The sequence below is a fragment of the Streptomyces sp. NPDC037271 genome (assembly GCF_055603605.1).
Genome location: NZ_JBVJVN010000001.1, coordinates 695,950 through 742,931, shown reverse-complemented (window position 1 = coordinate 742,931; position 46,982 = coordinate 695,950). Strand labels below are relative to the sequence as shown.

Below are 46,982 nucleotides of genomic sequence, written 5' to 3'. Positions count from 1 at the left end.
GGTGGGGCGAGCTTGGTGGGCGGGGGGGGGGGGGGGGTGGGGGTTGGGGGGGGGGTGGGGGGGGGTGGGGGGGGGGTGGGGGGGGGGGGGGGGGGGGGAAGAGGGGGAGGGGGGGGGGGGGGGGGGGGGCACCCCCCCCCCCCCCCCCTCCCGTCGTCCGAGCTCTTCCCGTTGTCCGAGCTCTTCCCGTTTCACACACGGAGCACAGTTCACCCACAGAGGGAGGGTTGCATTCCGCAGGTCAGGGGTAAGACGGCTGTGACCGTTTCGGGCAGGCCGGCCATGTGGGAGGGACCCCCGACATGCTCTTGGAAGCGCTCAGCGCCGCGATCCTCGGCCTGGCCCTGGCATGGGCCGCCGCCCGCCGTCTGCCACACCGTCTGCCGGACCGTGTCCTGGTCCTGCCGACGGGGATCGCGGGGGCACTGTTCGGGGCGTTCGTCACACACACCGCGCTGGGCGCCGGCGGTCTGCTGCTGGTCCTCCTGGGCTCGGCGGCCCTCTCCGCGGCCTCGCTGTCGCTGCTGCTGCGGCCCGCGGGAAGACTCCGTGGCCGATCGGCGACCGCCTGAGCGGCCGCCGCGTCCGGTGGGGTCCACGCCGGAAGTGAGCGACCGACGGGACCCGCACCGGGGTGCCCGGCAGCGATCAGGCCGCCAGACCCAGCGCCGCCATCCGCTTGGTGTGCGCCTCGGTGATCCGGGAGAACATCCTGCCTACCTCGGCCAGGTCGAAGCCGTCCGCGACACCGCCCACCAGCATCGTCGACAGGGCGTCCCGGTCGGCGACCACCCGCTGGGACTGCGAGAGGGCCTCCCCCATCAGCCGCCGCGCCCACAGCGCGAGCCGCCCGCCCACCCGCGGGTCCGCGTCGATCGCCGCACGCACCTTCTCCACGGCGAAACCGGCGTGCCCGGTGTCGTCGAGCACGGCCAGCACCAGCTCGCGGGTGTCGGAGTCGAGGCGGGCCGCGACCTCTCGGTAGAAGTCGCTGGCGATGGAGTCACCGACGTATGCCTTGACGAGCCCCTCCAGCCAGTCGGAGGGGTCCGTCTGCTTGTGGAAGCCGTCGTAGGCGGCCACGAACGGCTCCATCGCCGCCGTCGGCTCCTCGCCGATCTCGGCGAGCCGGTCGCGGAGCCGCTCGAAGTGGTGGAACTCCGCCGACGCCATCTTCGCCAGCTCCGCCTTGTCCGCGAGCGTGGGCGCCAGCTTGGCGTCCTCCGCGAGCCGCTCGAACGCCGCCAGCTCGCCGTACGCGAGCGCACCGAGCAGGTCCACGACCGCGGCGCGGTACTGGGGGTCGGCGGCTGCCGTCGCCCAGTCCAGGGCGGCGACCCCGGTGGCTCCAGTGGTTTCGGTGGCTGCGGAGGTTTCAGTGGTTCCGGAGATTTCGGTGGCTCCGGTGGTTTCGGCGGGGGCGTCTGCGGCGTTGCCAGGCTTGTCCGAGCTCGTCATGCAGCGCACAATAGCCCGCCTGTCGTCTGCCGGAAGGACCCCCGTCGGCCCAGGTCGGCCCCCGATCCACCCTGGCCGATCAGTGTGACGACAACTACGCGACCAAATCGGCCATCGCGTGTGCGCGAATCCGGGGTATGGTGGTAATGCGCCTGCCGAGTATGTGACGTACGGGTACGTGACATCTTCGTCGGGCCGCACGCATGAGGATGCCCGGTCGGTGGCCCGATCGGCTCCGACCCGACAGCCCTCCCTGCCGTACGCCACACTGCGTACGGAATCCGGAGGGGGACCCTCAGTGGTACGAGCGCTGGAGCGTCGACAGAGGTCCCGTGTCCTACGGCTCCCCCGTAAGGCAGCCGACGTCCCCGACACGGTCCGGCACGACCCGCGCGCTCGCCTCGCACCACGTACACAGAAGAGGCAGCACCCTGACTACGACGTTCCGATCCCTCGGGATCCTCCCCGAGACCGCCGAAGCCCTTGAAGCCGTCGGCATCATCACTCCCTTCCCCATCCAGGAGATGACGCTCCCCGTAGCCCTTTCGGGCAAGGACGTCATCGGCCAGGCCAAGACCGGCACCGGCAAGACGCTGGGCTTCGGCCTCCCGCTCCTCGAGCGCGTGACCGTCCCCGCCGACGTCGAGGCGGGCCGCGCCGCCCCCGAGGCCCTGACCGACGCCCCGCAGGCCCTCGTCGTCGTCCCGACGCGCGAGCTGTGCCAGCAGGTCACCAACGACCTCCTGACCGCCGGCAAGGTCCGCAACGTGCGCGTCCTCGCCATCTACGGCGGCCGGGCCTACGAGCCCCAGGTCGAGGCCCTCAAGAAGGGCGTCGACGTGATCGTCGGTACCCCGGGCCGCCTGCTGGACCTCGCGGGCCAGAAGAAGCTGAGCCTGAAGCACATCAAGAGCCTGGTCCTGGACGAGGCCGACGAGATGCTCGACCTGGGCTTCCTGCCCGACGTCGAGAAGATCATCAACATGCTCCCGGCCCGGCGCCAGACCATGCTGTTCTCGGCCACCATGCCGGGCGCGGTCATCGGGCTGGCCCGCCGCTACATGTCGCAGCCCACGCACATCAGCGCCACCTCGCCGGACGACGCGGGCGCGACGGTCGCGAACACGAAGCAGTTCATCTACCGCGCGCACAACATGGACAAGCCCGAGATGGTGGCGCGCATACTGCAGGCCGACGGCCGGGGACTGGCCATGGTCTTCTGCCGCACCAAGCGCACGGCGGCCGACCTGGCCGACCAGCTCAAGCAGCGCGGCTTCGCCTCCGGCGCGGTCCACGGCGACCTCGGCCAGGGCGCCCGCGAGCAGGCCCTGCGCGCCTTCCGCAACGGCAAGGTGGACGTGCTCGTCTGCACCGACGTCGCCGCCCGCGGCATCGACGTCGAAGGCGTGACGCACGTCATCAACTACCAGTCGCCGGAAGAGGAGAAGACGTACCTGCACCGCATCGGCCGGACCGGCCGCGCGGGCGCGAAGGGTACGGCGATCACGCTGGTCGACTGGGACGACATCCCGCGCTGGCAGCTGATCAACAAGGCGCTGGACCTGGGCTTCAGCGACCCGCCGGAGACGTACTCCACCTCCCCGCACTTCTACACCGACCTCGGCATTCCCGAGGGCACCAAGGGTGTCCTGCCCCGCTCGGAGCGCACGCGCGCCGGGCTCGAGGCGGAGGAGCTGGAGGACCTGGGCGAACCGGGTGGCCGCGCGCGCGGCGACCGTGACGGCCGCGGTGGCCGCGGTGGCCGTGGTGGCCGGGACGAGTCCCGTTCCGCCGAGCGCGAGCGTTCGTCCCGTACGACGCCGCGTCGCCGCCGTCGGATGCGCGGTGGGGCACCGGTGGACGCGGACGCCTCCGCCACCGTCGCACCCGAGGCCGTGGCCGGCCGTGCGGACAGCGTGGCCGACGCGGACACGGACGCCGTCAAGGCTCCCCGCACGCTGCGCCGCCGGCGCCGCACGCGCAGTGGAGAGCCGTCGCGCCAGCCGGTGACGGCCACGGCGACCGACGCCCCCTCGGCGCGGACGGCGGACACCACGCTCGCGGCCTCCGAGATCGCGGACGCCACGGAGATCGCCGAGGCGCCTGCGCAGTCGCGTCGCCGCCGCACCCGCAAGTCGGCCGAGGCGCCGACCGCGCCGCTGGAGGCCACACCGGTGGTCGAGCCGGCGGTCATCGAGCCGGCGGTCGTCGAGGCCCAGCCGGTCGAGGCTCCCGTGGAGAAGCCGCGCCGCCGCACCCGCAAGGCGGCGGTCACGACCACGGCCGCCGAGACGGCGGTCGACACGGCCGAGGGAGTGACCGAGCCCGCGTCCGACCCCACGGAGACGAAGCCCCGCCGCACCCGCAAGAAGGCCGCGACGGCGTCGACCGCGACGGACACCGCGGACCTCACGGAGACCGCGGAGGCCAAGCCGCGCCGCACCCGCAAGGCCGCAGCCGTCGAGCCCGCGCAGGCCGTCGAGCCCGCGCAGGCCCCGGAGGCCGCCGAGGCCAAGCCGCGCCGCACCCGCAAGACGGCCGCCACCAAGACCGCCGCCACCAAGGCCGAGACCGCCGTCGACACGGCCGAGGCCGCGGAGGCCAAGCCGCGCCGCCGCACCCGCAAGGCCGCCGAGCCCGTCGAAGCCACCGAGGCCACGGCCGGTATCCCGGCCCAGACGGCACAGGAGCCGGAAGCGGCCGAGGCGAAGCCGCGCCGTACCCGCAAGACTGCCGCGGCCAAGACCGCCGCAGCCGAGGCGGAAGCCGCCGTCGACACGGCCGAGGCCACGGAGGCCAAGCCGCGCCGCCGCACCCGCAAGGCCGCCGAGTCCGTCGAAGCCACCGAGGCCACGGCCGGTATCCCGGCCCAGGCCTCGCAGGAGCCGGAGGCCGCACCGCGGCGCCGGACCCGTAAGGCAGCCGCTGCCGTCGAGGCACCCGCCGAGGCCGCCGACACGGCCGAGGTGAAGCCGAAGGCGCGCCGCACCCGCAAGGCAGCCGCGGCTGCCACGCAGCCTGCGGAGGCCGGCGAAAGCTGATCAACGCCGCTCACCCGACCGTCGGCCCGGTCCCGCCACCCGCGCGGGCCCGGGCCGTCGGCGTTCCCGCATCCGTCCCCCGCCCATCCCCCGACCATCCCCCGACCAGCCGGCGCCTCCGGCCCGCCCGGACACCCGACCACCGGGAGGCCCGGTGGTCGGGTGCTGGAGCAGGGAAACACGGGGGCGGCGGGGACGGGGCGGGCGACGCCCGGCAGCGGGCCGCCCTCTCCGTCACCCGTATCGCCCGATAACCTCTGCCCGTGAGCAGTAACGCCACCTTCACCCTGCCCTCCGGCGCCCGCGCATACCGGCTGCGTACCGCGCGTGGTGAGTTCGCCGTCGTCGACTCGCCCGTGGCCGGCGGGGTCGAGGCGAAGGGGACGGTGCTGATGCTGCCCGGGTTCACGGGGAGCAAGGAGGACTTCACACAGCTCCACGAACCGCTCGGGGCGCGCGGGTACCGTACGGTCGCCGTGGACGGGCGGGGGCAGTACGAGTCCGACGGACCCGAGCACGACGAAGCCGGCTACGCGCAGACCGAGCTGGCCCGGGACGTGCTCGCGCAGGTCGCCGCCCTCGGGACCCGGGTGCATCTCGTCGGGCACTCCCTCGGCGGTCAGATCGCGCGTGCCGCCGTCCTGCTCGACCACGCCCCCTTCGCCTCCCTCACGCTGATGTCCTCGGGCCCGGCGAGGATCTCCGTCTCCCAGCAGCAGCGGGTGAAGCTCCTTCGGGACGCGCTCGACACCATGACGATGGCCGAGGTCTGGGAGGTGATCCAGACGATGGGGCCACCCGAGGAGGTCGGCGGCCCCGCCGTCGGTCCCGGAGACCCGCAACGGCTGCGCAGCCGCTGGCTGGGCACCAGGCCCGCTCAACTACTCGCCACGGGGCGGCAGTTGTGTACCGAGCCGGACCGCGTCGCCGAGCTCGCCGCCGTGCCGCTGCCGTTCCACGTGCTGTCGGGCGCGTACGACGACACCTGGCCCGTACCCCTCCTGGACGAGATGGCCGTACGGCTGGACGCGCGCAGGACCGTGATCGCCGGCGCCGAACACTCCCCCAACACCGACCGGCCCCTGCCGACCGCCCGCGCCCTCGCCGACTTCTGGGACGGCGCCCCCACCCGGCCACGGACGGATCTCTAGCACCGCCGGTACCGCACGTGGCACTGGGCTGTGCCCGGCACTGCGAGCAGTACGCACTGTGCGCCCGGACTGCGAGCACGTACTGCGCGCCCGGCACTGCGAGCACGTACTGCGCGCCCGGCACTGTGCCTAGTACTGCGCCCGCAAGTGCTCCCAGAAGCCGTCCCGCAGCGCCCGGCGGAGGTCGGGCTGGCCGCGCAGCGAGTACTGCAGCAGCCCCTCGGCCTCCACCAGCAGGTCCTGGTCCACCGAGCCGGGGAGATAGGGATGGCCGGGGAGCAGCTCCACCAGCGATTCACGGCCTCGTGCCGCCAGCCACTTCGCCGCGATCTGCGCGCCCACGAAGCGGACGTCCTCGCGGGCCGGCCGGGCCACGCCCGCCGTGTCGAAGGCCTGGGCCGTGCGCCGGGAGACGTACGGCTTGAAGAAATCCAGGTCGAAGGTGCGCTGGCTGTCGACCTCCCAGAGCAGCGGGTCGGCCTGGTTGCGGCCCTCTGGCGCCTCGATGCCCCACAGGTGGACGCGGGCGCCGTAGCCCTGGGCGGCCTCGACCGCCGACACCAGGTCCTCGTCGCCGCCGAGCAGGGCCGCGTCGCTGATGGCGCGGTGCCGCGCGAGGGACTCCAGGTCGGAGCGGATGAGTGAGTCGACGCCCTTCTGCTGGTTGTTGGCGTTGAGGTTGCCCAGGCGGACCTTGACGTCCGGCAGCTCGGCGATGGACTGCTGCTCGGCGGTGTGGATGCGGCGCCGGGCGCCGTCGTACCAGTAGACGCGCAGCAGGCGGCTGTCCGCGAAGATGGTGCGCGCCTTGTCGATGAGCGCCTCGATCAGTCCCTCGGCGTCGAGGTCGAAGGCCCGGCGGTCCTCGGTCCCGGCCACCAGGCGTCCCGCCGCCGCGTAGAGGTAACCGGCGTCGACGAAGATCGCGTGGGTCGAGGGCGTCTTGGCCACCTCGGCGAGCATGCGCTGCAGCAGTTCGTTGGTGCGATCGATGCGGGCGTCCAGGGACGTGAGGTCGTCGTTCATCGCCTCCATTGTCCCGGCGGTCACGCTGCGAACACAACCGGTCCCGATCAGTCTTCTCACGGTCACCCGCCACCCCGGGATCATGCCGCTCACCAGTCAGTATTTAGCAGTTCGAAAAATTTCCTTAGCGTAGGGAATGTTTGCAGCGCGCACTCCGTTGACTCATTACGGAAGCCCGGGCACCGACGACCCAGGAGCCACATCAGTAGTTCTCCTCAGGAGGATGACCAGATCAAGGGAGAGGCCATGCGCTTCGAAATCATGCGACTCGATGACGTCGACGGAACCCCCGTGGACACGACCGTCGTGGACGCCGCCTCCGTGAACCGCATCGTTCAGCAGGCCGCCGCCGTCGGGCAGCGCCTGTGGATCCGCCCCGCCGACGCCTCGGCCTTGTAGCGCGGAGACTCCGCAGACCCTCTGCGCACATGACCAGGGCCCCGCACGGCGTTCCGTGCGGGGCCCTGGTCACGCCCGGAGCTCATGTGCCCCTCAGGTGCCCTGGATCACCTGGGTGACGCCGTTGATGATCTGCTGCACCGCGATCGCGGAGAGCATCATGCCGGCGAGGCGGGTCACCAGGACCACACCGCCGTCCTTGATGACCCGGATGATCAGAAGCGAATACCGCATCACCAGCCACAGCACCACGTGGATCGCGAGGATCGCCGCCCATACCGACACCTGGGCGGTCGCGCTGTCGGCCTTCTGCACGGCGAGGATGACCGACACGATCGCCCCGGGCCCGGCGAGCAGCGGCATGCCCAGCGGCACGAGGGCGACGTTGACGTCCTTGGTCTGCTTCGGCTCGTCGGTCTTGCCGGTGAGCAGGTCGAGCGCGATCAGGAGGAGGAGCAGTCCGCCCGCGATCATCAGCGCGGGCACGGACACGTGCAGGTAGCCCAGGATCTGGTGCCCCAGCAGACCGAACACCGTGATGACGCCACCGGCCACGCAGACGGCCTGGAAGGCCATCCGCTTCTGCACCTTGGCGGGCCGGCCGGAGGTCAGCGCGAGGAAGATCGGGGTGATCCCAGGGGGATCCATGATGACAAAAAGGGTCAGGAACAGAGAGCCGAAGACGGCGACGTCGAACATGGGTGAGCTACTGGCCTTGCGGGAGAGGGGAGGAAAGGTGTGGCCGGGGCGGGACTCAGACCCCGCCGGCCCCCGGCACGGGGAACGCCCCGAACGCCCGCCGCGTGATCTCCCCGTACACCTCGGGGTCCGTCGTGTACTCGCCGAGTACGCAGGTCTTCCGGGAGCCGTGGTAGTCGCTGGAGCCGGTCACCAGGAGTCCCAGTTCCTCCGCCATGCCCCGCAGCCGTGCGCGCGTGTCCGTGTCGTGGTCCATGTGGTCGACCTCGATGCCGTCGAGCCCGGCGGCGGCCAGGTCCGCGATCGCGGTCTGCGGTACCGTACGGCCCCGTTTGGCGGCGGCCGGGTGCGCGAACACGGCGACGCCGCCCGCGCCCTTGATCAGCCGGAGCGCCTCGAAGGGGTCGGTCTCGTGCTTCTCCACGAAGGCCCGGCCGCCGTCGGCCAGCCAGTCCTGGGTGAAGGCGTCGCCCACGGTCGGCACGACGCCGAGTTCGACGAGGGCGGTGGCCACGTGCGGCCGTCCCACCGAGCCGTCGCCGGCGATGCGCGCGACCTGCTCCCAGGTGACGGGCACGCCCAGCGCGTTGAGCTTCGCGACCATGCCCTTGGCCCGCGGCACCCGGTCGTCCCGGACCAGCTCGCGCTCGGCGAGCAGGGCGGGCTCCTCGGGGTCGAAGAGGTAGGCCAGCATGTGCATGCTGACACCGTCGAGGCGGCAGGAGAGTTCGGCGCCGGTGACGAGGGTGAGTCCCTCGGGGAGCGCGGCGACAGCCTCGGCGTGTCCGCGCGTGGTGTCGTGGTCGGTGAGCGCGACGACGTCCAGCCCGGCCGTGGCGGCCTTGCGTACGAGCTGGGCCGGGGTGTCCGTACCGTCGGACGCGGTGGAGTGGGTGTGCAGATCGATGCGCACGACGCTGACTCCAAGCGGTGACGGGACGGAAGGGGACGCTCAAGGATAACCGGAACTCCACGCACCACTGTCACACCCGCAGCGGCCCTGCACCCCCTACGCGCACCCGCCCCCGCGACGACCCCGGGGGGCCGCCGAGGGCAAGGGGCAGGGCCCCACGCGGCACCTACGGCTGGATCAGCCGCGGCGACAGCGCCCCGCACGGCACCAGGTCCACCTCGGCGCCCGCGTCCCGCAGGTCGGTCAGCACCAGTTCCTCGTACATCAGCAGGCCCGCTCGCTCCGGCCACACGACGGCCCACAGCCACATTCCGAGGGCCTCCCCGGCGAAGACTGCGCGGTCGACGGGCGCGCCGGAGACGTGCCACAGGGGCGTCGGACGGCCGGCCGCCAGGACTTTCGCCTGGGGCGGCTTCTCGACGTCCATGAACGGCCCGGGGTCCGGGGCGTCGATGCCCGCGTACCGCGCCCCGAGGCCGACGCCGAGTTCCTCGGCGATCAGGATCAGCTCACCGATGCCACCGAGGGGTCCGGGGCCGGAGCAGGCCACGGCGGTCGCCCGGCCGCCACTGCGATCGTCGCCCGCGCACGCCACACCGGTGAACAGCCACCCGACGGGCAGCGGCCACGGCATCCAGACCGGCACCTGCGTGCGGTGCACCACGACGCCGAGCGCCTCGACGCTGGGCGGGAGCACGGGCTGCACCGGATACACGGTGCCGTGCAGGTCGCACTGCCAGAAATCGGAGAAGAGGCCGGGAGCCCTGACCCGGCCACCACATTTCGGGCAACTGGGTTCGCCCCTCATAGGGCCCCACGGTCCTACCCTCACCCGCCCACGTCAAGGACGATCACCCATCCGGACGGAACGGCCACCCAGCCGGAACCAGGTGTACTTTGCACCATTCAGGAACCGGAACCGAGCCGCGGCACGCGGCCGAGGACGGAGTCACGGAGTCACGGAGTCACGGAGTCACGGAGTCACGGCCTTCACTGAGCCACGGACTCCGCCGACCGACGGACGCGGGCCGGAGACCGGTGAGTTCCGTCACTCCAGCGGGACGGACCCGCGGGACGGATCGCGCAGGTCCGTCCCGTGCGTCAGCCAGCGTTCCTGCAGGGCCTGCGCACCGTGCACCCGCTTCCAGGCCGCCTCGTTCGGCGTCATCGGCAGTAGCGGCAGGAACCGTACGGGGTCCAGCGGGGCGTCCAGCTCCAGGTCCTCGACCAGGCCGCCCGGCTCGGCCACCAGCACCGAGGTGAACGGCGCCCCGGGCCACAGCGCCGCGCCCACGTCCAGGGAGGCTCCGGGCGCCACGACCACGCCCTCGACCTGCGGGGACGCGGCCAGCACGGCGAGCGGACGGAGCACCTTGTCGGTGTCGGCGAGACCGGCCCGGACGGAGAGGACCAGCTCGGCACGGGGGCCCTTGAGCGGATCGGCGAGTACGGCCGTGGGGTCAGCCATGGGCTGCGCCGCCATGCCGAGGGTGGCATAGCGGACGATGTCGCCCTCCTGGCCGCCGCCGGGGAAGCGGAGCACCTCGATACGGTCGGTACCGAGAAAGGTGACCGCCGCGCGTGCGTCCGGCTCGCCCAGCGCGCTGTGCAACCGGGCCTCGACCAGAGGAAGAACATCAGCCATGCGGCGAGCATAGAACCCGTAGTGAAGCGGCGAAGCGGCACCTTGACACGTGGGTGACTGGTACTCTGGCCCAGCGGTTCGGGGCAGCACGCAGCGCGTCGCGATCAAGACCCCGACCCCATGAAGACTCCCCTACGGGGAACCCCTCCAAACAGAGGGAATCGATCGTCCCTCACGAGGGACCGGCCGGAGGAGGTGGGGCTGGCATGGACCGAAGTCGACCGTGCAGTACCACCCGCTCTTCCGGCCGCTGATGCAGCTGCTCCGGCTTCCCGCCCCTGCCGCCTCCCATCACCCGCGCGCCTTCACGCGGAAGAGCACTTCGTCTCGTTTTGCCTGATCCGGTCCGTCGATTCATCGATTCGTCGATTCATCGATCCGTATCAGCAGCTGAAACCAGCAGCTGAAACCAGCAGCGAAGCCGGCCACCGCGACGGTGCGGTGCTCCCCGCTTTGTGGACGTGCGGAACACACGTACTCAGGACGTCCTCATTCCGGGTGGTTCCACCCGCCACCGGCGCCGTTCGCTGCCCGTCGCGAAGGAGCCTGCCATGTCGATGATCCGTGACCTGCGCGCCGCGGTCCGCCCGTCCCGCGTCTCTCTGCGCAAGGACAGCGGCGCCTACGACACCACCCGCGACCCGGCGACCGCCACCGCCGTCGTCGACTGCGCCGTCTACCGCGACGGCACGCGCGTCGAGACGGACGCGCTGCTGAGCCCGCAGACGGCGATGCGCCAGGTGCGCCGCGACGGAGGGTTCGTGTGGATCGGCCTGCACGAGCCCACCGAAGACGAATTCGCCGGTATCGCCCGGGAGTTCGGACTGCACCCGCTGGCCGTGGAGGACGCCGTCCAGGCCCACCAGCGGCCCAAGCTGGAGCGCTACGACGACTCCCTGTTCACGGTCTTCAAGACCATCCACTACGTCGACCACGACGAACTCACCGCCAACAGCGAGGTGGTGGAGACCGGCGAGGTCATGTGCTTCACCGGGCGGGACTTCTTCATCACCGTCCGGCACGGCGGGCAGGGCTCGCTGCGCGCGCTGCGGCACCGGCTCCAGGAGGACCCCGAGCTGCTGCTCAAGGGCCCCTCCGCGGTGCTGCACGCCATCGCCGACCACGTCGTCGACGGCTACATCGCGGTCGCCGACGCGGTGCAGGACGACATCGACGAGGTCGAGACGGAGGTGTTCTCGCCGGGCCGCAAGGGCACGCCGCGCGGCACCGACGCCGGCCGGATCTACCAACTCAAGCGCGAGGTCCTGGAGTTCAAGCGGGCGGTCTCCCCGCTGCTGCGCCCCATGCAGCTGCTCAGCGAGCGGCCGATGCGGCTGATCGACCCGGAGATCCAGAAGTACTTCCGGGACGTCGCCGACCACGTCGCGCGGGTGCAGGAGCAGGTCGTCGGCTTCGACGAGCTGCTGAACTCCATCCTTCAGGCCAACCTCGCCCAGGCGTCCGTCGCGCAGAACGAGGACATGCGCAAGATCACCTCGTGGGCGGCGATCATCGCCGTACCGACGATGGTGTGCGGGGTGTACGGCATGAACTTCGACTACATGCCGGAGACGCACTGGAAGTTCGGTTACCCGCTGGTCCTGTCGATCACGGTCGGCATCTGTCTGGGCATCCACCGCACGCTCAAGCGCAACGGCTGGCTCTGACCGGCCGACTCCGCCCGGCCCTGACGGGACCGTACGGACTGGACAGCCGTACCGCCGCACCGGGCTGGATAGGCTGACCGCATGACAAGCGAGCTGCTCGACCAGGCCCTCGTCGAGGAGGCCACGAAGAAGTCCGGTCTCATCTGGGCCGGCGGGCCCGGGGCGGCCGCGCGTCCGCTCTGGCACGTCTGGCACGAGGGCGCGGCGTGCGTCGTCGGCGACGGCCCCGGCGAGCAGCCGCTGCCGGGGCTGGCCGACGGGGCCGCGGCCGAGGTGACGGTGCGCAGCAAGGACAAGGGGGGCCGGCTGGTCTCCTGGACGGCCCGGGTCGTGGAGCTGCCGTCCGGCTCCGAGGCGTGGCAGGCAGCGGTCGCCGACCTCAAGGGCAAGCGGCTGAACGCCCCGGACGGCGAGGCGATGACCGGCCGCTGGGCCCGTGAGTGCCGGGTGCTGCGCCTGGAACCGACGGGGGCGACGGCGCCGCTGCCCGACGGTTCGCTGGCCGAGGCGCCGCTGCCGAGCCCGGCGACGACGCGCGGACCGCTCCCGGCGGGGCTGCCGCGCCTGCTGCTGAAACGCCGGAAGAGGCGTTAGCGCGTCCTAGGACGTCGGCAGCTGCTTGCCGTAGTCCAGCGTGTCGTCCTTCGCCGGCTCCGTGAGCGCGAAGTCCTTGTTCCAGTCCGAGAAGCTGATCGTGCCCGCTCTGCCCGCCCGGACCAGGCGCAGCGGGTAGGGCGTGCCCTCCAGGGAGACGTCGAGCGAGCCGCCGGAGCCCTCGTCGCCGGTGATCCGGACGGTGCGCACTCCCGCCTGCTCGTGGCGCCCGTCCGTCTCCACCGTGCCGTGCAGCGTCAGCAGGCCGTCCAGGAGGACGTCCTTGTCCGCGAAGCCGCTGAACTTCTTGTACACGGGGTCGCTCTGCGGCACCTTGACGTACTTGCCGGCCAGCTTCTCGGCGGCCGTGGTGTCGCCGCCGTCGTGGCTCCAGAACCCGGCGTCGGCCTTGAGGAAGAGCTGCTCGCCGACGCGCAGCAGTCCGAACGTCGTCCCGTCGGCGGCGACCGACCCGGTCCCTCCGTCGGGCTTCAGCCGCATGTCGAGGGTGTACGTGTCCCCGCCGGCGGCGACGGTCCCGTGCAGGCGTACCGCCCGGGCGGACTCGGCGGCCGTGCGCGTCTTGGCGTGGATCTTGTCGGCCGGGAGTTTGCCGACGCCGTTGGTGCCGGCGTCCGGGTCCTCACTACTGCATCCCGTCAGCCCCGCTCCGGTCACCGCCAGGGCGCACACCGCGCCCATCATCGCGGCCCTGCGGATTCGGCGCCGGGGAGTCACAGACACAGGTGGGGCTGCCTTTCTGACAAGGACTGGCAAGGACTGACAAGGGGCCTGGCAAGGGGCCGGCAAGGAGCTGAGAGGGGTCCAAGCGGCGTACGGCAGCGTACCGGGGCCGTGAACGGCGAGCGGAGCCAGTCCGTCCGGACCGGCCGCCAGAGCGGAGCCGTTCGGGACGGGCTAGCCTGAAGCCCGTCCGAGCGGGCAATTCGGGAAAGAGACACCGTACGGAACAGCTTTCACGCAGTCTGACGCACGCTTACGAAAAGGAGCCGCGGCCATGGCAGCGGGCGCCCCCCGGATCTTCGTCTCCCATCTCTCCGGCATCGCCGTGTTCGACCCGACCGGCGACCAGGTGGGACGTGTACGCGATCTGGTCGTCATGCTGCGCGTCGCCGGCAAACCCCCACGGGTGCTCGGCCTCGTCGTCGAACTCACCACCCGGCGCCGCATCTTCCTGCCCATGACCCGGGTCACCGGCATCGAGACCGGCCAGGTCATCACCACCGGGGTGCTCAACGTCCGGCGCTTCGAGCAGCGGCCCACCGAGCGCCTCGTCTTCGGCGAGCTGCTCGACCGGCGGGTCACCCTCACCGACACCGGTGAGGAGGTCACCGTCCTGGACCTGTCGGTGCAACAGCTGCCGGCCCGCCGGGACTGGGAGATCGACAAGGTCTTCGTCCGCAAGGGGAAGAAGGGCGGCGCCTTCCGGCGCAACAAGGGCGAGACACTGACCGTCGAGTGGTCCGCCGTCACCGGCTTCTCCGTGGAGGAGCAGGGCCAGGGCGCCGAGAACCTCCTCGCCACCTTCGAGCAGCTGCGCCCCGCCGACCTCGCCAACGTCCTGCACCACCTGTCCGCCAAGCGCCGCGCCGAGGTCGCCGCCGCCCTCGACGACGACCGCCTGGCCGACGTACTGGAGGAGCTGCCGGAGGACGACCAGATCGAGATCCTCGGCAAGCTCAAGGAGGAGCGCGCCGCGGACGTGCTGGAGGCGATGGACCCCGACGACGCGGCCGACCTGCTCGGTGAGCTGCCCGAGGAGGACAAGGAGCGGCTGCTGAGCCTGATGCAGCCCGACGACGCCGCCGACATGCGGCGCCTGATGGCGTACGAGGAGCACACGGCCGGCGGTCTGATGACGACCGAGCCGATCGTGCTGCGGCCCGACGCGACCGTCGCGGACGCCCTGGCGCGCATCCGCAACCCCGACCTGTCCCCGGCGCACGCCGCCCAGGTCTACGTCTGCCGGCCGCCCGAGGAGACCCCGACCGGCAAGTACCTGGGCACGGTGCACTTCCAGCGCCTGCTGCGCGACCCCCCGTACACCCTGGTCGGCTCGATCATCGACGACGACCTGCAACCCCTGGATCCGGACGCGGCGCTGCCCGTGGTCGCCGGGTTCTTCGCCACGTACGACATGGTCGCGGCGCCCGTCGTGGACGATTCCGGATCACTGCTGGGCGCGATCACCGTGGACGACGTACTGGACCACCTGCTGCCCGACGACTGGCGGGAGACCGAGTACCACCTCGACGAGGAGACCGGAGCGACGGCGAAGGAGGTGCGGGCCGATGGTGCCTGAGCGCGAGACGTCCCCCCGTGAGCGGGCGGTGTCGGGCGCCACGGCGGCTTCCCGCACCCGGGCCCGGCTGGACCAGCCCCGCCCGCCGCGGCGCCGGCTGCTGCCCGAGTGGGACCCGGAGTCCTTCGGCCGGCTGTCGGAGCGCGTCGCGCGGTTCCTGGGCACCGGGCGGTTCATCGTCTGGATGACGGTCGTCATCATCCTGTGGGTGGTGTGGAACGTGTCCGCGCCCAGCAGCCTGCGCTTCGACGAGTACCCGTTCATCTTCCTGACGCTGATGCTCTCGCTCCAGGCCTCCTACGCCGCCCCGCTGATCCTGCTCGCGCAGAACCGGCAGGACGACCGGGACCGGGTCAACCTGGAGCAGGACCGCAAGCAGAACGAGCGGTCGATCGCCGACACCGAGTACCTGACCCGGGAGATCGCCGCCCTGCGCATCGGGCTCGGCGAGGTCGCGACCCGGGACTGGATCCGCTCCGAACTGCAGGACGTGATCAAGGACCTGGAGGAGCGGCACGACGGCCACCACCCCGACCGCGGGGTATTCCCGGCGAACCGGTCCGCGGGGCGTGACGTACACGACCGCTGACGGGGCTTTCCGTGCCCGGTGGGCGGCGCCGTACCATCGTCCTATGGCTACGGAAGACGCGGTGCGTGAAGCACTGGCGACGGTGAACGACCCCGAGATCAACCGGCCCATCACCGAGCTGGGGATGGTCAAGTCGGTGGAGATCGGCGCGGACGGAGCGGTCGCGGTCGCCGTGTACCTGACGGTCTCCGGCTGCCCCATGCGGGACACCATCACGCAGCGGGTGACGGACGCGGTGTCGCGGGTCGAGGGCGTCACGCGTGTCGACGTCGAGCTGGACGTGATGAGCGACGAGCAGCGCAAGGAGCTGGCGAGCGCCCTGCGCGGCGGCCAGGCCGAGCGCGAGGTGCCCTTCGCCAAGCCCGGCAGCCTGACCCGGGTCTACGCGGTCGCCTCCGGCAAGGGCGGCGTCGGCAAGTCCTCGGTGACGGTGAACCTGGCGGCGTCGATGGCGGCGGACGGCCTGAAGGTCGGTGTCGTCGACGCCGACATCTACGGCCACTCGGTGCCGCGCATGCTGGGCGCCGACGGCCGTCCCACCCAGGTCGAGAACATGATCATGCCGCCTTCGGCCAACGGCGTGAAGGTCATCTCCATCGGCATGTTCACCCCGGGCAACGCGCCGGTCGTCTGGCGCGGCCCGATGCTGCACCGCGCGCTCCAGCAGTTCCTGGCCGACGTGTACTGGGGCGACCTGGACGTCCTGCTCCTCGACCTGCCGCCCGGCACCGGCGACATCGCGATCTCCGTCGCCCAGCTCGTCCCGAACGCCGAGATCCTGGTCGTGACGACCCCTCAGCAGGCCGCCGCCGAGGTGGCCGAACGGGCGGGCGCCATCGCCGTCCAGACCCACCAGAAGATCGTCGGCGTGGTCGAGAACATGTCCGGCCTGCCCTGCCCGCACTGCGGCGAGATGGTCGACGTCTTCGGCACCGGGGGCGGCCAGTCGGTCGCCGACGGCCTGACCCGCACCACGGGCGCGTCGGTCCCGGTCCTCGGCTCCATCCCGATCGACGTCCGGCTGCGCGAGGGCGGCGACGAGGGCAAGCCCGTCGTCCTGTCCGACCCGGACTCCCCGGCGGGCGCGGCCCTGCGGTCGATCGCCGGGAAGCTGGGCGGGCGTCAGCGTGGACTTTCGGGGCTGTCGCTGGGGATCACCCCGAAGAACAAGTTCTGACCCTCCGTACGTACGGGATCGGGGCGCTGTCCGCCGGGACGGCGCCCCTCGTCGTACAGCCGTCGTACGCCCGCCCGCCGACTAGCCGTCGTACGCGGTGATGTCCTTGACCACGGAGAAGGCCAGCCCGTAGGGGCTCATGCCCCGTCCGTACGCCCCCAGGTGCGCGCCCTGCTCGGTGGAACCGGCGAGCACCCAGCCGAACTCGGACTCCCGGTAGTGGAAGGACGTCGGCACGCCGTCCACGGGGAGGGACAGCTTCGCCCAGTCCTCACCGTCGAGATCGTCCGCGAGGACCCACGCGGTCTCCGTCTGCTGCTCCAGCCAGTCGTCGCGCAGCGAGTGGTCCATCTGGCCGGGCCAGGTGAAGGACAGCAGTCCCACGCCGGCCAGCCAGGCGGCCGAGGACACCGAGGTGGCCTCCAGCAGACCGGTGCCGTCGGCGCTGCGCCGGTCGGGGTTGGCCGCGACGGTCACCACGACCGCGAACTTCTCCTTGGCGTCCCGCTCGTCGCCCGCCACGTGCTCGTTGCGCACCGACGGTCCGTCGCCGTGCCCGAGCGAACCGTGCTCCACGGCCCCGTCGGCCGCCGTACCGACCTGCATCAGCCAGCGCCGCCCCGTGAAGGCCTCGTCAAGGCCGTACCAAGGGAAGGGCGCGCGCAGGTAGCCGTCGACCGTACGCCGGGCGGAGGGGACCTGTTGTCCGTCCTCCGCGGCCGGCGCCTGCGCGACTGCGCCACTCGTCGTCTCCATGTGCCCGGACGCCTCCTAGCTCTCGTCGGGCCGGAACGGCCCGCCCCCCTTCGGGCGTACTCGTCCGGTCCGCACAACAACTCGGGCAGCATAGCCACACCACAGGCGGCAGCCGGGAAAGCGCCCGGCGCGTGGGTCGCGCGGACGCCGCCTTCGGGCCTTGCACGCCCCGTCCGGAGCGTGAGACGCGTCACATGCGGCGGCGGAGCCGGCTGCTTCGGCGTACCGCGGCCCGCGGGCCTCACTCAGGTGGTACTCGCGTGATGCCCGACCGGCCCGCGGAGGACGCTCAGGTGGCGTCCGCGTCGAACGGCGGGCGGTCGTCGAGGGCGGGCGTCTCGGGCTTCTTGGTCATGTCGATCCGACCGCCGGCGGAGGCGGAGGCGGAACCGGACGACGGAGTGCCGGACGGCTCCGGCTCGCGGCCGTGGACCGCGTCGGTGACCTCGGCCATCTCCTTCTTCAGGTCGAAGCCGTTGCGGATCTCCTTGAGCCCCAGCTCGTCGTTGTCCAACTGCTTGCGGATGAACGTCTTGGGGTTCAGGTCCTCGAACTCGAAGTCCTTGAACTCGGGGCCCAGCTCCTGCCGGATGTCCTGCTTGGCGCTGTCCGAGAACTCCCGGATCTTCCGGATGGTGCGCGACACGTCCTGGATGACCTTGGGAAGCTTGTCCGGACCGAAGACGAGCACGGCGAGGACGACGAGCGTCACCAGCTCTAGTGCGCCTATGTCATTGAACACCTGAAGCTCCTTGGGATGTCCGGGCCGCCACCACGGTACCCGCCGATCCCGTCCGACCGGTACCGTCCCGTGAGCCCCGAGTGCGTGTATGCGGGCGCTTTCCGAATTGTTTGCCTTCCTGGCCCCTTGTCGGGACCTGCGCGGCCCTTCACCCGTCGGACGAGCCGAGTACCAGTGAGACGTTCGTCTCCTTGCCGTCGCGCTCCAGGGTCAGCTCCAGGCGGTCGCCGGGGCGGTGGGCGCGGGTCTTGACGATGAGTTCCTCGCCGGAGTGCACGCGCTGACCGTCGACGGCGGTGATCACGTCCCCGGGTCTGATGCCGGCCTCGGCTCCGGGGCCGCCCGTGGTGACCGCGGGTCCGCCGTCGCTGCCCCGGGTGCCGACGCGGGCGCCGTCGCCGGTGTAGTTCATGTCGAGGGTGATGCCGATGACCGGGTGGGTGGCCCTGCCCGTGTTGATCAGCTCCTCGGCGACGCGCTTGCCCTGGTTGATGGGGATGGCGAAGCCGAGCCCTATGGAGCCGGCCTGACCTCCGCCGTCCGGCTCGGTGCCGCCGCCGGCGGACCGGATGGCGGAGTTGATGCCGATGACCCGGCCCTGGGCGTCCAGGAGGGGGCCGCCGGAGTTGCCGGGGTTGATGGGCGCGTCGGTCTGCAGGGCGTCGACGTACGAGACGTCGCTGCCGTCGCCCTCCTCGCCGCCGGCGGTGATGGGCCGTTCCTTGGCGCTGATGATGCCGGACGTGACGGTGCCCGCCAGGTCGAAGGGGGCGCCGATGGCGACGACGGGGTCGCCGACCCGCACGTTGTCGGAGTTGCCGAGGGGCATGGGGGTGAGGCCGCTGACGCCCTTCACCTTCACCACGGCGAGGTCGTAGCCGCCGTCGCGGCCGACGACCGTGGCCTCGGCGGTGTCGCCGCTGTTGAAGGTCACGGTTATCCCGCCGCCGGATCCGGCGGGCTCCACGACGTGGTTGTTGGTCAGGATGTGGCCGCGGTCGTCGAGTACGAAGCCGGTGCCGGTGCCCGCGGCGCCGCTGCCGCTGACGTGCAGGGTCACCACGCTCGGCAGCGCCCGGTCGGCGATCCCTGCGACGCTGTCCGGCGCCCGCTCGACCGTCTCCTTCTCGGCCTGCGGGAGTTCCACCGTGCCCACGCCGCCGTTGCGTTCCAGGTGGGTGCCCAGGGCGCCGCCGACGCCGCCGGACACCAGGGCGATCAGCAGCGCCCCGCCGGCGATCACCGTCCTGGTCCGCCTGCGCCGCTGCTCCCGCGTCGGCGCGGCCGCACCGCTGTGCTGGAGAGGCGCGGCGGCCACCGGGGCGGCCCAGGGGTCGTAGCGGCCCCAGGGGCCGATGCCCGGGCCGTCGCCGCCTGGGCTGGGCGGCATCGACGCCTCCGGCCCGGGAGGCACCGGCGGCGCGGGGGCCACGGGAGGCGGGGCATCCGCCAACGCCGGGTCGGGGACCGCACCCGCGGGCGCGAACGACGACGGCACCGCCGGGACACCGGACGCGGGAGGCGCCACCGCCCCCACCTCCGCCCCCGCCGCGACCGTGCCGTGCGCCGGTGTCACCGACGGATGCTGCACCGGGGGCGCGGGGGCCCAGGGCCCCGGCTCGCCGTACGGAGGGGTGCTGTACGGGTCCGGGTCGTGCAGCGGCTTGCCACGCTCGGCGACGGGTGCCGCGGTCGGCGAGGCGTCGGCGTCATCGGCGTCCACGCCCGCGCGGGGTCCGGCGTCGGCACCGGCGCCCGTGTGCGGGCCCGCGTCGGCGGTCGCGCCCGCGTACGGGCTCCCGCCGGTGTGCGGGCCGGTGTCCGCGGTTCCGTCACCGGCCGTGGGCCCGGTCGCCGTTCGGGACGTCGGGCGGTCCAGCTCGTAGTCGCCGTCTCCGTCGTCGGCCACGCGGGGTGCCGCCGGGCGTTCGAGTTCGAAGTCGCCGCCGTCGGACACGTCGTCACCGGTGTCCGTGGCGGGGACCGTGCGAGGGCGTTCCAGTTCGAAGTCGCCGTCGGCCGGGTCGTCGGACGAGCGGGGACGACTCCACCACTTCGCCTTCGTGGGCTTCCCCTCGTTCATGTTCTCCCCCGCAGCTGGCCGCAGATCGTCGGCTCCAAGGGCTCTGGTGCCACCCCGGATTCAATCAGGTCCGCGGGCCGGCCCGCAGACGCCGGTCAGGGAACCGGACGGTGGGAGGTGGCGGGGGAAGCCGCCGGACGGGAGGACGGGACCGGGTCGGGGACGGGCGCGGCGAGCAGGCCGGGCGGCCTGACCTCGGAGGCCGTCGGCCAGGAGGCCGCCGCGAGCGGCGGAACCGCTTCGAGCGGACGTATCAGCGGGGACATGGCGGCGGCACCGGCCGTCACCGGAGTGGTCAGCGCGCGCAGGGCCTGCTGCCGCGGATCGGCGCCCGTCGGGGCCGGCATTCCGGGCAGCAGCGGCGCGGACATCGCGGTGGGCGCGACGGGGGTGTCGCCGAGCGCCCGCTGTCCCTGGCCGAGCATCGGACCGCCCGCGCGACGGCGCTGGCTCTCGGAGGTCGTGACCGCTCCCGCGCCCTGCGTGCGCGTCGGCGTCACATTGCTGCCGCTGCCGGAGCCGCGCGCCTCCGTGGTGGTGTCCGGCATGCCGACGGTGACACCGCCCAGCGCGATCGCGGCCAGCGACACCGCACCGGCGGCGGCGCACGCGAACCGCAGGCCGCGCGAGGAGGACCGCTCCGGCTCGTGCCGGCTCACGTCGTGGATCCGGAATCCCCGCACCGGGGAGGAGGGTGAGAGTACGGCGGGGTGCGGCCGGGCGGGGACGTAGTCGAACTCGAACCGCCCGCCCCGTCTGGTTCCGAAGACTCCGTCGAGGCCGCCGGGGAACCGGTCGCCGTCCAGCGGCGAGCCGCCGTCCGTGTCACCTCCCCCGGGAAGGCCCTGGAGGCGGGCCAGGAAGCTCTCCGACGGCGTCGGCGGGGCCGCTGCCGCGAAGACGTTCTTCAGCCGTCGCTGCGCGTCGACCTCCGCCTTGCACTTCGGGCAGGTGGCCACGTGCGCCAGTACGCGCTCACGCGCGTCATGACCGAGCTCTCCGTCCACCAGGGCGGAGAGCCGGTCTCCCAGATGCTGCTCTGCGAGGTGCCCCTCGGATTCAGGCCGTGACCCACTCACGCGCTCGTGCCCCCTCCTCCCAGTGCGGGAATACGGGCCGCGAACGAGCGACGCTCGGCACGCGCCTTGGGAGAACGGTGCGCGAGTGCCTTGCGCAGCTGGGAACGGCCACGGTGGATCCGGGAGCGGACGGTGCCGAGCTTGACGCCGAGGGTCGCGGCGATCTCCTCGTACGACAGCCCCTCGATGTCGCACAGGACGACGGCGGCGCGGAACTCGGGCGCGAGGGTGTCGAGGGCCTGCTGGACGTCCGCGTCGAAGTGGGCGTCGTGGAAGACCTGCTGCGGGTTGGGCTCCTTGCTGGGCAGCCGCTCGGCCGCGTCGTCGCCGAGCGCGTCGAAGCGGATGCGCTGCTTGCGGCGGACCATGTCCAGGAAGAGGTTGGTGGTGATGCGGTGCAGCCAGCCCTCGAAGGTGCCCGGCGTGTAGGTCGACAGCGACCGGAAGACGCGGACGAAGACCTCCTGGGTGAGGTCCTCGGCGTCGTGCTGGTTCCCGGTGAGGCGGTAGGCGAGGCGGTAGACCCGGCCGCTGTGGGTGCTGACGATCTCCTCCCAGGTGGGCGGAGTCCACGCCTGCCCGTCCGCGTCGCTGGAGAAGGTCGCGGTCTGGGTGTGTCCCGTGGTGGGACGGCCTGCGTGGCTGTGGTCAGCAGCGGTGTCGTTCACGGATTTCGGCCTGCCTGCCGATCCGAGGAAGCGCCGCAGCACTCCTCCCCGATCCGCGGGTGCGGCCGCACCTCCCCTGTCGGCTCTGGTGGTGTCCAGTGGAGCCCCTACCATAGCCACCTCGCCCGTTAGCTCCGGATAAGCGGTTTTACGAGAATTTGATCTGGACCGGCACGGCTCGTACGGCTGCGTCAGCACTTGCTCGGCGCACTGGTACATCCACCGTTCCCCCGTCTCGGCCCGGCCGCTCAGTCGTCTCTCTGCTCTCCCCTTCAAACGACTGGTCCCATCTGCGGGTTCCCGGCGCCAACGGATACAGTCACGCCGAGGCAACGACGGGGACAGGAGAGGGTCATTACCGGCAACCGGCAGACGAGCTGGGCGTTCGCCGACGCCTTTGTCGCCGAGGACGACGCGCTGCTCTGGGCACGCGACCGGGCCCGTGACGCGGGCCTGCGCTCGGTGGCCCCGGGCACGGGCTCCGCGCTGGGGTTGCTCGCCGCCGCCGTGGACGCCAAGGCGGTCGCGGAGATCGGCACCGGCTGCGGCGTCTCCGGGATCCACCTCCTGCAGGGCATGCGGCCGGACGGGGTACTGACCACGGTCGACCCGGAGCCGGAACACCAGCAGTTCGCCCGCCAGGCCTTCCGCGCCGCGGGCTTCGCCAGCAACCGGGCCCGCTTCATCCCGGGGCGGGCGCTGGACGTGCTGCCCCGGCTCGCGGACGCCGGTTACGACCTCGTCTTCTGTGACGGGGACCGCCTGGAGTACCTGGACTATCTCGCTGAATCGTTGCGTCTGCTGCGCCCCGGAGGCCTCGTCGCCTTCGAAGGCGTCTTCGGCGCCGGCCGGACGATCGACTCCGGACCGCAGCCCACCGAGGTGCTGCGGCTGCGGGAAGTCCTGCGCGCGGTGCGGGAGAGCCAGGAGCTGGTGCCGTCACTGCTGCCGGTGGGCGACGGACTGCTGTGTGCCGTCAAGCGGTGACTCCCCGGTCCGGGGCCACCCGGAGAAGCCCGGGAAGCCCGGATCCGCACGCGGAGCCAGGAAGACACAGGAAGACAATCGCCCCGGCACCATGTTCGGTACCGGGGCGACTGAACGGGTATGGTCGCTCGCGCGTCAGCCGACGACCTTCTTGAGGGCGTCGCCGAGCGCGTCGGCCTCGTCGGGGGTCAGCTCGACGACGAGTCGACCGCCGCCTTCGAGCGGAACGCGCATGACGATGCCCCGCCCCTCCTTGGTCACCTCGAGCGGGCCATCGCCCGTCCGCGGCTTCATGGCCGCCATGCTCGTTCCCCTTCCTGATACCAGCTCACCGTCACCGCCGACGGCCCGTGAGGGCACGCGCAGTCCGGCATGGACGCGCGACACCGGCATCGAACACATTGCTTCCCAGCCATTATCCCGCATCCCAGGACCCGATGACCAACATCGGTCGGCATCGCTTGGGCAACGCACGCGAGCAAAACCACTCAATTCGGCGATGTGACTGCGATACTGCGCGCCCCTGCCCACTTCCGCCGAATGGATATGGACCGGAATCCTTTGACGCAGGTCACATCTCGGAAGTGATCCGATGCCGGTGATCTCCGTCATGCTGTCTTCCGGGCGCGCCAGGACGCACTGCCCGGGACGCACTGCCGCGGTGACCGGCTGACGCGGTGACCGACCGACACGGTGACCGGCTGACGTGCTCCAGGACACACACCACGACGCGGAGGGGATTTCCATGGCCGACACCGTGCTCTACGAGGTGAGCGACGGGCTCGCGACGATCACGCTCAACCGCCCCGAGGCGATGAACGCGCTGAACATCGAGACCAAGGTCGCGCTCCGCGAGGCCGCACGCTCCGCGGCCGAGGACGACGCCGTGCGGGCGGTACTGCTGACCGCGGCCGGGGAGCGGGCGTTCTGCGTCGGCCAGGACCTCAAGGAGCACATCGGGCTGCTGGCCGCCGACCGGGAGACGGGCTCGGGCCGGACCATGAGCACGGTGCGCGAGCACTACAACCCGATCGTGCGGGCGCTCGCCGAGGCCCGGAAGCCGGTGGTGGCCGCCGTGAACGGCGTGGCGGCCGGGGCGGGCCTCGGGTTCGCGCTCGCGGCGGACTACCGGATCGTCGCGGACACCGCGGCCTTCAACACGTCCTTCGCGGGGGTCGCGCTCACCGCCGACTCGGGCGTCTCCTGGACGCTGCCGCGCGTCGTCGGCCCCGGACGCGCCGCCGACCTGCTGCTCTTCCCGCGCAGCATCGGCGCCCGGGAGGCGTACGAGCTGGGCATCGCCAACCGGGTGGTACCCGCCGCCGACCTGCGCGCCGAGGCCGAGCAGACGGCGCGGGCGCTGGCCGAGGGACCGACGGTGGCGTACGCGGCGCTCAAGGAGGCGATGGCGTACGGGCTGACGCACTCGCTCTCCGAGACGCTGGAGAAGGAGGACGAGCTGCAGTCCCGGGCCGGCTCCTCGGAGGACCACGCGATCGCGGTGCGGGCGTTCGTCGACAAGGAGAAGCCGCGCTATCTCGGCAAGTGAGCCGGTGACCGTCGGCTGCTGCGGCGGCGGCCCCAGGACCGTCGGCTGCGGCGGCCGTCCCGGGACCGCCGTCCCGGGACCCGCTCCGGCCTGAACGGCCTCGTCCTCAGGCTCGCCCGGAGAGGGTGACCCCGGACGTGTTTCCGCGCGCCACGCATGTCTCCAGGTGGTCGTCGACCAGTCCGCACGCCTGCATCAGCGCGTACGCCGTCGTCGGGCCGACGAAGCGCAGGCCCCGCTTCTTCAGCGCCTTGGACAGCGCCGTGGACTCCGGTGTGACGGCCGGTACGTCGGCGAGGGTCCTCGGGACCGGGCGGCCGGCGGGGTCCGGGGCGTGGGACCAGATCAGCTCGTCCAGCTCGCCGGGGGCCCACTCGGCCAGCACGCGCGCGTTGGCGAGGGTCGCGTCGATCTTGGCGCGGTTGCGGATGATGCCCGCGTCGGCGAGCAGGCGCTCGCGGTCCTCGTCGGTGAAGGCAGCCACCTTGGCGATCTCGAACGCGGCGAAGGCGGTCCGGAAGCCCGGGCGGCGGCGCAGGATGGTGATCCAGGACAGGCCGGACTGGAAGGCCTCCAGGCTGAGGCGTTCGAACAGGGCGTCGTCGCCGTGGACCGGGCGCCCCCACTCCTCGTCGTGGTACGTCACGTAGTCCGCGGTGGACAGGGCCCAGGGGCAGCGCGGCGCGCCGTCCGGGCCCGCGACGGCCTCCCCGGCGCTCACCGCTCCTCCTCCTGGGCCGGCTTCTCCAGGGAGACGTGCCCAGGGGCGACGGCGGCCCGGGCGCCGGCCAGCGCGGACTCCAGGTCGGCGATGCGGGCGTCGCGCTCGGCCAGCTCGGCGCCGAGGCGGCCGAGGGCGTCGTCGACGTCCGCCATGCGGTAGCCGCGGGCGGCGAGCGGGAAGCGGAGGCGTTCCACGTCCGCGCGGCCCAGCGGGCGGTCCGGGGGCAGGGAGTCCGGCAGCCGCTCGGGGGCGGCGTCGGGCAACGGCCCGCTGTCGCCGCCGCTCACCACGGCGAGCGTCACCGCGGCGACCACGACGGCCAGCGCGATGACGAGGAACAGGAACATGACCATCGCTGGGGCCCCCATGGTCGGGTCGAGTGTGGCGATCACGCGGATTCGAGGACCTTCGGATTCGAGGACTCGGGGATTCGGCGGATCGCGTGGCTGGTTGGATCGGAGTCGGAGTCGGTTGTGTCGGGTCCGATCGTGCCATGCGAGTCTGACAGTCGGGGCCGCAGGCGGTCGAAGCCGCACCTGAGGACCGGATTCGGAGGCCGGGTCCGGGGGCCGGCCCCGAGGCCGAGAGCGGGACGTGAGAACGGTATGGACGAGGAGATGTCACAGGGGATGCTCAGGCTGGGCAGGCGTGAATTCGCGGCGCACGAGCCGGTGATCATGGCGATCGTGAACCGGACCCCGGACTCCTTCTACGACCGGGGGGCGACCTTCCGCGACGAGCCCGCCCTCGCGCGCGTGGAGCAGGCGGTGGCCGAGGGTGCCGCGATCATCGACATCGGCGGGGTGAAGGCCGGGCCGGGTGACGAGGTGTCGGCCGAGGAGGAGGCGCGGCGGACGGTGGGGTTCGTCGCGGAGGTCCGGCGGCGCTTCCCGGACGTCGTGATCAGCGTGGACACCTGGCGGCACGAGGTCGGCGAGGCCGTGTGCGAGGCGGGGGCGGACGTGCTGAACGACGCGTGGGGCGGCGTCGACCCCAAGCTCGCGGAGGTCGCCGCGCGGTACGGGGCCGGGCTGGTCTGCACGCACGCCGGCGGCGCGGAACCGCGGACCCGGCCGCACCGGGTGACGTACGACGACGTCGTGGCCGACATCCTGACGGTCACTCTGGGGCTGGCCGAGCGGGCGGTGGCACTGGGTGTGCCGCGGGAGTCGGTGCTGATCGATCCCGGCCACGACTTCGGGAAGAACACGCGGCACAGCCTGGAGGCGACGCGCCGGCTCGGGGAGATGGTGGAGACGGGGTGGCCGGTGCTGGTGTCCCTGTCCAACAAGGACTTCGTCGGGGAGACGCTGGACCGGCCCGTGAAGGAGCGGCTGCTCGGGACGCTGGCGACGACGGCGGTGTCGGCGTGGCTGGGGGCGCGGGTGTACCGGGTGCACGAGGTCGCGGAGACGCGGCAGGTGCTGGACATGGTGGCGACGATCGCCGGGCACCGGGAGCCGGCGGTGGCTCGGCGGGGGTTGGCGTAGGCGGGACGGGGATTGGCGTAGGCGGGACGGGGATTGGCGTAGGCGGGGCGGGGGTTGGCGTAGGCGGGCCACCGCCCGGCGCGGGCAGGGCGATCTCGGCCCCACCGACGCCGGGCGGTGGCCCGGAGCCAGATGGGCCCCGCCGCGTCGCCCTGGCCCCCGTCGCCCGCCCGGCGCCGGGCGGGCGGCGCCGGCAACCGCCCCGGTCCGAGCGGCGTCAGCGGCCCGCCTCCTTGGAGACCAGGGCCACCGCCTCGTCCACGTCGTCCGTGACGTGGAAGAGCAGGAGGTCCTTCTCCGCGGCCTTGCCCTGGGCGACCAGGGTGTTGCGCAGCCAGTCGACCAGCCCGCCCCAGTACTCGGAGCCGAACAGGACGATGGGGAAGCGGGTCACCTTCTGGGTCTGCACCAGGGTGAGCGCCTCGAAGAGTTCGTCGAGGGTGCCGAGTCCGCCGGGCAGGACCACGAAGCCCTGCGCGTACTTCACGAACATCATCTTGCGGACGAAGAAGTAGCGGAAGTTCAGGCCGATGTCGACGTACGGGTTGAGCCCCTGCTCGAAGGGCAGCTCGATACCGAGACCGACCGAGGTGCCCTTCGCTTCCAGGGCGCCCTTGTTGGCCGCCTCCATGGCGCCGGGGCCACCGCCGGTGATGACCGCGAAGCCGGCCTCCACCAGGCCGCGTCCGAGCCGCACGCCCGCCTCGTACTCCGGTGAGTCCACCGCCGTACGGGCGGAGCCGAAGACGCTGATCGCGGGCGGGAGTTCGGCGAGCGTGCCGAAGCCCTCGATGAACTCCGACTGGATGCGCAGGACGCGCCACGGGTCGGTGTGGACCCAGTCGGTCGGGGCACGTTCGTCCAGCAGGCGCTGGTCCGTGGTGCTCTTCTGGACCTGGCCCCGTCGCCGGAGGACAGGGCCCAGGCGCTGCTCCTCCGGTGGCCGCTTCTTGCCCTCGGGGTTGCCAGTAGCCATGCGCGCTCCCTCCAGTTGCAGGTTCTTCCACCTCAGCGTAGATCCACGCGGGTTACGTGCGAGGGACCTCAGCATGTCCGCCACACAGCGGCGCAAACCCGGTACGGATCACGCCGTCAGCCAGGACCTCAGGCGCTCCTCCCCCGCGAGGACCTTCGCCACCTCGACCCGCTCGTCGCGCTTGTGCGCCAAGTGCGGGTTGCCCGGCCCGTAGTTGACCGCCGGGACGCCGAGTGCCGAGAAGCGGGACACGTCCGTCCAGCCGTACTTGGGCTGCGGGGTGCCGCCCACCGCCTCGATGAAGGCGGCGGCGGCCGGGTGGGACAGCCCCGGCAGGGCCGCGCCGCTGTGGTCGTCGACCACGAACTCCGTCACCCCGCAGTCCGCGAAGACCTCCCGCACGTGGGCGAGGGCGTCCTCGGGGCTGCGGTCCGGGGCGTAGCGGAAGTTGACCGTGACGACGCACTCGTCGGGGATGACGTTGCCCGCGACCCCGCCCGTGATGCCGACCGCGTTCAGGCCCTCGCGGTACTCCAGGCCGTCGATCACCGGGTAGCGGGGCTCGTACGCGGCCAGGCGGGCGAGGATCGGGGCGGCGGCGTGGATCGCGTTGGAGCCCATCCAGGAACGCGCGGAGTGCGCCCGCTCCCCCGTCGTCTTCAGCAGTACCCGCAGCGTGCCCTGGCAGCCGCCCTCCACCTGGCCGTCGGACGGTTCGAGGAGCACCGCGAAGTCGCCCTCCAGCCACTCGGGGTGCGCCTCGGCGACGTGCTTCAGTCCGTTCAGCTCGGCGGCGACCTCCTCGTTGTCGTAGAAGACGAAGGTGAGGTCGCGGTTGGGGGCCGGGACGGTCGCCGCGATGCGCAGCTGCACGGCGACGCCCGCCTTCATGTCGCAGGTGCCGCAGCCCCACAGGACGCCGTCCTCGTCCAGCCGGGACGGTACGTTGCCGGCGATCGGGACGGTGTCGATGTGACCGGCCAGGATCACGCGCTCCGCCCGGCCCAGTTCCGTGCGGGCCAGCACGTTGTTGCCGTACCGCTGGACCGACAGGTGCGGCAGGGCGCGCAGGGCGCTCTCGATGGCGTCCGCGAGCGGCTCCTCGGTGCCGCTCTCGGAGGGGAAGTCGACGAGCCGGGCGGTGAGCTCCGCGGCGTCCAGCGTGAGGTCAAGCGGGGTATCGGCCATGGCACCGACCCTAACGCCCCCGCCCTTTCGGGCAGGGTCCGTGCCCGGCGTACACCGTGTTCTGCCCTCCAGTACCTTGTACGCGTGCTTCAGCCGTCGCCAACCCGTAAACGCCGTGGCCGTCTGCTCCGTTCCGGCGCGGCCTCCGTGGTCCTGCTCGCGGTCGCCGGTTACCTCGCGGTGCAGTACGTCACCGGAGGCGCGGGCGCTCCGGGCTGCAAGGTCGTCTCGGGCGAGGACGGCGGCGCGACCTACGAGTTCACGCCGGAGCAGGCGGCGAACGCGGCGACGATCACCGCCGTGGGCACCGCGCGCGACCTGCCGGAGCGGGCGGTGACGATCGCGCTGGCGACCGCGCTGCAGGAGTCGTCGCTGCGCAACATCGACCACGGCGACCGCGACTCGCTGGGCCTGTTCCAGCAGCGCCCCTCGCAGGGCTGGGGCACTCCGGAGGAGATCATGGACCCGGCGTACTCGGCGGGCCTGTTCTACGAGCATCTGGTCGAGGTGCCCGGCTACACGCGCCTCCCGCTCACCGTCGCCGCCCAGCGTGTGCAGCGCAGCGGATTCCCCCAGGCGTACGCCAAGCACGAACCGGACGCCGCGCTGCTCGCCGCCGCGCTGACCGGACGGTCCGCGGCGACGCTGACCTGCGAGGGACGTCCGGGCGCGGCCCGGGCGCAGGGACCGGGCGCGGTCCGGGCGGCGCTCGTGCGGGACTTCGGGCAGGACGTGCTCCGGCCGGCCGGCGCGGCGGTGGACGGCGCCTCGGCGGCGTCCCCGGCCTCGCCGTCACCGTCGCCGTCGCCGTCCGCGGGCACCTCGGGACCCGCCGGTACCGCGGGCGGCTCCGACGGGCGGACCGTGACGCTGCCCGTGACCGCCGGCCCGGGTGCCGAGGGGCACCCCGGGCGGCGCGGCTGGCAGTTGGCGCACTGGGCGGTGGCCAACGCCTCGCAGCTGCGCATCGAACGGGTCTCGTACGCGGGCCGGGAGTGGACCGCGGGGAACACCGACAGCAAGTGGTACCCGACGGACGCCGGCGGCGCGGGGGGCGCGGAGCGGGCCGCGGGAGCGGTCCGGATCACGTCCGCGCGGTAGCGCTCACCCGTACGAGCCGTCACTCCGGGGAGTTACCCGCGGGGGCGTCACGTCGACGCGGTGCGCCGCCTTCGCCCCGTCACCCCGGAATCCGCCGGAGCCCAGGAGGATCAAGGGCTGTAAGGATTCGTCAGACTTTCCAGCCGCAGCCCTTTTGCCCGTTTTTCGGGGCACCTGATAATGCGACGCATTACCAACTCTTTACGTTGGGCCGCCGCAACCTTCGTGGCCTTCGAGCGGTAGTCACTGCGTCCGAGCCGGTCGATCACCAACCGGACGCGGTCGATTTCCTCATCACTGACTTCCGTCGAAGGAGCATCATGTCCCTCCCCCTGACCCGCCGGATCGCCCGTGCCGCGCTGCTCGTCGCAGCGGGAGCGGCTGCCGGGGTCGGTGCGGCCGGCTCCGCCAGCGCGGCTGCCGAACTGCCGGCCACCCCGAACCTCGGGGGACTGACCGCCCTGGACGGGGCGAACGTCGGCAACACCGTCGACTCCGCGGCCCAGAACGTCACCGAGACCGCGGGCGAGACCGGCGGCAAGGCCGTCCAGCAGGGCGTGCCGGCCGCGGGCAAGGCCGGTGGCTCGGTCGTCAAGAAGGCCACGCCGGTGGCGCAGAAGGCCGCCGGGGACGCGGCGGGCTCCGCCGGGGACATCATCGGTGACACGGCGCAGACGGCCACGAAGGGCGGGCTGCCGACGGACGCGCTGGGCAAGGGCGCGCTGGGCAAGGGCGGTCTGCCCGTGCAGGGCCTGCCGATCGGCTGATCACCTGACCGTACGGCGCCGGGACCCAGGGTTCGCTTCCTGGGTCCCGGCGCTTTGCGTGCCTGCGCCGGCGCGGCGGACGGGAGTCGCCCGGCGCGCTGCCCGGCGGGCGGGCGTCAGCCGTCAGGCCCCCAGGCGTCGGACCGCCGCGCGGACGCGGTCGTCCGTCGCGGTGAAGGCCACGCGGACGAAGTTCCCGCCCGCCGGGCCGTAGAAGTCGCCGGGGGCCACCAGGATGCCGCGCTCGGCCAGGTGGGCCACCGTGTCCCAGCAGGACTCGTCGCGGGTCGCCCAGAGGTAGAGGCTGGCCTCGCTGTGCTCGACGCGGAAGCCGTGGCCGAGGAGCGCCTCACGCAGGGCCGTGCGGCGGGCCGCGTAGCGCTCGCGCTGGACGCGGACGTGCTCGTCGTCGCCGAGGGCCGCCACCACGGCCGCCTGGGTCGGCGCCGAGGTCATCATGCCGCCGTGCTTGCGGATCTCCAGCAGGGGGCCCAGGACGGCCGGGTCGCCCGCCAGGAAGGCCGCCCGGTAGCCGGCGAGGTTGGAGCGCTTGGAGAGCGAGTGGACGGCGACCAGGCCGTCGTACGAGCCGCCGTTGACGTCCGGGTGCAGGACGGAGACGGGGTCGGCCTCCCAGCCCAGCTCGAGGTAGCACTCGTCGGAGACGACGAGGACGCCGTGCTCGCGGGCCCAGGCCACGATCCGGGTCAGGTCGGCCTTGGACAGCACCTTGCCGGTCGGGTTCGACGGGGAGTTGAGCCACAGCAGCCTCAGGCCCGCCGGGTCCAGCTCGGTGGGGTCGTCGTACGCCTCGTACTCCGCGCGGGCCAGGCGCGCGCCGACCTCGTACGTCGGGTAGGCCAGGCGGGGGAACGCGACCCTGTCACCGGGGCCGAGGCCCAGCTGGGTCGGGAGCCAGGCGACGAGTTCCTTGGAGCCGACGACGGGCAGGACGTGGCGGTGGGTGACGTCGCGGGCGCCGAGGCGGCGCCCGACCCAGCCGGTGATCGCGTCGCGCAGTGCCGGGGTGCCCCAGACGGTCGGGTAGCCCGGGGAGTCCGCCGCGTCGGTCAGGGCCTTCTGGATCAGCTCGGGGACCGGGTCGACCGGGGTGCCGACGGAGAGGTCGACGATGCCGTCCGGATGCGCGGCAGCCGTCTTCTTGTACGGCTCCAGCCTGTCCCAGGGGAAGGCCGGAAGGCGGTCGCGCAGCGACTCCGTGGAAGGGCGGCGGGCGGCGGGCGGGGGGTCGGAGACTGCGGACACGGTTACTGGCTCACTTTCTCGATGCGGCCGGCGCGGTCGGCGCGGGGAAACGCCTCGGTCCCGCACGGCACCGATCGGGAGCGATCAGCCGTACGGGACCGAGGTGGTGCGGCGCGGGCCGCTCCTACTGGTTCTGCGGCGGCAGTGCGGCGACGAAGGGGTGGTCGCGCTCGATCAGCCCCAGCTTGCTGGCACCACCGGGCGAGCCGAGCTCGTCGAAGAACTCGACGTTCGCCTTGTAGTAGTCCTTCCACTCCTCCGGAGTGTCGTCCTCGTAGAAGATCGCCTCGACCGGGCAGACCGGCTCACAGGCACCACAGTCGACGCATTCGTCCGGGTGGATGTACAAGGACCGCTGGCCCTCGTAGATGCAGTCGACCGGGCACTCCTCGATGCACGCCTTGTCCTTCACGTCGACACAAGGCTGCGCGATGACGTAGGTCACGCTGTCGTTCCTCCTCGATTGGGCGCTGGCGGGCCTCCTCAGGCTCCGCCGCCTGGCGCGCGGGAGCGCGGCGTCGTCGATGCCCGCCTCTAGTATCTCCGTTCTTGGGCATGATCCGAACAGGAGGGGTGAACCGACCCGTGGAAATCTCTGCCGCAGGACGTCTCGAGGTCCGTATCACCGCTTCTGACGTGGGCAAACGAGTCTCCGTCCGGCGCTTGAGCGATGCTGGTGCCCCGGGTGAGAAGTTCACCGACACCGTGGGCGTTCTCACATCATGGGACGACGGTGTGCTGCTGATCACAAAGAAGAGCGGGGAATCCGTGCGTGTCGCGGAGGCCGCGCTGGTCGCCGGGAAGGTCGTGCCGCCGGCGCCCGCGCGCCGACGCGGGCCCGCCGCCTCCTACGAGGAGCTGGCGCGGGTCGCCGCGCGGGCCTGGCGGCCGGTGGAGAGCGAGCGGCTCGGCGCGTGGGAGCTGCGGGCCGCCGCCGGCTTCACCCGGCGGGCCAACTCCGTACTGCCGCTCGGCGATCCGGGGCTGCCGCTCGACGAGGCACTGACCGCCGTACGCCGCTGGTACGGCGCACGCGGCCTGCCCGCGTACGTCCAGACCGCCACCGGGGCCGCGGGCACGCAGGAGCTGCTGTGCGCGGAGCTGGAGCGGCGCGGCTGGGTGCGGGAGGTGACGGCCGAGGTGTGGACCGGTGCTCTGGCTCCGGTCGCCGACCTGGCGGAGGGGGCCGGTGTGGTCCTGTCCCGGGAGGCGGACGAGGCGTGGCTGGCGCGGTACCGGCGCAAGGGCGTGAGTGACGTGGCCCTGAGGGTGCTCGGCGGCGGAGAATCGGTGTGGTTCGCGACGGTGCCCGGGGCGGACGTCCCGGCGGCGATCGGGCGGTGTGCCGTGGACGGGCGGTGGGCCTCCTTCGCGGCCGTCGAGGTCGACCCCGCGCAGCGGCGCCGGGGACTCGCGACCACCGTCATGGCCGCCCTGGCCCGGCGGGCGCTCGACGAGGGGGCGTCGGCGGCATGCCTCCAGGTGGAGACGGACAACGCGGAGGCGCGGGCGCTGTACGCCGGGATGGGCTTCGCCGCGCACCACTCCTACCACCACTACCGGGAGCCCGCGGGTTCCGGGGCGGACCGGTAACCGGTCGCCGGCGGACCGGTAACCGATCGCCGTGAAAGGGCACGAGCCAGCTATGCGTCATCCCCGTCCCCCGTCCCCGGAACGCTCCGCCGAGCTGCGGCGGCGGTTCGCCGAAGAGGCGCGGTCCGAGCGTCCCGACCTGGCCACGCTGTGCCTGCTGGTGGGCGCGGAGGCGGACGGGGCGCTGGACGAGGCGGGGCTGGACGCCGCGCAGATGGAGCTCGACCGGCTCGCCGGACAGCTGCCGTTCCGGCCGGGCACGCCGCGGGCCTGGGCGGCGGCGCTGCGGGACCTGCTCGGCGGTCGGTACGGGTTCCAGGGGGCCGCCGCGGACTACCAGCGGCTGGAGTCGTCGTTGCTGCACGAGGTGCTGCGGCGCCGGCGCGGGCTGCCGATCCTGCTGTCGGTGGTGTGGCTGGAGGTCGCCCGGCGGGCGGGGGCGCCGGTGTACGGGGTCGCGCTGCCGGGGCACTTCGTGGTCGGGTTCGGGCCGGAGTTCGGGCCGGAGGAGGAGCGGGTGCTCGCCGATCCGTTCGACGGGGGCCGGGTGCTCAGCGGGAACGACGCGGAGGTGCTGGTGGCGGGGGCGACGGGGGCCGCCCTGCGGCCGTCGATGCTGGAGCCGGCGGCGCCGCTGGAGGTGGTGTCGCGCATCCTGAACAACGTCCGGGCGTGGGCGGCGGCCCGGCCGGAGCGGTCGGACGTCGCCCTGTGGGCGATCGAGCTGGCGTTGCTGCTGCCGGCGCACGCGGCGCGGTTGCGGTACGAGCGGGCTCGGTTGCTGGTGCGGCGGGGGGAGTTCTCGGCGGGGGCCGGGGAGCTGGAGGCGTACGCGGACGTCGTGGGGGCGGTGGACGAGGCGGTCGCGGAGCAGGTGCGGGGGGAGGCGCGGGCGGCCCGGGCGATGCTGAACTGAAACACCGATGGACTGACACCGACGGACTGGACACCGACGGACTGAGCACCTGCCTGCGCCCAGGGGGCGCCCGGCACTCGCCGGGCGCCCCCTCGTGAGTGGCGTCAGCTGGGGTTGGTCTCGATGACCGCGACGCGGTCGGTCTTGCTCTTCAGGGCCTGGCGCAGGGCGCCGTAGACGTCCTCGGGGGTGACGGGCGTCTTCTCACCGTTGGCTCGGGTGATGAGCACACCGTCGAACGCCCCGCCGTAGAGGTCCTCGAGGGCCTTCAGGTCGGGCTTGTCGACCAGCTTGCCGTTGACGGAGGTGACCCGGAGGAACTTCCACAGGGACTTCTCCGGGCTCATCGGGACGGCGGGCCCGGCGTCGGTCCGCACGGTCACCTTGGCCGACATCGCCGGCTCGGCGAACTCCTTCATCATCCGGTCGACCTCGGCCTTGGAGACCGTGGGCTGCTGGGTGGTGGTCGGCACGTTCACGGGGGTGGCGGTGCCCGTCTCCACCTGGGCGCGGTACGCCGCCTGCACGGCCTCGGTCGACTTGTCGACGTCTATGCCCGTGCCGGCCTTGCCGTACACCGGGACGGCCTTGCCCGCCTCGAACCTGATGGTGCCCTCGGTCACCGACCCGGCCCCGCCGGCGGCGTCCTCCAGGGCGGCGTGCAGCTTCTCCTCGTCGACGGGCATGACCGGGTCGACGACCCGCTGCTGCCCGAAGAGCGAGCCGATCACGGAGACCGGGTTGTAGTCGCTCGTCGCCGCCGCGCTGGCCGTGGCCTGCGTGTCGAGCTGGAGTCCCGCCTGGTCCGGCTTCAGGGAGACGGTCTCGCCGCCCACCGTGAGCTTGAGCGGCTTGCTCGCGCGGGCGGCGAGGACGTCGTCCAGCTTCTCGACGGCGTCGTCGCGGGTACTGCCGCCGATGTCGACGCCGAGCACGGTGGTGCCCTTCGGCACGTCGGAGCGGTTCATGAGCAGGCCGGCGCCGTAGGTGACGCCGGCGATCACGACCAGGCCGCCGACGAGCAGGGAGAGCTTCCCGCGCCCCTTCTTCTTGGCCGGCTTGGCGGAGCTCGCCGGGGGCGCGGAGACCGGCTCGGGCAGCTTCGGGGGCGTGTGCGGCCGCGGCCCGTCGGCGGACGCGCCCTGGAACGGCGCGTTCCGGTCGGTCGGCACGACGGGGATGCCGCTGGTGACGGTGTTGCCGGAGACGTTGTCCGGGTTGCCGTAGCCGGGGGTGCCCGGCTCGGGGGCCGGCTTCTGCGGGGTGAGGATCGCGGTGTCGTCGCTGAGACCGCCACTGAGACCGCCGCCGAGACCGCCGCCGAGTGACCCGCTCAGGCCGTCGCCGGGGCCACCCGGTCCGCCGGGGCCGCCGGGGCCACCCGGACCGCGCAGGCCGTGGGATGCGGGCCCGCGCTGCCCGTCGGACGCGCCGGGGCCGCCGAGACCGCCGGCCGGGGGCGGCGTCAGCGCGCTGTCCCCGGTGACCGGGCCGCTGGTCGGGCCCGCGGGGCCGCGGGTGTCGCCGTACGGGGACTGCCCGTTCGGGCCGCTGTGCGCACTGCCGGAGCCGGAGCCCTGGCCGCCCTGACCGCTCCCGGAGAAGAACGGCGGGTCGTCGCGGCGCGGTTCGGTGCCGCTGCCGGCACCCGGGCGGCTGCCGTTGCCGTTGCTGTTGCTGTTGCTGTTGCCCAGCGGCCCCGCCCCCAGTGCCTCGGTCACGTCGAAGGAGCCGGTGCCGCCGCCGTGGCCGGGCGCCACGGGTCCGCCGGTCGCCCCGGAGAGGCCGGCGCCCTTGGCGGAGCCGGGGCGGGAACCGCCCGGCACGTTCATGGAGCCGACGACGCCACCGGGACGGGCACTCCCGCCGCCCGGTCGCGCACCACTGCCGGTACCGGGGCCCGCGGGAGCCGCGCCCGGCGTACCGGCGACCGCCGGGCCCGAACCGCCGGGCAGACCGGCGCCGTTGGTGGAGCCGCCGCCCGGAGTGCCCTTGCCGGAGCCGGACTTGCGCGGCGCGAACCAGTCGCTGGTCGGCTTGTCCTCGCCGGGCCGGGCGTGCTGCTCGGGCTCGGCGGGAGTCTCGACGGCGCTCGCGGGCGGCGCGGCGGCGCTCGGCGCCGGCGCGGTCCACTCGGCCGTCGTCTCCGTGTCACCGGGGGCGTCCTCGGCGCCCGCGACGGGCTTGCGCACGACGACCGGCGGAATGGGCCGTGATCCGGGGATGTTGATCCGGATGCGCGTCGTCAGCGTCGTCTCGGTCTTGCGGTCCTCCGGCCGCGAGGCCGAACGGCCCGCGTCCGCACCGGCGTCGGAAGCCATGGGTGTCCCGTAGGGCGGGGTGCCCGAGGGGTATGCGGCTCCGCCGCGCCCGTGGGGCCCGGAGGACGAACTGTCAGTTTCACGACTCAAGGCAGGTTCTCCCGGTTGGCTCCGCCGCCCGTCACACCTTCACAGCGGGCGGCTCGGCGGCGCGCACCACCATACTGGCCACGTCTGACGCGTATTCCTTGACCGATGGGGAAACCCACACCGGACTCGCACGCCCGCGTCATGGCGAAGTAGTACGTCACTTGCGAAGTCGGACGGCGTCGCCGTCCGGTTGCCGCACCGGCGCGAGGGTGGCGCAGATCACAGCGAGAGCGATCCCGCCGAGCAGGAACAGGTAGGTGCCGCTGCCGGCGGCGAAGAGGAAGTCGCCCTCGGGACGGCTGGTGGTCAGCAGGATCACGGCAAGGCCCCATCCGACGGCGGGCGCGACGGCCCCGCCCCGGCGTCCGACGGCCCGGCCCGCGCCGAGGCAGAGTCCCGCCTCGGCGGCCAGCGCGAGCAGCAGCCCGCCCGGGAACCATCCCGGCTGCACCAGCGCCCCCGCCGCTCCGACGACGGCGCCGAGCACGAAGAGCCCCAGGTAGAGGGCGACCCGCCCGAGGGACGGCGCGCGCAGCGGCTGGGCCAGGGCCGAGGTCGTCGGCTCGGTACGCCCGCTCACGGCGCCTCCTCGGTCTCGATTCCGGCGAACAGGTCGCTCTCGCGCCCGTCATCGTCGCCGGCCCGCTCGCCGCGGACCAGTTCGTAGTACTCGGTGGTGAAGACCGGCTGGGCCAGTTCGTTGGAGAGGACGAAGTACCGTCCGGCCACGGTGATCTGCGTGGCGTGCGCGCTCATGGCGGCGGTCTTGGCGGCGTTCGCGCTGCCCTCACCGCGGATCTCGGTGGTGATCCGTTCGTCGTCGACGACACCCGGTACGTCCTCGACGCCGGCCGCCTTCTCGAAGGGCAGGCCGGGCAGCTCGTCGCGGAGGCGGGCGAAGGCGTCCTCCGCGACGGTGCGCGGCACGCGGTTCCAGTAGACCTTGGCGACCGGGCAGCCCGCCTCGGCCGCCAGCTCGGCGGCGCGCATGGCGATGCGGTGGGCCTGGATGTGGTCGGGGTGGCCGTATCCGCCCTCGGGGTCGTAGGTGACGAGGACCTGGGGGCGTACCTCGCGGATCACCTCGACGAGGAGCTCGGCGGCCCGGTCGACGTCGGCCTGCCACAGGCAGCCGGGGTCGTCGTTGTCGGGCAGTCCCAGCATCCCGGAGTCGGCGAACCGGCCCGGCCCGCCGAGCAGCCGGAAGTCGTCGACGCCGAGCGCGCGCATCGCGGCCGTCAGCTCCCCTCTGCGGTACCCGCCCAGGGCGGCTCCGGACAGGTGCGCCAGCTCGGGCGGGATGACCTCACCCCGCTCACCGAGGGTGCAGGTCACCAGCGTCACGTGGGCGCCTTCGGCGGCGTACCTGGCCATGGTGACGCCGTTGTTGATCGACTCGTCGTCCGGGTGCGCGTGCACCAGCAGCAGACGCCGGGCGGGGAGTTCCGTCATGGGCTCCACCCTAAGAGGCGTCGGCCCCGTCCCTGTAACCCGGGAGACCGTCCGTGGGAATCGTCCACTCCGCGACGGTGACCTCCTCGCGAAAGGCGTGGATGATCCCCGATCGGCCTTCGCGCCCGCCACGTGGGACGGTTTCGTGCCTACGCGGTCGAGGGCTGATCCGGCGGCTGTTGGCCGCGAAGGAGGGCGCACTCCGCTCAAAGCGTGAACACATTCCGCCGATTGTCCTCCAGGCGCTCAAATGAGCGGCTCAAGGACGATGAGGTCGAAGTGTTCACGCCTTCAGAGGAGTGGGCCGCCCCCTCAGAAGTTGATGCTGCCGATCATCCCCGCGATGTTCGTCGTCAGCTCACTGATCGTGGGAGCGATCGTCGACGAGGCCAGGTAGAAGCCGAGGAGCATGCACACGACGGCGTGCCCCGCCTTCAACCCCGACTTCTTGACCAGTAGGAAGACGATGATCGCCAGCAGCACAACCGCCGAAATCGAGAGTGCCACGGCGGCTCACCTCCAATAAGCCCAGGGACATGGGGGGGGGTCGGACGCAGTCGAAACCTTGGGACAGATAAATCCACGCAGCGGGCATCTGGTTGATACCCACCATGCGCCAGTGATCATAACTATCCATGCGCGCGCATCTCTCGGCGCACAGCCGCACAAGGGGGCGCATGGCCAATATGGTCAGGGCATGACGACCGAGTCCGACTCCTTCCCCAAACGGCACGCCCGCACCCAGCGGTTCACGCTCGGCGCGCCGCGTTCGTTCACTGTGGCGCCCGACGGTTCACGGGTCGCCTTCCTGCGCTCCGGTACCGGCACGGACCGGGCCAACTCGCTGTGGATCCTCGATGTCGAGGAGGGCGGCGAGCGCGTCGCCGCCGACCCGCGCGCCCTCCTGGGCGGCGCGGAGGAGCACCTGTCGCCCGAGGAGCGGGCGCGGCGCGAGCGCAGCCGCGAAGGCGGCGCCGGCATCGTCGGCTACGCCACCGACGCGGCCGTCGAGCTGGCCTCCTTCGCGTTGTCAGGGCGGCTCTTCACGGCCGAGCTGCGGGCCGGTACGGCACGCGAACTGCCCACCCCCGGACCGGTGATCGACCCGCGCCCCTCCCCCGACGGCCGGCACATCGCCTACGTCGCCCAGGGTGCGCTGCGGGTCGTGGGGGCCGAGGGGGACGGTGACAGGGCGCTGGCCGAGCCGGACGCGGAGGGCGTCGCCTACGGGCTCGCCGAGTTCGTCGCCGCCGAGGAGATGGGGCGCGGCCGGGGCTTCTGGTGGGGTCCGGAGTCGGACCGGCTGCTGGTGGCGCGCGTGGACGACACGCCGGTGAGCCGCTGGTGGATCTCCGACCCGGCCCACCCCGAGCGTGATCCACAACACGTGCGGTACCCGGCGGCGGGCACCGCCAACGCGGACGTACGGCTGTTCGCGTTCGGGCTGGACGGGGGGCGCACGGAGGTCCTCTGGGACCGGGCGCGGTATCCGTATCTGGCGCGAGTGCACTGGTCAGCTGCGGGTGCGCCGCTCCTTCTCGTACAGGCGCGCGACCAGCGCAGCCAGCTGTTCCTGGCTGTGGACACCGAGTCCGGGGCGACCCGGATGGTGCACGCCGATGAAGATCCAATTTGGCTGGAACTCTTCCCCGGCGTTCCCTGCTGGAGCCCCTCCGGGCAGCTCGTGCGGATCGCCGACGAGGGCGGCGCGCGGGTCCTGGCGGTCGGTGAACGACCGCTCACCGGAGCCCAGTTGCATCTGCGGGCCGTACTGGACGTCTCCGGCGACGACGTGCTGGTTTCCGCTTCGGCCGGCGAGGAGGCGGCCGAGCCGGCGACGGGTGAAGTGCACGTGTACCGGGTGAACGAGCTCGGCGTGGAGCGCGTCTCGCAGGAGCCCGGCGTGCACTCGGCGGTGCGTGCCGGGGGCGTGACCGTTCTCGTCTCCGCCACTCTCGACCGGCCGGGTGCCCGGGTTCACGTACTGCGGGACGGGAAGCCGGCGGCGATCGTCACCTCTCATGCCGAAGACCCCGGTTTGTCCCCGCGCGTGACCCTCACCCAGGGGGGCGCACGCCGTGTCCCGTGCGCCGTGCTTATGCCAAGGGACTACCACGGTGACACCCCCCTCCCCGTCCTCCTGGACCCGTACGGTGGTCCGCACGGTCAGCGCGTGGTGGCCGCGCACAACGCCCACCTCACCTCGCAGTGGTTCGCCGACCAGGGGTTCGCGGTGGTCGTCGCGGACGGGCGGGGCACTCCGGGGCGGTCCCCCGCCTGGGAGAAGGCCATCAAGGACGACGTCGCCGCGGTGGTCCTCCAGGACCAGGTGGACGCGCTCCAGGCCCTCGCCGCCGACTTCCCGCTCGACCTGGGCCGCGTCGCCATCCGCGGCTGGTCGTTCGGCGGTTATCTGGCCGCCCTGGCGGCGGTGCGCCGGCCGGACGTCTTCCACGCCGCCGTCGTGGGCGCCCCGGTCACCGACCTGCGCCTCTACGACACCCACTACCAGGAACGGTACGTCGGCCACCCGGACGAGCAGCCGGAGGTCTACCGCCGCAACTCGGTGATCGACGACGCGGGCCTGGTCGACGCCGCCGAGCCGCACCGCCCCATGATGATCATCCACGGGCTGGCGGACGACAACGTGGTGGTCGCCCACTCCCTGCGACTGTCCTCGGCCCTGCTGGCCGCCGGCCGCCCGCACGAGGTGGTCCCGCTGTCCGGCGTCACGCACATGACCCCGCAGGAGTCGGTCGCCGAGAACCTGCTGCTGCTCCAGGTGGACTTCCTCAAGCGGTCACTGGCACAGCGCCGCGGGGATGCGCCGACCGCTTAACACGCGGGCAACCTCATCGAATCGACACCGATATACGGACGCGCGAGGCTGAGCATCGTGCGGCCGTGCGGGTGCCGTGAGCGGGCCGGGGAGGGCCATGTCACCCCGGCCCGCTGCCGTGCCCACCGCCTTCACCCTCTCCACCGCCCCCACCGCCCCCACCGCCTTCCGTGTCCCCCTCCGGCGGCACCACCTGCCCCGGCGCGGAGCGCCAGATCGGCAGGGTCTCCGCGAAGTGGCACGCCGAGTCGTGGGCCGCGGGGCCGGGGACCGTGCGGAACTCGGCGGGCACGGCGAGCGCCGGTACCTCCAGGGCGCAGCGCTCCCTGGCCTTCCAGCAGCGGGTGCGGAAGCGGCAGCCGGAGGGGATGTCGGTCGGGGACGGGACGTCGCCGGCCAGGATGATCCGCTCGCGGTGCTCCCGGGCCTCCGGGTCGGGCACGGGCACCGCGGACAGCAGCGCCTGGGTGTAGGGGTGGGTCGGGTGGTCGTAGATCTCGGCGTCCCGGCCGGTCTCCACGATGCGGCCCAGGTACATCACGGCGACCCGGTCCGAGATGTGCCGGACGATCGACAGGTCGTGGGCGATGAAGATGTAGGACAGGTCGAACTCGCCCTGGAGCCTGCCCATCAGGTTGATCACCTGCGCCTGGACGGACACGTCGAGGGCCGAGACCGGTTCGTCGGCGACGATGATCTCCGGGCGCAGGGCGAGGCCCCGCGCGATGCCGATGCGCTGGCGCTGGCCGCCGGAGAACTGGTGCGGATAGCGGTTGATGTACTCGGGGTTGAGACCGACGACGTCCAGCAGGTGCTGCACCCTTCCGCGCCGGTCGCCCTTCGGGGCCACCTCCGGGTGGATGTCGTACGCCTCCCCGATGATGTCGCCGACCGTCATGCGGGGGTTGAGGGAGGTGTAGGGGTCCTGGAAGACCATCTGGATGTTGCGGCGTACGGCCTTGAGGGCCTTGCCCGAGAGCTTGGTGATGTCCTCGCCCTTGTAGCGGATCTCCCCCGCCGTCGGCCGTTCCAGGTTCACCAGCATCTTCGCCACCGTGGACTTGCCGCAGCCGGACTCGCCGACGATGCCCAGGGTCTCGCCGCGGGCCAGTTCGAAGTCGACGCCGTCGACGGCCTTCACCGCGCCGGCCTGCTTCTTGAAGAGGATGCCGGAGGTCAGCGGGTAGTGCTTGACCAGCCCCCTGACCTCGAGGATCGGCTCAGCCATGCAGGCACTCCCTCCAGAAGTGGCAGGCGCTGCCCCGCTCCGCGTCGGACTCCGTCACGTCGTAGAGGGGCGGTACGTCGGTGCGGCAGACGTCCTGGACCATCGGGCAGCGGGGGTGGAAGGCGCAGCCGGGCGGAATGCGGGTGAGGTTGGGCGGCAGGCCCTTGATGGCGTAGAGCTCCTGGCCCTTCTGGTCCAGGCGCGGGATCGACTCCAGCAGGCCGCGGGTGTACGGGTGGGCGGGCGCCTTGTAGATGTCGTGGACGGGCGCCGTCTCCACGATCCGGCCCGCGTACATCACGGCGATCTTGTCGGCGACGTCGGCGACCACGCCCAGGTCGTGGGTGATGAGGATCAGGCCCATGTGCAGCTCGCGCTGGAGTTCCGCGAGCAGCTCCATGACCTGGGCCTGGACGGTGACGTCGAGGGCGGTGGTCGGTTCGTCGGCGATGATGAGCTTCGGTTCCAGGGCCATCGCCATCGCGATCATGATGCGCTGGCGCATGCCGCCGGAGAACTGGTGCGGGTACTGCCGCACCCGCTCCTTCGCGGCCGGGATGCGGACGCGGTCCATCAGCTCGACGGCCCTGGCCCGGGCGTCCTTGCGGGACATGCCGCGGTGCACGGTGAACATCTCGCCGAGCTGGTCGCCGACGGTGAGGACGGGGTTCAGCGCCGACAGCGCGTCCTGGAAGATCATCGCCATCTCGGCACCGCGGACCTTCCGGCGTTCCTCCTCCTTCAGCTTCAGCAGGTCCCGGCCCTCGAAGAGGACCTCGCCCGCGGTGATCCGGCCCGGCGGCATGTCGAGGATGCCCATGACCGTCTGGGCGGTGACGGACTTGCCGGAGCCGGACTCGCCGAGAACGGCCAGCGTCTCGCCCGCGTCGACGCCGTAGCTGACGCCGTTGACGGCCTTGGCGACGCCGTCCCGGGTGTGGAACTCCACGTGCAGGTCGCGCACTTCGAGCAGCATGCGGCGGCTCACCTCAGCTTCGGGTCGAGGGCGTCGCGCACCGCGTCGCCGAGCATGATGAACGCGAGGACGGTGATGGCGAGGGCGCCGGAGGGCCACAGCAGGGCGTGCGGGGCGTTGCGTACGTAGGGGGCGGCGGCGGAGATGTCGATGCCCCAGGAGACGCTGGGCGGCTTGAGGCCGACGCCGAGGAAGGACAGGGTCGCCTCCAGGGAGATGTAGGTGCCGAGCGCGATGGTGGCGACGACGATGACGGGGGCGACGGCGTTGGGCGCGATGTGGCGCAGCAGGAGGCGGGAGTGGGAGGCGCCGAGGGCGCGGGCGGCCTGGACGTAGTCGTTCTGCTTGGCGGTGATGACGGAGCCGCGGGCGATGCGGGAGATCTGCGGCCAGCCGAGCAGCACGATGAAGCCGATGACCGGCCAGACGGTGTTGCTGGTGATGACGGAGAGCAGGACCAGGCCGCCGAGGACGACCGGGATCGCGAAGAAGACGTCGGTGATCCGGGACAGGACCGCGTCCCACGCGCCGCCGAAGAACCCGGCGAGTCCGCCGAGCACACTGCCGAGGACGGCGACGCCGAGCGTGGCGAGGACACCGACCGCCACCGACGTGCGGGCGCCGTAGACGGTGCGGGTGTAGACGTCGCAGCCCTGGCCGTTGAAGCCGAAGGGGTGGCCGGACTGGGAGCCCTCCTGCGCCTTGGCCAGGTCGCACTTGAGGGGGCTGCCGGAGGCGATCAGGGACGGCCAGACGGAGATGACGATCAGGAAGAGGATGACCAGGGCCGAGACGACGAAGACGGGGTTGCGGCGCAGGTCGTGCCAGGCGTCGGACCAGAGGCTGCGGGGCTTGTCCTGGGGTCCGGCGGTCCCGTCCGGCCCGGCGGGGGTCTTCTCGAGGGTCACCGCCTCGCTCGCGCCGAGGTCCATCGTCCCGCCCATGCCGGTGCCGGCGACGGCCCGCTCCGGCTCGTACGGCTGCTGCTGCTCAGGCATAGCGGATCCTCGGGTCGAGTACGGCGTACAGGAGGTCGACGAGGAGGTTCGCGACGAGGAAGACGAGGACCAGGACGGTGACGAAGCCGACGACGGTCTGCGTGTTCTGCCGGAGGATGCCCTGGTAGAGCTGGTAGCCGACACCGTGGATGTTGAAGATCCGCTCGGTGACGATGGCGCCGCCCATCAGGGCGCCGATGTCGGTGCCGATGAAGGTGACGACGGGGATCAGGGAGTTGCGCAGCAGGTGCCGGGTGACGACCCGGTGGCGGGGCAGGCCCTTGGCGATGGCGGTGCGGACGTAGTCGGAGCTCCGGTTCTCCGCGATGGAGGTGCGGGTCAGCCGGGTGACGTACGCCAGGGAGACCGAGGCGAGGACCAGGCCGGGGACGATCAGCTCGCCGACGCGGGCCTCGGTGGAGACGGCGGGGGCGATCCATCCCCACTTGACGCCGAGCAGGAGCTGGAGCAGCAGGCCGGTGACGAAGGTCGGGACGGAGATGACGACCAGGGTGAGCAGCAGGACCCCGGTGTCGACGGGGCGGCCGCGGCGCAGGCCGGTGACGACGCCGAGGACGATGCCGACGACGATCTCGAAGACGATGGCGATGACGGTGAGCCGGATGGTGACCGGGAACGCCGTGCCCATCAGCTCGGTGACCGGCTGCCCGTTGAAGGCGGTGCCGAAGTCGCCGGTGAAGACGTTGCCCATGTAGGTGACGTACTGCTGCCACACGGGCTGGTCGAGGCCGAACTCGTGCCGCAGCCGCGCGGCGGTCGCCGGGTCGCACTCCCGGTCGCCGCAGAGTCCCGCGACGGGGTCGCCCATCACGTTGACCATCAGGAAGATCAGCAGCGTGGCCCCGATGAAGACCGGGATCATCTGGAGCAGCCGCCGGACGACGTAGCGTCCCATGGCGCCCCCTCAGCCGACCTTGATCTCGTTGTAGACGGGGACGCTGAACGGGTTGAGCTCCACGTCGGACAGCCGCTCCGAATAGCCCGCGCTGCCGTTCTGGTACCAGAGCGGGATGGCCCCCATCTCGTCCCTCAGGACCTCCTCGGCCTGCTGGAAGAAGCCGATGGCCTTGGCGGTGTCGGTCTCGGCGTTCGCCTTGTCGACGAGGTCGTCGAACTCCTCGTTGGACCACTTGCCGTCGTTGGAGGAGGCGTTGGTGTAGTAGAGCGGCTGGAGGAAGTTCTGGATGAGGGGGTAGTCCATCTGCCAGCCGGCGCGGAAGGGGCCGCTCATCTTGCGGTCGGTGATCTGGTTGCGGAAGTCGGCGAAGGTGCCGACCGGGTTGCCCGCGCAGGCGCGGTCGTTGTCCAGGGCGTTGTTGATGGAGTTGCAGACCGCGTCGACCCACTGCCCGTGGGATCCGGTGTCGGCGTTGTACGTGATCCTGACCTGGCCGCCGGGCAGCCCGCCGCCTTCCCTGATCAGCTTCTTGGCCTCGTCGGGTCTGTACTCGCAGGCCTCGCCGCAGAGGCCTGCCTTGTAGCCGCCGTCCTCGCCGAGGACGGGTGAGGTCCAGTCGGTGGCCGGGGTGCGGGTCTGCTGGAAGATCGTGTCCGTGATCTGCTTGCGGTCGATCGCCATGGACAGGCCCTTGCGGACCTTCTCGGAGCCGGGCCTGCTCCAGTCGTTGTCGTAGAACGGGAACGCGAGTGTCTGGATGATGCCGGCCGGGGTGTTGATGTACCGGTCGCCGAGGTCCTTCTTCACGTTCTTGAGCTGGGCGGCGGGGACGTCGTCGACGAGGTCGAGGTTGCCAGCCATCAGGTCGGTGTAGGCGGTGTTGTTGTCGGTGTAGACCTTGAGGTCGACGCCGCCGTTCCGCGCCTTGTCCGGTCCCGGGTACTCCTCCCACTTGCGCAGGGACATCTGCGCGCCGCGGGTGTAGTTGTCCACCAGGTACGGGCCGTTGCCGACCGGCTTCTTCAGCCAGGCGTCGTGGTCGTCGAAGAAGGCCCGGGGCAGCGGCGCGAAGGCGGGGTAGCCGAGGGTGTCGGGGAACGTCGAGAACTTCTGGCTCAGCCTGACGGTGAAGGTGCGGGGCCCGGTCACCTTCAGCCCGGAGAGCGTGTCGGCGCTCTGCTCACCGCTGGCCGGGTGGGTCTTGTCGTAGCCGTCGATGTACGCGAAGAAGTAGGCGTTGCGCTGGTTGTTCCTGAGGCTCGCGCCGTAGTTCCAGGCGTCCACGAAGGACTGGGCGGTGACCTTCTCGCCGTTGGAGAAGGTCCAGCCGTCCTTGACGGTGATGGTGAAGTTCCGCGAGTCGGAGGTCTCGATCTTCTCGGCGAGCATGTTCCGCGCCTCGCCGGTCTCGGGGTCGTACTTCTTCAGCCCCCGGAAGATCATGTCGAGGACCTTGCCGCCCTGCACCTCGTTGGTGTTGGCCGGCTCCAGCGGGTTCTGCGGGTCGCCCCAGGAGGAACTGAGGACCGCGCTCGTGTCTCCGCCGCTGCCGCCCCCGCCTCCGCAGGCGGTCGCCGCGAGGGCTGCCGCCG

General features: G+C 72.3%; 45 protein-coding genes (1 of these 45 running past the window's edge). 17 read left to right on the top strand and 28 right to left on the bottom strand.

What is annotated here, in order from left to right:
* Positions 1 to 302 precede the first annotated feature (302 nt).
* A complete protein-coding gene (locus tag ACZ7G3_RS03440; protein ID WP_426526709.1) occupies positions 303 to 572 on the top strand; it encodes a hypothetical protein in 270 nt (89 codons plus the stop codon).
* 76 nt (positions 573 to 648) lie between these two features.
* Here the strand turns inward: ACZ7G3_RS03440 and ACZ7G3_RS03435 are convergent, their stop codons facing one another.
* On the bottom strand, positions 649 to 1,458 hold the full coding sequence (locus ACZ7G3_RS03435) for a ferritin-like domain-containing protein (protein WP_426601345.1): 810 nt from the start codon (positions 1,456 to 1,458) through the stop codon (positions 649 to 651).
* A 524-nt stretch (positions 1,459 to 1,982) separates the two neighbouring features.
* On the opposite strand from ACZ7G3_RS03435, the gene ACZ7G3_RS03430 reads away from it, so the two are divergent.
* Both ACZ7G3_RS03430 and ACZ7G3_RS03425 read left to right on the top strand, forming a co-directional pair.
* Entirely contained in the window at positions 1,983 to 4,499 is a 2,517-nt protein-coding gene (locus ACZ7G3_RS03430; protein ID WP_470923027.1) for a DEAD/DEAH box helicase, read from the top strand.
* Positions 4,500 to 4,762: 263 nt separating this feature from the next.
* Positions 4,763 to 5,650 (top strand): alpha/beta fold hydrolase, encoded by an 888-nt coding sequence (locus ACZ7G3_RS03425; RefSeq protein WP_470923026.1) that lies wholly within the window; start codon positions 4,763 to 4,765, stop codon positions 5,648 to 5,650.
* Positions 5,651 to 5,779: 129 nt separating this feature from the next.
* Here ACZ7G3_RS03425 and ACZ7G3_RS03420 read toward each other — a convergent pair whose 3' ends face one another.
* Positions 5,780 to 6,685 carry an NYN domain-containing protein gene (locus ACZ7G3_RS03420; RefSeq protein WP_426601401.1) on the bottom strand — a complete coding sequence of 302 codons (906 nt, stop codon included), beginning with the start codon at positions 6,683 to 6,685 and terminating at the stop codon, positions 5,780 to 5,782.
* A gap of 237 nt (positions 6,686 to 6,922) precedes the next feature.
* On the opposite strand from ACZ7G3_RS03420, the gene ACZ7G3_RS03415 reads away from it, so the two are divergent.
* On the top strand, positions 6,923 to 7,075 hold the full coding sequence (locus tag ACZ7G3_RS03415) for a hypothetical protein (RefSeq protein WP_470923025.1): 153 nt from the start codon (positions 6,923 to 6,925) through the stop codon (positions 7,073 to 7,075).
* Positions 7,076 to 7,168: 93 nt separating this feature from the next.
* Here the strand turns inward: ACZ7G3_RS03415 and ACZ7G3_RS03410 are convergent, their stop codons facing one another.
* The 4 genes from ACZ7G3_RS03410 to ACZ7G3_RS03395 all read right to left on the bottom strand — a co-directional run bounded on the left by ACZ7G3_RS03410 (position 7,169) and on the right by ACZ7G3_RS03395 (position 10,332).
* Positions 7,169 to 7,774 (bottom strand): MarC family protein, encoded by a 606-nt coding sequence (locus ACZ7G3_RS03410; RefSeq protein WP_426601349.1) that lies wholly within the window; start codon positions 7,772 to 7,774, stop codon positions 7,169 to 7,171.
* A gap of 55 nt (positions 7,775 to 7,829) precedes the next feature.
* Positions 7,830 to 8,687 (bottom strand): PHP domain-containing protein, encoded by an 858-nt coding sequence (locus tag ACZ7G3_RS03405; protein WP_426601350.1) that lies wholly within the window; start codon positions 8,685 to 8,687, stop codon positions 7,830 to 7,832.
* Between the two features lie 166 nt (positions 8,688 to 8,853).
* Complete coding sequence (locus tag ACZ7G3_RS03400; protein WP_470923024.1) at positions 8,854 to 9,495, bottom strand: DUF6758 family protein; 642 nt, start codon at positions 9,493 to 9,495, stop codon at positions 8,854 to 8,856.
* 240 nt (positions 9,496 to 9,735) lie between these two features.
* Positions 9,736 to 10,332 carry a suppressor of fused domain protein gene (locus ACZ7G3_RS03395; protein WP_426601352.1) on the bottom strand — a complete coding sequence of 199 codons (597 nt, stop codon included), beginning with the start codon at positions 10,330 to 10,332 and terminating at the stop codon, positions 9,736 to 9,738.
* Positions 10,333 to 10,883: 551 nt separating this feature from the next.
* Between ACZ7G3_RS03395 and ACZ7G3_RS03390 the strand changes: the two genes are divergently transcribed.
* A complete protein-coding gene (locus ACZ7G3_RS03390) occupies positions 10,884 to 11,999 on the top strand; it encodes a magnesium and cobalt transport protein CorA (protein ID WP_470923023.1) in 1,116 nt (371 codons plus the stop codon).
* Between the two features lie 81 nt (positions 12,000 to 12,080).
* Complete coding sequence (locus tag ACZ7G3_RS03385) at positions 12,081 to 12,593, top strand: hypothetical protein (protein ID WP_470923022.1); 513 nt, start codon at positions 12,081 to 12,083, stop codon at positions 12,591 to 12,593.
* 6 nt (positions 12,594 to 12,599) lie between these two features.
* On the opposite strand, the gene ACZ7G3_RS03380 is transcribed toward ACZ7G3_RS03385, so the two are convergent.
* A complete protein-coding gene (locus ACZ7G3_RS03380) occupies positions 12,600 to 13,337 on the bottom strand; it encodes a hypothetical protein (protein WP_470923021.1) in 738 nt (245 codons plus the stop codon).
* Between the two features lie 274 nt (positions 13,338 to 13,611).
* On the opposite strand from ACZ7G3_RS03380, the gene ACZ7G3_RS03375 reads away from it, so the two are divergent.
* Genes ACZ7G3_RS03375 through ACZ7G3_RS03365 form a run of 3 tightly spaced genes read left to right on the top strand, consistent with a single transcriptional unit; the run spans position 13,612 to position 16,682 of the window.
* Positions 13,612 to 14,916, top strand: coding sequence for a magnesium transporter MgtE N-terminal domain-containing protein (locus tag ACZ7G3_RS03375; protein ID WP_426601356.1), 1,305 nt, complete (start codon positions 13,612 to 13,614; stop codon positions 14,914 to 14,916).
* Positions 14,906 to 15,505 (top strand): DUF1003 domain-containing protein, encoded by a 600-nt coding sequence (locus tag ACZ7G3_RS03370; protein ID WP_426601357.1) that lies wholly within the window; start codon positions 14,906 to 14,908, stop codon positions 15,503 to 15,505. Before ACZ7G3_RS03375 ends, ACZ7G3_RS03370 begins: the two co-directional genes overlap by 11 nt.
* Positions 15,506 to 15,548: 43 nt before the next feature.
* Positions 15,549 to 16,682: an Mrp/NBP35 family ATP-binding protein gene (locus ACZ7G3_RS03365; protein WP_426601358.1), complete on the top strand. Its 1,134-nt coding sequence runs from the start codon at positions 15,549 to 15,551 to the stop codon at positions 16,680 to 16,682.
* Positions 16,683 to 16,763: 81 nt separating this feature from the next.
* Here the strand turns inward: ACZ7G3_RS03365 and ACZ7G3_RS03360 are convergent, their stop codons facing one another.
* The 5 genes from ACZ7G3_RS03360 to sigE all read right to left on the bottom strand — a co-directional run bounded on the left by ACZ7G3_RS03360 (position 16,764) and on the right by sigE (position 22,010).
* Positions 16,764 to 17,438 carry a hypothetical protein gene (locus ACZ7G3_RS03360; protein ID WP_426601359.1) on the bottom strand — a complete coding sequence of 225 codons (675 nt, stop codon included), beginning with the start codon at positions 17,436 to 17,438 and terminating at the stop codon, positions 16,764 to 16,766.
* Positions 17,439 to 17,727: 289 nt separating this feature from the next.
* The gene (locus ACZ7G3_RS03355) at positions 17,728 to 18,180 is read right to left on the bottom strand and encodes a sec-independent translocase (protein WP_426601360.1); all 453 of its coding nucleotides are present in this window, start codon (positions 18,178 to 18,180) and stop codon (positions 17,728 to 17,730) included.
* 148 nt (positions 18,181 to 18,328) lie between these two features.
* On the bottom strand, positions 18,329 to 20,263 hold the full coding sequence (locus tag ACZ7G3_RS03350; protein WP_470923020.1) for a S1C family serine protease: 1,935 nt from the start codon (positions 20,261 to 20,263) through the stop codon (positions 18,329 to 18,331).
* Between the two features lie 95 nt (positions 20,264 to 20,358).
* Complete coding sequence (locus ACZ7G3_RS03345) at positions 20,359 to 21,342, bottom strand: anti-sigma factor family protein (RefSeq protein WP_470923019.1); 984 nt, start codon at positions 21,340 to 21,342, stop codon at positions 20,359 to 20,361.
* On the bottom strand, positions 21,339 to 22,010 hold the full coding sequence (gene sigE, locus ACZ7G3_RS03340) for an RNA polymerase sigma factor SigE (protein ID WP_426601363.1): 672 nt from the start codon (positions 22,008 to 22,010) through the stop codon (positions 21,339 to 21,341). Before sigE ends, ACZ7G3_RS03345 begins: the two co-directional genes overlap by 4 nt.
* A gap of 288 nt (positions 22,011 to 22,298) precedes the next feature.
* Here sigE and ACZ7G3_RS03335 point away from each other — a divergent pair, with 288 nt between their 5' ends.
* Positions 22,299 to 22,997: an O-methyltransferase gene (locus ACZ7G3_RS03335; RefSeq protein ID WP_426523793.1), complete on the top strand. Its 699-nt coding sequence runs from the start codon at positions 22,299 to 22,301 to the stop codon at positions 22,995 to 22,997.
* Between the two features lie 135 nt (positions 22,998 to 23,132).
* Here ACZ7G3_RS03335 and ACZ7G3_RS03330 read toward each other — a convergent pair whose 3' ends face one another.
* Positions 23,133 to 23,300, bottom strand: coding sequence for a DUF3117 domain-containing protein (locus ACZ7G3_RS03330; protein ID WP_003966491.1), 168 nt, complete (start codon positions 23,298 to 23,300; stop codon positions 23,133 to 23,135).
* Positions 23,301 to 23,736: 436 nt separating this feature from the next.
* Here ACZ7G3_RS03330 and chcB point away from each other — a divergent pair, with 436 nt between their 5' ends.
* Entirely contained in the window at positions 23,737 to 24,546 is an 810-nt protein-coding gene (chcB, locus tag ACZ7G3_RS03325) for a 2-cyclohexenylcarbonyl CoA isomerase (protein ID WP_470923193.1), read from the top strand.
* A 106-nt stretch (positions 24,547 to 24,652) separates the two neighbouring features.
* Here chcB and ACZ7G3_RS03320 read toward each other — a convergent pair whose 3' ends face one another.
* Together ACZ7G3_RS03320 and ACZ7G3_RS03315 are read right to left on the bottom strand one after the other, a co-directional pair.
* Entirely contained in the window at positions 24,653 to 25,267 is a 615-nt protein-coding gene (locus tag ACZ7G3_RS03320) for a DNA-3-methyladenine glycosylase I (RefSeq protein WP_470923018.1), read from the bottom strand.
* On the bottom strand, positions 25,264 to 25,623 hold the full coding sequence (locus ACZ7G3_RS03315; protein WP_470923192.1) for a DivIVA domain-containing protein: 360 nt from the start codon (positions 25,621 to 25,623) through the stop codon (positions 25,264 to 25,266). The genes ACZ7G3_RS03320 and ACZ7G3_RS03315 overlap by 4 nt, the downstream gene beginning before the upstream one ends.
* Before the next feature lie 276 nt (positions 25,624 to 25,899).
* Here ACZ7G3_RS03315 and folP point away from each other — a divergent pair, with 276 nt between their 5' ends.
* A complete protein-coding gene (gene folP, locus ACZ7G3_RS03310; RefSeq protein ID WP_470923191.1) occupies positions 25,900 to 26,760 on the top strand; it encodes a dihydropteroate synthase in 861 nt (286 codons plus the stop codon).
* 217 nt (positions 26,761 to 26,977) lie between these two features.
* Here the strand turns inward: folP and ACZ7G3_RS03305 are convergent, their stop codons facing one another.
* Positions 26,978 to 27,736, bottom strand: coding sequence for an LOG family protein (locus tag ACZ7G3_RS03305; RefSeq protein WP_191884459.1), 759 nt, complete (start codon positions 27,734 to 27,736; stop codon positions 26,978 to 26,980).
* A 108-nt stretch (positions 27,737 to 27,844) separates the two neighbouring features.
* Complete coding sequence (gene dapE / locus ACZ7G3_RS03300; RefSeq protein ID WP_426601366.1) at positions 27,845 to 28,924, bottom strand: succinyl-diaminopimelate desuccinylase; 1,080 nt, start codon at positions 28,922 to 28,924, stop codon at positions 27,845 to 27,847.
* Positions 28,925 to 29,008: 84 nt separating this feature from the next.
* Between dapE and ACZ7G3_RS03295 the strand changes: the two genes are divergently transcribed.
* Together ACZ7G3_RS03295 and ACZ7G3_RS03290 are read left to right on the top strand one after the other, a co-directional pair.
* Positions 29,009 to 30,025, top strand: a complete 1,017-nt coding sequence (locus ACZ7G3_RS03295; protein ID WP_470923017.1) for a heavy metal transporter — start codon at positions 29,009 to 29,011, stop codon at positions 30,023 to 30,025.
* A gap of 320 nt (positions 30,026 to 30,345) precedes the next feature.
* Positions 30,346 to 30,792, top strand: coding sequence for an ATP-binding protein (locus tag ACZ7G3_RS03290; RefSeq protein ID WP_426601368.1), 447 nt, complete (start codon positions 30,346 to 30,348; stop codon positions 30,790 to 30,792).
* 123 nt (positions 30,793 to 30,915) lie between these two features.
* Here ACZ7G3_RS03290 and ACZ7G3_RS03285 read toward each other — a convergent pair whose 3' ends face one another.
* Both ACZ7G3_RS03285 and fdxA read right to left on the bottom strand, forming a co-directional pair.
* The gene (locus ACZ7G3_RS03285; protein ID WP_470923016.1) at positions 30,916 to 32,058 is read right to left on the bottom strand and encodes a bifunctional succinyldiaminopimelate transaminase/glutamate-prephenate aminotransferase; all 1,143 of its coding nucleotides are present in this window, start codon (positions 32,056 to 32,058) and stop codon (positions 30,916 to 30,918) included.
* Between the two features lie 124 nt (positions 32,059 to 32,182).
* The gene (gene fdxA, locus ACZ7G3_RS03280; RefSeq protein ID WP_003973842.1) at positions 32,183 to 32,503 is read right to left on the bottom strand and encodes a ferredoxin; all 321 of its coding nucleotides are present in this window, start codon (positions 32,501 to 32,503) and stop codon (positions 32,183 to 32,185) included.
* Between the two features lie 140 nt (positions 32,504 to 32,643).
* Here fdxA and ACZ7G3_RS03275 point away from each other — a divergent pair, with 140 nt between their 5' ends.
* Together ACZ7G3_RS03275 and ACZ7G3_RS03270 are read left to right on the top strand one after the other, a co-directional pair.
* Complete coding sequence (locus ACZ7G3_RS03275; protein ID WP_470923015.1) at positions 32,644 to 33,651, top strand: GNAT family N-acetyltransferase; 1,008 nt, start codon at positions 32,644 to 32,646, stop codon at positions 33,649 to 33,651.
* Positions 33,652 to 33,703: 52 nt separating this feature from the next.
* On the top strand, positions 33,704 to 34,567 hold the full coding sequence (locus ACZ7G3_RS03270) for a transglutaminase-like domain-containing protein (RefSeq protein ID WP_426601371.1): 864 nt from the start codon (positions 33,704 to 33,706) through the stop codon (positions 34,565 to 34,567).
* 104 nt (positions 34,568 to 34,671) lie between these two features.
* On the opposite strand, the gene ACZ7G3_RS03265 is transcribed toward ACZ7G3_RS03270, so the two are convergent.
* The 4 genes from ACZ7G3_RS03265 to ACZ7G3_RS03250 form a co-directional block, all read right to left on the bottom strand.
* Entirely contained in the window at positions 34,672 to 36,978 is a 2,307-nt protein-coding gene (locus ACZ7G3_RS03265; RefSeq protein WP_470923014.1) for a hypothetical protein, read from the bottom strand.
* Positions 36,979 to 37,135: 157 nt separating this feature from the next.
* Entirely contained in the window at positions 37,136 to 37,558 is a 423-nt protein-coding gene (locus ACZ7G3_RS03260) for a DUF6113 family protein (protein WP_426601373.1), read from the bottom strand.
* Positions 37,555 to 38,430, bottom strand: a complete 876-nt coding sequence (gene mshB / locus ACZ7G3_RS03255) for an N-acetyl-1-D-myo-inositol-2-amino-2-deoxy-alpha-D-glucopyranoside deacetylase (RefSeq protein ID WP_470923013.1) — start codon at positions 38,428 to 38,430, stop codon at positions 37,555 to 37,557. Before mshB ends, ACZ7G3_RS03260 begins: the two co-directional genes overlap by 4 nt.
* Before the next feature lie 312 nt (positions 38,431 to 38,742).
* Positions 38,743 to 38,937, bottom strand: a complete 195-nt coding sequence (locus ACZ7G3_RS03250; protein WP_030145837.1) for a hypothetical protein — start codon at positions 38,935 to 38,937, stop codon at positions 38,743 to 38,745.
* A gap of 190 nt (positions 38,938 to 39,127) precedes the next feature.
* Here ACZ7G3_RS03250 and ACZ7G3_RS03245 point away from each other — a divergent pair, with 190 nt between their 5' ends.
* Complete coding sequence (locus tag ACZ7G3_RS03245; RefSeq protein ID WP_470923012.1) at positions 39,128 to 41,269, top strand: S9 family peptidase; 2,142 nt, start codon at positions 39,128 to 39,130, stop codon at positions 41,267 to 41,269.
* Positions 41,270 to 41,369: 100 nt separating this feature from the next.
* Here the strand turns inward: ACZ7G3_RS03245 and ACZ7G3_RS03240 are convergent, their stop codons facing one another.
* The 5 genes in view from ACZ7G3_RS03240 to ACZ7G3_RS03220 are tightly spaced (at most 9 nt apart) and all read right to left on the bottom strand, a layout consistent with a single transcriptional unit that may run on beyond the window.
* Entirely contained in the window at positions 41,370 to 42,497 is a 1,128-nt protein-coding gene (locus tag ACZ7G3_RS03240; protein WP_470923011.1) for an ABC transporter ATP-binding protein, read from the bottom strand.
* The gene (locus tag ACZ7G3_RS03235) at positions 42,490 to 43,473 is read right to left on the bottom strand and encodes an ABC transporter ATP-binding protein (protein ID WP_470923010.1); all 984 of its coding nucleotides are present in this window, start codon (positions 43,471 to 43,473) and stop codon (positions 42,490 to 42,492) included. The genes ACZ7G3_RS03240 and ACZ7G3_RS03235 overlap by 8 nt, the downstream gene beginning before the upstream one ends.
* An 8-nt stretch (positions 43,474 to 43,481) precedes the next feature.
* Positions 43,482 to 44,471: an ABC transporter permease gene (locus tag ACZ7G3_RS03230; RefSeq protein WP_470923009.1), complete on the bottom strand. Its 990-nt coding sequence runs from the start codon at positions 44,469 to 44,471 to the stop codon at positions 43,482 to 43,484.
* Entirely contained in the window at positions 44,464 to 45,387 is a 924-nt protein-coding gene (locus ACZ7G3_RS03225; protein ID WP_470923008.1) for an ABC transporter permease, read from the bottom strand. Before ACZ7G3_RS03225 ends, ACZ7G3_RS03230 begins: the two co-directional genes overlap by 8 nt.
* Before the next feature lie 9 nt (positions 45,388 to 45,396).
* Positions 45,397 to 46,982 carry the 3' portion of a peptide ABC transporter substrate-binding protein gene (locus tag ACZ7G3_RS03220; RefSeq protein WP_470923007.1) on the bottom strand. Its footprint extends 40 nt past the window's final position, so 1,586 of the gene's 1,626 nt are visible here — the last part of the coding sequence; its start codon lies off the right edge, out of view; the stop codon is at positions 45,397 to 45,399.

Bases quoted from the DNA above. Each gene is read 5' to 3' on its own strand.
- ACZ7G3_RS03440 (WP_426526709.1), top strand. From the start codon at position 303: ATGCTCTTGGAAGCGCTCAGCGCCGCGATCCTCGGCCTGGCCCTGGCA.
- ACZ7G3_RS03435 (WP_426601345.1), bottom strand. From the start codon at position 1,458: ATGACGAGCTCGGACAAGCCTGGCAACGCCGCAGACGCCCCCGCCGAA.
- ACZ7G3_RS03430 (WP_470923027.1), top strand. From the start codon at position 1,983: ATGACGCTCCCCGTAGCCCTTTCGGGCAAGGACGTCATCGGCCAGGCC.
- ACZ7G3_RS03420 (WP_426601401.1), bottom strand. From the start codon at position 6,685: ATGGAGGCGATGAACGACGACCTCACGTCCCTGGACGCCCGCATCGAT.
- ACZ7G3_RS03415 (WP_470923025.1), top strand. From the start codon at position 6,923: ATGCGCTTCGAAATCATGCGACTCGATGACGTCGACGGAACCCCCGTG.
- ACZ7G3_RS03410 (WP_426601349.1), bottom strand. From the start codon at position 7,774: ATGTTCGACGTCGCCGTCTTCGGCTCTCTGTTCCTGACCCTTTTTGTC.
- ACZ7G3_RS03400 (WP_470923024.1), bottom strand. From the start codon at position 9,495: ATGAGGGGCGAACCCAGTTGCCCGAAATGTGGTGGCCGGGTCAGGGCT.
- ACZ7G3_RS03395 (WP_426601352.1), bottom strand. From the start codon at position 10,332: ATGGCTGATGTTCTTCCTCTGGTCGAGGCCCGGTTGCACAGCGCGCTG.
- ACZ7G3_RS03390 (WP_470923023.1), top strand. From the start codon at position 10,884: ATGTCGATGATCCGTGACCTGCGCGCCGCGGTCCGCCCGTCCCGCGTC.
- ACZ7G3_RS03385 (WP_470923022.1), top strand. From the start codon at position 12,081: ATGACAAGCGAGCTGCTCGACCAGGCCCTCGTCGAGGAGGCCACGAAG.
- ACZ7G3_RS03375 (WP_426601356.1), top strand. From the start codon at position 13,612: ATGGCAGCGGGCGCCCCCCGGATCTTCGTCTCCCATCTCTCCGGCATC.
- ACZ7G3_RS03370 (WP_426601357.1), top strand. From the start codon at position 14,906: ATGGTGCCTGAGCGCGAGACGTCCCCCCGTGAGCGGGCGGTGTCGGGC.
- ACZ7G3_RS03365 (WP_426601358.1), top strand. From the start codon at position 15,549: ATGGCTACGGAAGACGCGGTGCGTGAAGCACTGGCGACGGTGAACGAC.
- ACZ7G3_RS03360 (WP_426601359.1), bottom strand. From the start codon at position 17,438: ATGGAGACGACGAGTGGCGCAGTCGCGCAGGCGCCGGCCGCGGAGGAC.
- ACZ7G3_RS03350 (WP_470923020.1), bottom strand. From the start codon at position 20,263: ATGAACGAGGGGAAGCCCACGAAGGCGAAGTGGTGGAGTCGTCCCCGC.
- ACZ7G3_RS03330 (WP_003966491.1), bottom strand. From the start codon at position 23,300: ATGGCGGCCATGAAGCCGCGGACGGGCGATGGCCCGCTCGAGGTGACC.
- ACZ7G3_RS03315 (WP_470923192.1), bottom strand. From the start codon at position 25,623: ATGGTCATGTTCCTGTTCCTCGTCATCGCGCTGGCCGTCGTGGTCGCC.
- folP (WP_470923191.1), top strand. From the start codon at position 25,900: ATGCTCAGGCTGGGCAGGCGTGAATTCGCGGCGCACGAGCCGGTGATC.
- ACZ7G3_RS03305 (WP_191884459.1), bottom strand. From the start codon at position 27,736: ATGGCTACTGGCAACCCCGAGGGCAAGAAGCGGCCACCGGAGGAGCAG.
- dapE (WP_426601366.1), bottom strand. From the start codon at position 28,924: ATGGCCGATACCCCGCTTGACCTCACGCTGGACGCCGCGGAGCTCACC.
- ACZ7G3_RS03290 (WP_426601368.1), top strand. From the start codon at position 30,346: ATGTCCCTCCCCCTGACCCGCCGGATCGCCCGTGCCGCGCTGCTCGTC.
- ACZ7G3_RS03270 (WP_426601371.1), top strand. From the start codon at position 33,704: ATGCGTCATCCCCGTCCCCCGTCCCCGGAACGCTCCGCCGAGCTGCGG.
- mshB (WP_470923013.1), bottom strand. From the start codon at position 38,430: ATGACGGAACTCCCCGCCCGGCGTCTGCTGCTGGTGCACGCGCACCCG.
- ACZ7G3_RS03245 (WP_470923012.1), top strand. From the start codon at position 39,128: ATGACGACCGAGTCCGACTCCTTCCCCAAACGGCACGCCCGCACCCAG.
- ACZ7G3_RS03240 (WP_470923011.1), bottom strand. From the start codon at position 42,497: ATGGCTGAGCCGATCCTCGAGGTCAGGGGGCTGGTCAAGCACTACCCG.
- ACZ7G3_RS03235 (WP_470923010.1), bottom strand. From the start codon at position 43,473: ATGCTGCTCGAAGTGCGCGACCTGCACGTGGAGTTCCACACCCGGGAC.
- ACZ7G3_RS03230 (WP_470923009.1), bottom strand. From the start codon at position 44,471: ATGCCTGAGCAGCAGCAGCCGTACGAGCCGGAGCGGGCCGTCGCCGGC.
- ACZ7G3_RS03225 (WP_470923008.1), bottom strand. From the start codon at position 45,387: ATGGGACGCTACGTCGTCCGGCGGCTGCTCCAGATGATCCCGGTCTTC.